This window comes from Streptomyces sp. NPDC001507 (assembly GCF_042894765.1).
Classification (GTDB): Bacteria; Actinomycetota; Actinomycetes; order Streptomycetales; family Streptomycetaceae; genus Streptomyces.
Map to the genome: position 1 here is coordinate 350,266 of NZ_JBIAVV010000012.1, position 48,874 is coordinate 399,139.

The following is a 48,874-nucleotide window of genomic DNA, read 5'->3' on the forward strand; positions in this document are numbered from 1 at the left end:
CCCTGCCGCTCCTGGTGGTCGTCTGCCGCTGGTACTTCCGGCGGGCGCCCTCCGGCTACCGCTCCGAGGCCGCCGGGTACGCGTCCGTGGCCGCCGCCCTCGCGGAGTCCGTGGACGCCGGGCACACCATCGAGGCACACCGGCTCGCCGCCCGCCGCATCGCCCTGTCCGAGCGCCGGGTCAAGGAGTGGACGGCGTGGGAGCGCTACACGCTGTGGCTGCGGTCGGTGCTGTTCCCGGCCGTCAACGCCACCCACATCACGGTCCTCGGCTCGGTACTGATGATCGGCGGTGCCTTCGTCCTCAAAGGCTGGATCGACGTCGGCCAGCTGACCACGGGCGCGCTCATCGCCCAGATGCTGGTCGATCCGGTGAACCTGATCCTGCGCTGGTACGACGAGGTCCAGGTCGCCCAGGTGTCGCTGGCCCGGCTGGTCGGCGTCCGGGACATCGAGCCGGACGCCGGGGACGCGGCGCTCGCCCCGGCCGGCCGGGAGGTGCACGCGGACGAGGTCCGCTTCGGCTACCTCCAGGGCGTCGACGTGCTGCGCCAGGTCTCCCTGGAGGTGGCGCCCGGCACCCGGCTGGCCCTGGTCGGCCCCTCGGGCGCCGGCAAGTCCACGCTCGGCCGGCTGCTCGCCGGGATCTACGCACCCCGGGACGGCCGGATCACCCTGGGCGGCGCGGAACTCTCCCGGATGACCGCCGAGCGGGTCCGTTCCCATGTCGCCCTCGTCAACCAGGAGCACCACGTCTTCGTGGGCTCCCTGCGCGACAACCTGCTGCTCGCCCGGACCGACGCGGCGGACGCCGAGCTGTGGGCGGCACTCGGGGCGGTCGACGCGGACGGCTGGGCACGGGCCCTGGAGGAGGGCCTGGACACCGAGGTCGGCTCCGGCGGGCTCGGCCTGACCCCGGCGCAGGCGCAGCAGATCGCGCTGGCCCGGCTGGTACTGGCCGACCCGCACACGCTGGTCCTGGACGAGGCGACCTCGCTCCTGGACCCGCGCGCGGCCCGCCACCTGGAGCGGTCCCTGGCCCGGGTCCTGGACGGCCGGACGGTGGTCGCCATCGCGCACCGGCTGCACACCGCCCACGACGCGGACGTCATCGCCGTGGTCGAGAACGGCCGGATCAGCGAACTCGGCAGCCACGACGCGCTGGTGGCGGCCGACGGCGCCTACGCCGCGCTGTGGCGGTCCTGGCACGGGTGACGGGTCCGCGGGGCGCCCCGGGCGGGGCGGCGCGAGGCTGACGCCGGACCAGGCGGCGCACGGCCGACGCCGGACGAGGCGCTTCCCCGCGAGAGCATGGGGTGCACCGGGACCGGCACGCGGGCACGGAGACGAAGGGGTTGTCGGATGGGAACGATGCGCGAGGAGCACCGCAAGGTCACCCTGGCCTCCTGGCCGACACCGCTCGAACCCGCCCCGCGGCTCGCGCAGGCACTGGGGCTGGGGCCGGACGACCTGTGGATCAAGCGGGACGACCTGATCGGGCTCGGCGGCGGCGGGAACAAGGTCCGCAAGCTCGAGTGGACCTGCGGACAGGCCCTCGCCGAGGGTGCGCGCACCCTGGTCACCAGCGGGGCCCCGCAGAGCAACCACGCCCGCCTCACCGCGGCGGCCGGGGCCCGCCTCGGCATGGACGTGGTGCTCGTCCTCGCGGGCGAGCCCACCGGCACGGCCGCGGGCAACCTGGCGCTCGACGGCCTCCTCGGCGCCCGGATCGTGTGGGCCGGCGCGGTGGACGGGGCCGGACTCGCCACCGTCCTCGACCGTGTCGTCGCGGAACTGCGCGAGCGGAACGCGGCTCCGGCGCTCATCCCCTTCGGCGGGTCGAGTCCCCTCGGCGCCCTCGGCTACGTCGACGGCGGGCGCGAGCTCCTCGCGCAGGCTCCCGACCTGGCCACCGCCGTGGTCGCGCTGGGCAGCGGGGGCACGATGGCCGGGCTGGTGCGCGCCCTGGGGGAGGACCGCGTCCTGGGGGTGCACTGCGGGGCCGTGGCGGATCCGGGGCACACACTCGGCCTGCTGCTGACGGAGCTGTACGCGCCCTCCCCCGCCCCGCGGCGCCCACGGCTGCGGCTCGACCAGGTCGGGGCCGGCTACTCGAGCCTCACCGAGCCGGTGGCCGAGGCGGTCCTGCTCGCCGCCAGGACCGAGGGGCTCGTCCTGGATCCCGTCTACACCGGGCGGGCCATGGCCGGTCTCGTCGCGGCGGTGCGCGAGGGGGACATCCGCCCGGGTGACCGCACCGTCTTCGTCCACACCGGAGGACTCCCCGGGCTCTTCGGCCACGAGGAGGCACTACGACGGGCCGGAGAGGTCCTCTCGGACCGCACCGTGTGACCCGGGCGGCCCGCGAAACGCCGCCGCCCCGGACGCCCCGGCGAGGGGAAGGGAGCGCTCGACCTCGACCGTGGTGGTGACGCGGGTGAGCCCGGGGCGGCGCGGGACCGAGCCGAACCCGAACCGCACGGGAGGTTCGACCGGGGCGAGCGCGCCCAGGTCCGCACCGTCGTAGGTGCCCGACAGTTCACGGATCGCGAGCAGGTCCCGCGCGCCGTACCACTCCCTGCGGCCCCTGCCCGCGGTACCGCGGGTGCGCACGCCGGGCACCAGCACGCGGGCGGCCGCGTCCGTGATCGCGGACCACTCCGGGCGGCCGGCGAGCGGGCCGGGGACCGCGCGCAGCAGGTGGCCGAGGAGCGTGCGGCGCCCGGTGGTGAAGCGCAGGCGGAGCGGTCCGGCCGTGACGGTCCAGGTGTCCGCGCGCACGGCGACGTCGACCGGTACGACGTGCACCGCGTCGAAACCGTAGGTGCCGCTGACGAATTCCGCCGTCCGCCGGGTCGGAGCGAGCAGCAGCCGTCCCCCGTCGCCTCGTTCCAGCATCACGTCGCTGAACGGGCCGAACGGCGACCGGGGCCAGTGGCCCAGCACGACACGGGTGCCGGACGCGCTGCCGAGCCCCGCGATCCAGCCGTCGAAACGCAGCCGGGCGCACCGGGCGCCCGGCCGCAGCACCCGCCTCATACGTCCGCCCTTTCCCTCATGGCTCCGGCAGGTTCTTACCCGGCGAAGGCCGTCGGGTACCCGCCCCCGGACCACAGCCGTCGGTCTCCCCGCCGGCCGACCGAGGTGAATGGCGGACAGGCCGCCCGGTTCCGCCCACGCCGACACACACATCACATAGTGTGACGAATCGAATGCGCGCCTCGCACAGGTCTGCGCGCTCTCCCTGGACGACCGGTCCGAATCCGCTGGTTGCGCCCGTCGTACCTGCGTGCCGTTGCGCGGGTGCGAGCAGGGGTGGAAGGCTGGAGAGCGGCACCGGTTCGCGGGCCGGCCGGGAACCGTCCGGTTCTCGGCGCACACGCCCCCTGGCCGGGATGCCGGCGGCCCGCCGTACGGACCGCGTCCTCACTCCCTGGAGGTAGCCGTGACCACCGCCGACGGATGGGGGGACGACGTCTACCAGCCCGACGGATCCGAGATCCGTGAGGACACGGGGCTGCTCGACGTGGAGGACACGCTGGAGTCCGACGGCGTCAGCGATCCCCTGGACCGTGGCTGGTCCCCGCCCGAGCGGCCGTGGGCGGTGGAGCACACCGGGGTGACCGCGGCGGAGCGCCACCGGGGCGAGACGCTGGAGCAGCGGCTCGCCGAGGAGCTGCCCGAACCGGCCGCCCCCGACGGCGACGGCATCGGCGACTGCCAGGGCAGCGACGGCGAACTCCTGGACAACGAGGTCGGTGACCTGCGCTCCGGCCGGCTCGTGGCCCCGAACGAGGGGGCGCACGAGGACGACGAGAGCGGCCTCGTCGCGACCGACATCGGCATCGACGGCGCCGGGGCCTCCGCGGAGGAGGCCGCCATGCACATCGTCGACGAGGACACCGCCTACGGCTGAGCCCGCCCGCCCCTGCCCTACCGCCCCGTCCTCCGAGGAGCCGCCATGCAGCAGGACAAGCACCCCGACTACCACCCCGTGGTCTTCCGCGACCGCGCCGCCGGGTACGCCTTCCTGACCCGGTCCACCGCGACCAGCGACCAGACCATCGAATGGGACGACGGCCAGACCTACCCGGTGGTCGACGTGGAGATCTCGTCCGAGAGCCACCCCTTCTACACCGGGAAGGCCCGCACGGTGGACACGGAGGGGCGCGTCGCCGCGTTCGAACGCCGCTACGGGGGCGGCTCGGGGACGGCGGGCTGACCCTCGAAACCCCTCGAAGGCCCTCGTGGCCTTCGAAGGCCCTCAAGACCCCCGAAGACCGGCCGCGGCCGCCGGTTCAGATCACGTTCAGGGCGGCCGCACAGCCTATGCCGCCGAGCATCATGAACACCGGCATGAGCACCTTCAGCTCCACCCAGCTGCCCGCGCGGAACCGCATGACCTTCGGCGGGCCCAGCGGGTACCAGCGCTTGCGGCCGATCGGGATGGGCCACAGGATCGGGCAGCCGGAGACGGTCAGTGCGTCCCCGATGTCGTGCACCAGCGCCCCCAGCACCACCGGCAGCCCCAGCCACAGATACTCCTGGCCGGGCTGGGTGAACAGCCAGTGCGAGCCGTTGCCCGGCTTGTCCAGGGTGCCGGCCAGGATCCAGGCGCTGGTCGCGGCCAGCAGCCACACCAGGATGTCGCTGCTGGAGCCGCGCGCCGCCCGCCACAGCAGGCCCTCGATCGCCAGCACCATGTGCGCGAAGAGGATCGCCAGCACCGCCCAGCGGCCGCCGAGGATCGCCGCGGCCGAACAGCCCCCGCCGATCAGCACCGCCCACAGCCAGGTGTGCGTCAGTGTGCGATGGCCGCCGGAACGGCGCGGGTCGCCCGGCTTCCGGGTCGCCTTGTAGACGGCGTAGGACAGCTTGTCGACGATCTCGCAGACCCAGCGCGACAGCGGTCCGAAGGCACGCGAGATGGTCGCCGCCTTGTGGTCGAGGTCCGGGGCGAGCGCGGCGCCAGCACAGATCAGCGCTCCCACCAGCAGCACCGGCCAGGGCATCGTGTGCCCGGTCGCCGCCGCCGCGGCTCCTACGCCGAGCCAGGCGGCCGCCCCCGACAGTGAGTGTGCTGGTCCCATCATGGCCGTTGCCCGCCCCATTCCTCGTATGCCGCTGTCCAGTTGACCGGGTGCGATGACGCTCCGTCGGCGACACAGCGTAGCGGCCATGATCTTCGTGCTCGAAGCCGATTCCCCCCTGGGCGGGTGGGCCAGGCAAGATGGGGGCGTGACCCTCATCGATCAGCTGCCGCCGACCGCCGACCCCGACGCCCTGTACGAAGCCTTCGAGGCCTGGGCGCAGGAGCGCGGTCTCACGCTCTACCCCCACCAGGAGGAGGCGCTGATCGAGGCGGTCTCCGGGGCGAACGTGATCGTGTCGACGCCGACCGGCTCCGGCAAGAGCATGATCGCCGCGGGCGCGCACTTCGCCGCGCTGGCCCGGGACGAGGTCACCTTCTACACGGCGCCGATCAAGGCGCTCGTGTCGGAGAAGTTCTTCGAGCTGTGCAAGCTCTTCGGCACCGAGAACGTCGGCATGCTCACCGGCGACGCCTCCGTGAACTCCGACGCGCCCGTCATCTGCTGCACCGCCGAGGTCCTCGCCTCCATCGCGCTGCGCGACGGCAAGCAGGCGGACGTCGGCCAGGTCGTCATGGACGAGTTCCACTTCTACGCCGAGGGCGACCGCGGCTGGGCCTGGCAGATCCCGCTCCTCGAACTGCCCCAGGCGCAGTTCATCCTCATGTCGGCCACCCTCGGCGACGTCTCCTTCTTCGAGAAGGACCTCACCCGCCGCACCGGCCGGCCCACCGCGGTGGTCCGCTCGGCGACCCGCCCGGTGCCGCTCTCCTACGAGTACCAGCTCACCCCGATGACCGAGACGCTCACCGAGCTCCTGGAGAGCAGGCAGGCGCCGGTGTACATCGTGCACTTCACGCAGGCACAGGCGGTGGAGCGGGCGCAGGCGCTGATGAGCATCAACATGTGCTCGAAGGAGGAGAAGGAGCAGATCGCCGAGCTGATCGGCAACTTCCGCTTCACCACCAAGTTCGGCCAGAACCTCTCCCGGTACGTCCGGCACGGCATCGGCGTGCACCATGCGGGCATGCTCCCCAAGTACCGGCGCCTGGTGGAGAAGCTCGCCCAGGCCGGTCTGCTGAAGGTCATCTGCGGCACCGACACGCTGGGTGTGGGCGTCAACGTGCCCATCCGCACGGTGCTGTTCACCGCCCTCACCAAGTACGACGGCAACCGCGTGCGCACCCTGCGCGCCCGTGAGTTCCACCAGATCGCCGGCCGCGCGGGCCGGGCCGGCTTCGACACCGCCGGGCTCGTGGTCGCGCAGGCGCCCGAGCACGTCATCGAGAACGAGAAGGCCCTTGCCAAGGCGGGTGACGACCCGAAGAAGCGGCGCAAGGTGGTGCGCAAGAAGGCGCCGGAGGGCTTCGTCGGCTGGACCGAGAACACCTTCGAGAAGCTGATCGCGTCCGACCCGGAGCCGCTGACGTCGCGGTTCCGGGTGACGCACACGATGCTGCTGTCGGTGATCGCCCGGCCGGGCAACGCCTTCGATGCGATGCGCCACCTGCTGGAGGACAACCACGAGCCGCGCAAGCAGCAACTGCGGCACATCCGCCGGGCGATCGCCATCTACCGCTCGCTGCTCGACGGCGGCATCGTCGAGAAGCTCGACGAGCCCGACGCCACCGGCCGTATCGTCCGCCTCACGGTCGACCTCCAGCAGGACTTCGCGCTCAACCAGCCGCTGTCGACCTTCGCCCTGGCCGCGTTCGAACTCCTCGACCCCGAATCGCCGTCCTACGCCCTCGACATGGTTTCCGTGGTCGAGTCCACCCTGGACGACCCGCGCCAGATCCTGGCCGCCCAGATGAACAAGGCGAAGGGCGAGGCCGTGGCCGCCATGAAGGCGGACGGTGTCGAGTACGAGGAGCGCATGGAGCGCCTCCAGGACATCACCTACCCGAAGCCCCTGGAAGAGCTCCTCTTCCACGCCTACAACACGTACCGCAAGAGCCACCCGTGGGTCGGCGACCACCCGCTGTCGCCGAAGTCGGTCATCCGGGACATGTACGAACGGGCGCTGACCTTCACCGAGTTGGTGTCGCTCTACGAACTGGCCCGCACCGAGGGCATCGTGCTCCGCTACCTCGCGAGCGCCTACAAGGCCCTCGACCACAACATCCCGGACGACCTGAAGTCCGACGACCTGCAGGACCTGATCGAGTGGCTGGGCGAGATGGTCCGCCAGGTCGACTCCAGCCTGCTGGACGAGTGGGAGCAGCTCGCCAATCCGGAGGAGATGACCGCCGAGGAGGCCCAGGAGAAGGCCGACGAGGTCAAGCCGGTCACCGCCAACGCGCGCGCCTTCCGGGTCCTGGTGCGCAACGCGATGTTCCGGCGGGTGGAGCTCGCCGCCCTCGACCAGGTCGACGAACTGGGCGAGATGGACGCGGACTCCGGCTGGGACGCCGACGCCTGGGGCGAGGCGATGGACAAGTACTGGGACGAGTACGAAGACCTGGGCACCGGCCCCGACGCCCGCGGTCCCAAGCTGCTCGTGATCCAGGAGGAGCCGAAGAACGGGCTGTGGCGGGTCCGGCAGATCTTCGACGACCCGAACGACGACCACGACTGGGGCATCAGCGCCGAGATCGACCTGGCGGCCTCCGACGCCGAGGGCCGCGCGGTCGTCCGCGTCACCGCTGTCGGCCAGCTCTGAGCAATCGCTCCGGAACAGGTTCGCGCACAGCTCCGAGCACAGGCCCGCGCACACGTCCCAGCACAGGAGAATCCAACCGATGACCAACCCGGCCGAGAGACTGGTCGACCTGCTCGACCTGGAGCAGATCGAGGTCAACATCTTCCGCGGCCGCAGCCCCCAGGAGTCCCTCCAGCGGGTCTTCGGCGGCCAGGTGGCGGGCCAGGCGCTGGTCGCCGCCAGCCGCACCGTGGAGGGCGACCGTCCGGTGCACTCGCTGCACGCGTACTTCCTGCGCCCTGGCCGGCCGGGCGTGCCGATCGTGTACCAGGTCGAACGGGTCCGGGACGGGCGGTCGTTCACGACGCGCCGGGTCACCGCCGTGCAGCAGGGCCGCACGATCTTCAATCTGACCGCCTCCTTCCACAAGCCTGAGGTGGGAGCTTTCGAGCACCAGCTGCCGCAGTTCCGCGAGGTGCCGCACCCGGAGTCGCTGCCGACGCTCGCGGAGGAGATCCGCAAGCATCTGGGCGAGCTGCCCGAGCAGCTGGAGCGGATGGCGCGCCGTCAGCCCTTCGACATCCGCTACGTAGACCGGCTGCGCTGGCACCCCGAGGAGATAACCGGCGCCGAGCCGCGCAGCGCCGTGTGGATGCGCGCGGTCGGTCCGCTGGGCGACGATCCGCTGGTGCACACCTGCGCGCTGACCTACGCCAGCGACATGACGCTCCTGGACGCGGTCCGGGTCCCCGTCGAACCGCTGTGGGGGCCGCGGAACTTCGACATCGCCTCGCTGGACCACGCCATGTGGTTCCACCGGCCGTTCCGCGCCGACGAGTGGTTCCTGTACGAGCAGGAGTCCCCCATCGCCACGGGCGGTCTCGGCCTGGCCCGCGGGCGGGTCTACGACCTCGAAGGACGGCTGCTGGTGTCGGTCGTCCAGGAGGGACTGTTCCGCGCGCTCTGACGGGCGCGTATGTCGACCCGGGCGCGGATGCCGACCCGGGCGCGGTCCGGGCCGCCGGCCGGTGGGGTCGTCAGTGGACGACGGGCCTCGGGTTTCTGCGCAGCAGCCAGCCGCGCAGGCCTCGGGCGAGGGCCGGCCGGCCGGGCGCAGGGGGCCGGGACGGTGCGGTGGGACGGGGCTCCGGCCGGTGTGCGCGGGCCTGCGCCGCTTCCCGGGCCAGGTCGTGCCTGAACCAGTCGATCTCGTCCGGGTCCGCCGCCGTCATGAGCTCCTCGGCGAGCTGTGCGGCCGGCGAACCCGGTGCGCCGTGGGCCGGCGGGGCCGGCCGCAGGGCCGTCACGCGGGCGCGCTCATGCGGGTCGGTGAGCACCTCGTCGATCTCGCCGGGGTCCAGGAAGCCGGCCACCACCCCGGCCCGCTCCCACGGTCCGTCCGCCTGCCTGAGCAGGAAGCCGCAGTGGCGTCCGCGCCAGTTCCGGGCCCGCTGGTCCACGCCGGCCCTCAGCCGGTCGCTCAGTTCCGCGGGCGTACGGCCGGTGAGCAGCGGCGTGTTCGTCTCGTCGGCCGCGAACCGCCGAAGTTCCTCCGCCAGGTAGAGCCAGACCACGGCGCGGTAGCGGTTCGGGTACCACCTGACCGGAGTGACCAGGCCGAGTTTCGCGACGCGGGTGAACCTGCCCGCCGGGATCCCCATCAGGGCCGCGGCCTCGGTCGTCCCCACGACCCGCACGCTCTCGCCGAGGGATTCGGACCGGCCCCGGAGCCGGTCGATCTCGGTGCGCGGGACACGGCGGCCTCCACCGCCTCCCTCGTCAGGGACGGTGCGGATCCGTCCGAGGTGTACCGCGAGGTCGAACTCGCCCCGCCTGAGGCCCAGTTCGCGGGCCGCGCGGCTCGGTGCGCAGGTGAGCTGGTGGTTCTGGACAAGGGTGGTGCCGGACATGGCCGTTCTCCCCCGTGGAGCGGATGGCTCGCGCCGGGTGCGCTCGCCGTGGAAAAAACCGTAGCCGGTCCGGCGAGACGCGTGGCGGGCCTGTGGATAACTCCACCGCCGGGATGAAATCGCAGGTCAGAGGTCTATTGCGGAGGAGCTCTCCGGTTGCCGGGCGTCCACCGCGAGGTGTTCGCCGACGCGGTTGACCAGCAGGGTCATCTCGTAGGCGATCTGGCCGATGTCGGCCTCCGCGCCGCTGAGCACGCACAGGCAGCTGCCGGTCCCGGCCGCGGTGACGAACAGGACCGCCTCGTCGTACTCGATCATCGTCTGCCGGACCTGCCCGGCCCCGAAGTGCCGTCCGGAGCCCTTGGCGAGGCTGTGCAGCCCGGAGGCGACGGCGGCCAGGTGCTCCGCGTCCTCCCGGCGAAGGCCGGTGCTTGCTCCCGTGACCAGCCCGTCGTTCGACAGGACCAGCGCGTGCCGTACGTGCTCCACGCGCTCGGTCAGGTCGTCGAGCAGCCAGCTGAGTTCCTGGTTATGGGCCATGTCGTAAGCGTCTCCCCGTGTGCCGTCTCCCCCTGGCTGGAGGATCTCCCCGCCAGCCTTCCCCACCACCGGCGTCCGGGCAAGGAGGATGGGGGCATGGCAGAGAAGATGACCGACGAGGAATGGCGGGCGTTCGTCTCGCACGGCACCCGCACCGGCAAACTGTCCACCGTCAACGCAGACGGCAGCCCCCATGTGGCGCCCGTCTGGTTCCTGCTGGACGGGGACGAGCTGGTCTTCAACACCGGCAAGGACACCGTGAAAGGGCGCAATCTCGCCCGTGACGGGCGTGTCGCCCTCTGCGTGGACGACGATCGGCCCCCTTTCCACTTCGTGGTGCTGAACGGGCGCGCCCGGCTGTCGGAGGACCTGGGCGAACTGCGTGATTCGGCCACCCGGATCGCGGCTCGGTACATGGGAGCGGAGCGCGCGGAGGAGTTCGGCGCCCGCAACGGCGTCCCTGGCGAACTGCTGGTCCGGGTCACCGTGGAGAAGGTCGTGGCGTTCAAGGACCTGACGGGCTGAGGCTCGGCTCAGCCCACCGAGTCGAGGAGCCGGGCGGTGTGCATCCGCCCGGCGTACTCGACGAGCCGGATCAGTACCTCCTTGCCGGAGTCCCGGTCCCGGGCGTCGCACAGGACCACGGGCGTGCCCCGGTCCAGGTCGAGGGCGCGGCACACGTCGTGGGCGCCGTAGGAGCGGGCACCGGCGAAGCAGTTGACGGCGACGACGAAAGGGATCTGCCGGTGCTCGAAGTAGTCGACCGCCGGGAAGCAGTCCTCCAGGCGGCGGGTGTCGGCGAGGACGACGGCGCCGAGGGCTCCCTGCGACAGTTCGTCCCAGAGGAACCAGAAGCGGTCCTGGCCCGGGGTGCCGAAGAGGTACAGGGAGAGACCCGAGCGGATGGTGATCCGTCCGAAGTCCATGGCGACGGTGGTGGTGACCTTCTGGTCGACGCCGTCCGTGTCGTCCACCAGCTGGCCCGCCTCGCTGAGCATCTCCTCGGTGCGCAACGGCCGGATCTCGCTGACGGCGCCGACCAGGGTCGTCTTTCCGACGCCGAAGCCGCCGGCGACCAGAATCTTCAGCGCCATGGCCGACGTGTCGTCGGCGGTGGACTCGGGGTGCTCGGAGACCATGATCACTTCTCTCGGGAGGGCCTGCGGGAGTGCCTGGAGGACCTGCCGCGGTGGACGTCGGGACACGTGCCGGGCAGGGCGGGAGGATGCGAAGCCGGCATCATGACAACCGCGTGCTCGTCGCGGGCCGTTGGACCGGAAGCCGTCGGTTCTGACCGGCTCGGGCCCGGTTGTTTACGGATGCTCATCTACAGTGCCCGCAATCCCGCGATGACCTCGCGCAGAATCCGTTCGTCGGGCAGCTGCGCCGGTGGCACCGGGCGGCTCACCGTCACACGGCCCAGTTCCAGCAGGTCCCCCAGGAGCACCCGGACCACGCCGACGGGGAGGTCCGCGCCGGCGGCGAGTTCGGCGACCGACTGCGTCTCCACCCGGCACAGGTCGACCAGCGCCCGGTGTTCGGGGCCGAGCGCGGTGTCGTCGTCGGCGCCGGCCCTGCCCGGGTCGAGCGTGACCAGGGCGATCAGGTCGAACTTCACGCCGGTGGGGCCGGGTTCGGTGCGGCCCCCGGTCATGGCGTAGGGGCGGACCAGCGGGCCGGCCTCGCTGTCGTACCACTGGCTGCCCGGCTCGTGCGGGGTGCCGGTCATGTACTCGGTCATCGGTGGCGGTCTTCCGGCTCAGCCGACGGCGGGTGGCCGGGCGGCGATGCGCGGTGCGGTGTAGAGGTGCTCGCCGACGCGCTTGACCAGGCGGGCCATCTCGTAGGCGACCAGGCCGATGTCGGCGGTCACGTCGGTGAGCAGGGCGAGGCAGGAGCCGTCGCCCGCGGCGGCCACGAAGAGGAAGGCGTCGTCCATCTCGACCATGGTCTGGCGCACCCCGCCCGCCCCGAAGTGCCGTCCGGCACCCTTGGCGAGGCTGTTGAAACCGGAGGCGACGGCGGCGAGGTGCTCGGCGTCCTCGCGTTTGAGACCGGTCGAGGCGCCGACGGCGAGGCCGTCGTTGGAGAGCACGACGGCGTGCCGGACCTCGGTGACACGCAGCACCAGGTCGTCGAGGAGCCAGTCGAGTTCGCCGGAGCGCCGGTCCGTCCTCGGGGTCGGGTCCTGGATCATGGGCGGTCTCCTTCGGTGCGGTCGGTGCCGTCTTCGGGTTCCGGGGCGGCTGCGCGGCCTGGTCGTCTGCCGCCGCCGCGCGCCCAGCCGTCGCGGTAGGCGGCCATGCGGTCGCGGACGAGTTCGGGGGTGCGCTCGTCCCGGCCGCGGGCGGGCGCGGGTTCCTCGGCACGGGGATCGCGCAGTTGGGGGGCGAGACTCGCCTGCCGCACCCGGCGTGGCAGGTCGTCGTCGGAGGGCTCGGAGTCGTTCGGTGGGCGGTGCGGCCTCAAGGTGGTGACTCCGGGGGGCGGCGGTTCGGGCGCGGGGCGCGGTGCGGTGTGGGTGACGGCGAGGGCGGGCCGGCCGGCGGAGGCGGGCTCCGGGAGGGCGGCGCCGGGCACGCGCGCGTGGGCGCGTACCGGTGCCTGGCCGGTGTCGGCGGCCGGGCGGACGGGGTGCTCGGCCGGGCCGCCGTGCAGCAGGGCCTTGGGCAGCAGGACCACCGCGGTGGTGCCGCCGTACGGGGAGGTGCGCAGGTGCACCTTGATGCCGTGGCGGGCCGCGAGCCTGCTGACCACGAAGAGGCCGAGCCGGTCGCTGTCGAACAGGTCGAGGGCCTCGGACTGCTCGATGCGCCGGTTGGCCTCCGCGAGGGTCTCCTGGCCCATGCCGAGCCCGCGGTCCTCCACCTCCAGGGCGTAGCCGTTGCCGACGGGCTCTCCGGTGACGCGCACGCGCGTGTGCGGCGGCGAGAACTGGGCGGCGTTCTCCACGACCTCGGCGAGCAGGTGCGTGAGGTCGGCGACGGCGGCGCCGACGACGGCCGCCTCGGGGAGCTGCCGTACCTCCACGCGCGCGTAGTCCTCGACCTCGGACACGGCGGCCCGTACGACGTTGGTCAGGGACACGGGCATCCGCCAGGCCCGGCCCGGGGCCGCTCCGGAGAGGATGATCAGGCTCTCCGCGTGGCGGCGCATGCGGGTGGTGAGGTGGTCGAGGCGGAAGAGGTCGCTCAGTTCGCCGGGGTCGTCGGAGCGGCGTTCCATGCTGTCCAGGAGGCTCAGCTGGCGGTGGACCAGGATCTGGCTGCGGCGGGCGAGGTTGACGAAGACGCCCGAGATGCCGCTGGCGAGTTCGGCGCGTTCCACGGCGGCGCGCAGGGCGGCCCGGTGCACGGTGGCGAGGGCCTCGGCGACCTGTCCGGTCTCGTCCTCCGCGGGCGGTCCCGGGGGTGCCTCGGCTCGGACGTCGATCTCCTCGCCTGCCCGCAGCCTGCGCATCGCCTCGGGCAGTTTGCGACGGGCGATCTCCAGAGCGCCGTTGCGCAGGCTCACCAGCTCGACGACGAGGCCGCGTCCGATGCGCACGGAGATGACGAGCGAGGCGACCACGGCGAGCAGACCGCACAGGACGGCGGCGCCGGCCGGGGTGAGCAGGCCGCGTGCGAACGGGTCGGCCCGGCCGGCCACCGCGTGGGCCGTGCCGGCCTGGATGCTCCGCATGCCGTCCTGCACGCGCGTGTGCGCGGAATTCCAGGTGGCTTCCGGCGCCGCGCCGACCGCCTTGGCTCCGGGTGAGCTCGCCAGGATCCGGTCCTCGGCGGCACCCAGCACGGCGTAGTCGTCGCCGTCGGCGAGGCGGTGCCAGGCGGTGCGCTGGGCACCGGGCAGGTCGGCCACGGCCGCGTCGGTGAGGACGCGGCGGGTGTCGACGGCGCCGGTGAACAGCCGCAGCCGCTCGCCGTCGAGGCCGCCGGCCAGCCGGGCGCCGCCTAGGACCGCGTCCTCCTGGGCCAGCGCCTCGCCCGCCCGGGAGAATTCGAGCAGCACGCGCGCGTCGGAGCCCATGTCGTCGGCCTGGATGCCGGTGAGGGCGCCGTCCACGGCGAAGGCCGAGGCGATGACCTGCGTGTACTGCCCGTAGGCCGCGTTCCAGCCGGCGCCGCGGTTCTGCACCTCCCGACGCAGGGCCCGCAGTTGCTCGGCGCCGGTGACGAAGGCCTGCAGGCGCTGGGCCACACCCGAGGGCAGCTCCTCGCCGTCGGCGACGGTGCTGTCCTTGCCGAGCCGTAGCGCGGCCACGGCCTGGTCGGTGCCGGCCCCCAGTCTCCTGAGGTCCGCGGTCTGTTCGGCGGCGGGGTCGGTGGCGTACCGGACCGCGGCGGCCCGCTCGGCCTGGAGCGCGGTGACGGCGGCGGCCACCGGGGTGCGCAGTACGGCGTCGACGCGCTGGGACTGACGCAGCCGGGCGACGTCCTGGGCCGTGGTGACCGTGGCGTACGCCCACAGGGCGAGCAGGGACACCACCGGCACCATGAGCAGGCAGACGACCTTGGCCCGCACGGTCCGCGGGCGGATCCGCCAGCCTCGGGGCCCGGTGGCCGCGTTGTCGGACGCGGTGCCGACGACGTCGTCGACCGCTTCGTCGGCGGGTGGTCCGGCGTGCGCGCGGCGGCCGCGCGGCGGCCGCGGTGACGGTGTGTCCGGGCCTGCTGTCGGGGTCCTACGGGGTGTACGCATGGCCTCCTCGCTCGGGAAAGGTGGGTCCGGGCGCCGTCAGCGCGCGGCGCCCGCGACGGGCCGCTGGGCCGAGGCGGACGCCTCGCGTTCCCCGGCCGTGGGCGAGAGCGCGACGAAGGCCGAGGTGAGGAAGAGATAGGATCCGAGGCCGACGGCGAGGGGGAAGATGAACTGCATCGCCGTGGCCCCGGGCAGGGGGCTGCCGGACGGCGTGACGTGCACGCTGACCGCGAACATGCCGGTGTAGTGCATGCTGCTGACGGCCGCTCCCATGACCAGGGAGGCGACGGTGACGGCGACGGGCGACCTGATGTTGAGCGCCGCCCACAGGGCCGCGGTCGCGGCGACCACGGCGATGAGGACGGAGATCCCGACGAGCATCGGGTCGTAGTGCACGGCGCCGTGCAGCCGGACGGCCGCCATGCCGAGGTAGTGCATGCTGGCGACGCCGAGCCCGGTGGTGAGTCCGCCGAGCAGGAGCGCCCTGTTGCGGTCGCGGCTGTAGCCGACCGCGAAGACGCCGGCGCTGACGACGGCCACGGCGACGAGCAGGCTGAGGACGGTCAGTGGTACGTCGTAGCGGATGTCGGTGCCGCCGACGCTGAAGCCGAGCATGGCCACGAAGTGCATGGTCCAGATGCCGGTGCCGAGCGCGGAGGCCGCGGTGAGCAGCCAGTTGCGGCGCGAGCGGCCGGTGCTGGCGAGCGCGCGGACCGTGCAGCGCAGCCCCAGTGCGGCGCCTATGCAGGCCATGGCGTACGACAGTACGGGGGTCAGCCAGCCGAAGGTGGCGTGGTGCAGATGTCCCATGGCCCAGGGACGCTAGGGGGCACGGGCGCACAAAGGGGGCGCATTTCGAAAGGTGTTGCAATATGACTCAGAGATGTGCCGGAACGATCGCGTCCCGCTCGAACGTGCGCACAGGGTCGTCCTCCGTGACGGTGAGGGATCATGCGGACCATGAGCGATGACCACACACACGTGCGGGAGTTCTTCACCCCACGGGCGGCCGACTGGGACAGCAGGTTTCCCGACGACGGTCCCGCGTACGCGGCCGCCGTCACCGATATGGGGTTGCGTGCGGGCGACCGGGTCCTCGACGCGGGGTGCGGCACCGGGCGCGCCCTGCCGCCGCTCCGCCGGGCCGTGGGGCCCACCGGCACGGTCCTCGGGATCGACCTCACGCCGGCGATGCTCCAGGCCGCCCGGCAGGCCGGGCGGGACCGTGACGGACGGTTGCTGCTCGCCGACGTCGCCGCGCTGCCGGTGCGTTCGGAATCCCTCGACGCCGTGTTCGCCGCGGGCCTGATCGCCCATCTGCCCCGTCCGGCCGAGAACCTGCGGGAGTTGGCGCGCGTGGTCCGCCCCGGCGGCACCCTCGCCCTGTTCCACCCGATCGGCCGGTCCGCCCTGGCGGCCCGCCAGGGGCGGCAGATCACGCCGGACGACCTGCGCGCGGAGGGCAATCTCGGCCCGCTGCTGGCCGGCTCGGGGTGGCGCATGACGTCGTACGTGGACGAGGACGCCCGGTTCCTGGCGCTGGCGGTCCGCGGACGCTAGCCGGCGACCGCCGCGGCGAAGGCGCCGGGGCCGCTCCCTCCGCGCCACGCCCTCTTCTGTTGCCGGGGCTTCAACCCTACGTTCGACGGAGGAAGGCAGATGTTCGCAGGCGAAAGCCGACAGGGGGAAGGAGGCCCGCGTGTTCGACCGGATCCGCAGGTACGCAGGCAGACGGCGTGGCACCGAGGGCGAAGCGGTGCCGGAACCGCGAGCGAGCCGTGAGCGGCGCGCGCACAACTTGTTCGAGGCCGCAGCCGCCTACGTCGCGGCCCGGGCGGAGGACGACCAGGACCGGATCGAGGAGGCGGCGTCCTGGGTGTCGCCGGAGGCGCTGTCGTTCGGGGTGAGCGAGCTGGCGTGCCGGGCCGTGGTCGCCCTGGCCCGGGAGCGCGACGAGTCGCCGGCGGCGGTGGCGCGCGACCTTCTCGGGCTGCCGGTGTCCTGACCCTTCGGCACCGGCGAGGTGGTGGGTCTTCCGTGCCCGTGAGGTCGTTTCGTCCCGTCCCGGTGGAAAACTGCAGCTCGGGTGTGGAGACCGGTCGTGACAACGGCCTTCCCGTCGCACTAGGGTGCGCGCCGTTGGACGAACCACTGGAGGCAGGGATGGCCGGGACCGACGAGGAGGCCGTCGCCGCGGACGAGGCGCTGTACGTGCTCACGGCGGTGCTGCTGACGCCGGCGAAGTTTCCGAGTGTGCTGGGCGACGACTATCCGGAGGCGTGCGCGGCGCTGGAACTGGCACCGCGCGCCGACGGGTACGGCCTGGTGCTCGGCCAGGACGGCGAAGGGGCGCGCTGGACGGTCGTGATCGACGACGTCTCGCTGGTCGCCGTCGCGATCGCGTCCTGGGACTGCGGCATGGAGTACGACCTGTCGCCGGACGAGCGCACGGTGGTCGCCGCCCTGCCCGGCTGGCCGCTGGCGGTCGCCGTGGCGGCTCCCAACGTGCCCGCACCGCACGACCCCGGTCCGGAGGTGGCGGACCAGGCCCCGCTGACCCCGCCGGACACCAGCACCTGGGGTCCTGCGCAGCGGCGGCTGGGCGCGGACGAGATCGCCCTCCAGTGGGCGATCTGGCGGGAGCAGATCAGCGACGACCACTTCCCGGCGGCGGCCGCCGAGGCCGCGGAAGCCCCCGAGAAGGCTCCACAGGACGCCGAGGCGGCCCCGGAGGCCCCGAAGGGGCACGTCGGAGTGCGGCGGGTCCTGGCCGAGGCGTGGGCCTACGTGGACGCACCTCCGCCGCTGGGCCGGGTGCGCTCCTCGTTCGCCCCCGGCGACGCACGTACGCTGCGCGCCGACGGGCCCGGCTGGTCGCTGGTGGCCCGGACCGACGACATCGCCTTCGTGCTCCTCGACGAGGAACCCGGCGAGGTCCTGCCGGTCGGCCGGGGTCCCGAACTCCCCGGCCTTCTGGAAGCCCTCGACAAGATGGCCGTACGGCCCCTGTGACCCTGCCGGGCCGCATCCCGCCGCCAGGCGCAGGTCAGGGGCGGGGCGCGGTCCCGGGCAGGTGGCTCAGCGGCCGATCTCCCTGCGGCCTGCCCGGCGCAGCCTGCGCCGCTGCGAGGGGTCGAGCGCCAGGTACGCGGCCACCGGGACGCCCACCACGATCAGGAACGTCACCCACCAGGGCAGCCATATCAGCAGGATGAGCCCGACCGCCACACCTCCTGCGGCGATCTTCGCGTTCTTCGACATCAGCGTCGCCTCCTTCGCGGCCCTTGCCGCTCTCTGATGTGAGAACGGGCCCGCGCCTCGCGCGGTTCCGGACCACGCCCCTGAGACATCCCTGACGGGCCACCCCTACTGGCCCCCGAGTGCCGACTCGAACAGGTTGTGAAGCAGCTCCGCTCCCGGGGTAACCGTCGCCGCCCGGTCGCCGGGCCGGACGTACGGGAGCGGCCCGGCACGAGTCGGCCCTGCGGAAAACCCCACCCGCGCAGACCGGTTGGCCGGATGGCCGGTGGCTTCGGCGGTTCGTACGGTCACGGCATGAAGCAAACGAATTTGAAGCGGATCAGCAGATTACTGGTGGTTTCGGCGGTTTCGGCGGCCCTGGCGGCGAGCCGGCGCGACGGCCGCGGTCGCGCAGGGATCCGGTGCACCGGCGGCCACGTCCGCCCCGGCGGGGGCACACGCGTCGCGGGGCACGGTGGTGTCCGTCGAGCACCTGCGGACGCTGACCGCCCGGCAGGCCGCGGCCGAGCTGGCGGGCGACGAGGACGGAGCCTGGGACACCGGCGCCGTGCACTACGGACTGGACACCTTCAGGATCGTGTACCGCACGGTGGACCCGCACGGCAGGCCGACCACCGCCAGCGGGCTGCTGGCCCTGCCGCGCAGCGGTGAACGACGGTTGCGGGCGGTGTCGTTCACGCACGGCACCGAACTATTGAAAGGCGACGTCGCCTCGGTCTCGGCCGAGGTGTGGGACCAGGCACCCGTGCTGACCTACGCGTCCGCAGGGTTCGCCGCGGTGCTCCCCGACCACCTCGGCATGGGCCTGGGGCCCGGGCCCCAGGCCTGGATGGACGTGCCCTCGGAGACGACGGCCGCCCTGGACATGCTGCGGGCATCCCGTACGGTCGCGACGCGGCAGGGCCGGGAATTGCGACGCGGGGTCCTGGCCACCGGCTTCTCCCAGGGCGCCTCGGCGGCCCTGGGACTGGCGCGGTCGCTCCAGGAGGGGGCCGACCACTGGTTCCGGATCCGCGCCATAGCGCCCGTGAGCGGCGCCTACGCGTTCCGCGACGCGGCGCTGCCGGCGCTACTGGCCGGGCGGACGGACCCGAAGGCGAGCGTGATCTGCACGGCGCTGTTCCTGGTCGCCTTCAACCGCCTGCACCACCTGTACGACACACCGGCCCGGGCGTTCCGGGCGCCGTACGACCGCACGATCGAAGGCCTGCTGGACGGCACGCACACCGGTCAGGAGGTCGTGGCCGGCACCCCGGACTCCCTCGACGCGTTGCTCACCGCCCGCGGCCGGGCGATGCCGGCCCACCCACCGGACGGCTGGCGGCGGCCCTGCGGACCACGGACAGCGTGTGCACCGACCGGGTGCCGCGGGTTGCGGTCAGGCTCTACTACGCCGAGGGGGACGAGCAGGCCGTCAACACGAACACGGCCCACTGCCACGCCGCCCTGCGCGCCCACGGCGTCGACGCCCCGGTGGTCGACCTCGGCACCCCGGACTACCGCGGCTCCCGCCATCTCGGTTCCCAGCAGGCGGGAACCGCCGCCGTGGTCCGGTGGTTCCGGACGCTTCGGTAGGCACACCTGAGCCGGCGGCTACCCCAGCAGGGAGGGCAGCAGGGAGTCCAGACCGCTGGGCAGCTCGCTCGGCAGACCGCTGGGCAGTTCCGAGGGCCATTGCGAAGGGAGTCCGCTCGGCAGGCCAGACGGCAGGCTGCTGGGCAGCCCGCTCGGGAGGCCGGGCGAAGGCCGGGCCGGACCGGAGGGGCTCGGGCTGTTCGCACCGGGCTTCCCGTCGGCCGAGCCGTCGCCGCCGGACACCATCAGGACGACGGCGGCGACGGCCACCGCGGCCACCAGCAGGGCCAGAACGGCGAACAACGGGCCCCTGCGCCGGCGGGGCGGCTCCGGTGGGGGCGGTGGCATCCACCCGACGGCGGTGGGCGGCTCCTGGTCGCCGGGGGGAGCGCCGAAACCGGCGTGCGGGTGCGGTGCGAGACCTTCGCGCGGTGGCGGGCCGTAACCCTCGTACGGGGGCGGGTCGTAGCCTCCGCCGGGCGACGGAGAGCCGTTCGGCGGGCCGGGCGGTCGTGGCGGTACGGGCGGCATGGCCATACCGCCAAGAGTCACCGCGTTCCGGTCGTCGCGCGAGGCCGGCGCGGGAGTTGACACGGACTCATGCCACGGACCGCACGATTCCGGAGTATTTCCGGTGCGAACCGGCCGTGCCGGTACCGGATCCGGGCACGAAGGCGACACGCGCGCGTGAGGACACCGCTGCGAAAGCGGCCCTCACGCGCGCGTGCGCGCTCAGCCGCGGGCGCCCAGCAGGTGGTCCATCGCCAGCTGGTCGAGCCGCTCGAAGGCCATCCCGCGCGCGGCGGTCGCCTCCACGTCGAACTCCTCGAAGGCCGTGCGGTCGGCGAGGAGGGCCTGGAGGCCGTCCGCGGCGGTCGGCTGGGCCAGTTCGTCCAGACGGGAGGCGCGCAGGGCCTCCTGGACCTCCGGGTCGGCGCGGAAGGCGGTGGCGCGCTCCTTGAGGATCAGGTAGTTGCGCATGCAGCCGGCGGCCGACGCCCACACGCCGTCGAGGTCCTCGGTCCGCGGCGGCTTGAAGTCGAAGTGCTTCGGGCCCGCGTAGCCGGCGCTCTCCAGGAGGTCGACCAGCCAGAACGCGGCGCGCAGGTCACCGGCACCGAAGCGCAGGTCCTGGTCGTACTTGATGCCGGACTGGCCGTTGAGGTCGATGTGGAAGAGCTTGCCCGCCCACAGGGCCTGGGCGATGCCGTGCGGGAAGTTCAGGCCGGCCATCTGCTCGTGGCCCACCTCGGGGTTGACGCCGTACAGCTCGGGGCGCTCCAGGCGCTCGATGAAGGCGAGGGCGTGGCCGACGGTGGGGAGCAGGATGTCGCCACGCGGCTCGTTCGGCTTGGGCTCGATGGCGAAGCGCAGGTCGTAGCCCTGGGAGGTGACGTACTCGCCGAGGAGGTCGAAGGCCTCCTTCATGCGGTCGAGGGCGACCCGCACGTCCTTGGCGGCGCCGGACTCGGCGCCCTCGCGGCCGCCCCAGGCGACGTACGTCTCGGCTCCCAGTTCGACGGCCAGGTCGATGTTGCGGATGGTCTTGCGCAGCGCGTAACGGCGTACGTCACGGTCGTTCGCGGTGAACGCGCCGTCCTTGAAGACCGGGTGGGTGAAGAGGTTGGTGGTGGCCATCGGCACCTTCATGCCGGTGGCGTCGAGGGCCTGGCGGAAGCGCTTGATGTGCGACTCGCGCTCGGTGTCGGAGGACCCGAAGGGGATCAGGTCGTCGTCGTGGAACGTCACACCGTGGGCGCCCAGTTCGGACAGGCGCTGGACCGTCTCGACGGGGTCGAGGGCGCGGCGGGTGGCGTCGCCGAACGGGTCCCTTCCCTGCCAGCCGACGGTCCACAGGCCGAAGGTGAACCTGTCTTCGGGGGTGGGCTGGAAGCTCATTGCCGCGGCTCCTTGCTCGGGGGCTGTGCTCGATGACTGCGGTGGATGACCGGTGGATGACTGTCGTGCCGACTATTTCGTCATCGCGGTTTACAAATTAGTATGCCAACGCGTCCCTGGGAAGGGTCACCCTGTCCCCGAAGGACGAAAACCGGGTCGCGACACCCCGACGAGCCGGGAAAACTGCAGGTCAGATAAACCGCGAGCCGCGGAAAAAGGGAGAGCCCGATGTCAGCAGCCGAGGGTCCGCTCGTCGTCGGCGTGGACACGTCCACCCAGTCCACCAAGGCGCTGGTCGTCGACGCGTCCACCGGCGAGGTCGTGGCGAGCGGCCAGGCACCGCACACCGTGACCACCGGCGCGGGCCGGGAGAGCGATCCGCGCCAGTGGTGGGACGCGCTGTGCGAGGCGCTGCGCCAGTGCGGGGACGCCGCGCACGAGGCGGCGGCCGTGTCGATCGGCGGGCAGCAGCACGGCCTGGTCACCCTGGACGAGCACGGCGAGCCGGTGCGGCCGGCGCTGCTCTGGAACGACGTCCGCTCGGCGCCGCAGGCGCAGCGGCTGATCGAGGAGCTGGGCGGCCCGAAGGCCTGGGCGGAGCGCACCGGGAGTGTGCCGGGCGCGTCGTTCACGGTCACCAAGTGGGCCTGGCTGGCCGAGCACGAGCCGGAGGCGGTCCGGGCGACCAGGGCGGTACGGCTCCCCCACGACTACCTCACCGAGCGGCTGACCGGACTGGGCACGACCGACCGGGGAGACGCCTCCGGCACCGGCTGGTGGGCGTCGGCGACCGAGGCGTACGACGCGGAGACCCTCGCGCACGTGGGCCTGGACCCGGCGCTCCTGCCCCGGGTCGTCCGGCCCGGCGAGGTCGCCGGCACCGTCCGGGACAGCCACGACCTGCCGTTCTCCAAGGGCACCCTGGTGGCGCCCGGCACCGGTGACAACGCGGCGGCCGCGCTGGGGCTCGGCCTGCGTCCGGGCACCCCCGTGCTGAGCCTCGGCACCTCGGGCACGGTGTACGCGGTCTCCAGGCACCGCCCCGCGGACCCGACCGGCACGGTGGCGGGCTTCGCCGACGCGCACGGCGACTGGCTGCCCCTCGCCTGCACCCTGAACTGCACGCTCGCGGTCGACCGGGTCGCGGCGCTGCTCGGCCTGGACCGCGAGGCCGTCGAGCCCGGCACCTCGGTGACCCTGCTGCCGTACCTGGACGGCGAACGCACCCCGAACCTGCCCAACGCCTCCGGACTGCTGCACGGCCTGCGCCACGACACCACCGCCGGCCAGCTCCTCCAGGCCGCCTACGACGGCGCCGTGCACGCCCTGCTGGGCGCCCTGGACCTGGTGCTCGACGAGGACGCCGACCGGACCAGCCCGTTGCTGCTGATCGGCGGCGGCGCCCGGGGCCGGGCCTGGCAGGAGACGGTGCGGCGGCTGTCCGGGCGGCCGGTGCAGGTGCCCGAGGCGAAGGAGCTGGTCGCTCTCGGCGCCGCCGCGCAGGCGGCCGGGCTGCTCACCGGCGAGGACCCGGCCGCGGTGGCGCGCCGCTGGAACACGGCCGCAGGGCCCGTACTGGACGCGGTGGAGCGGGACGCGGCGACGCTGTCCAGGATCTCCGGGGTACTCTCCGACGCGGCCCCGCTGCTGGAGCGGGCGCCGGAGAACCGCTGATCGGCTGATCGGCAGGGGACTGCCGAGAGGATTCCAGACGGTCCCAGAGGATTGATGGAGGCATGACCGCACCGCTGCACGAGGCCCGCCCGACGACCGGCCGTGCCCTGCCGGACACCCAGCAGGGCATGCGCCGGCGCAACCTCGCTCGCGTGATGCACGCGGTCAGTGCGGAGGGCTCGCTGTCGCGGGCCGCGGTCGCCTCCCGCATCGGCCTCACCAGAGCGGCGGTGTCGACCCTCGTCGACGAGCTGATCCGCTGGGGACTCCTGGAGGAACTGGGACCTGAGCGGCCCAACCGCGTCGGGCGGCCCGGCTCGGCGCTCGCGATGAGCGGGCACGGTCCGGCCGGTCTCGGGGCGGAGGTCGGGGTCGACCATCTCGCCGTGTGCGCGGTGGACCTGCGCGGCGAGGTACGCGCGCGTGCCGTGCGGCACGGTGCGAACCGGGGCCGGGATCCGCGCCCGGTGCTGGCGGAGCTGACCGGCCTGGTCCGGCGGGTCGCGGCGGACGCCGAACAGCACGGGCTGTGGCCCGCCGGTCTCGCGGTCGCCGTCCCCGGCCTGGTGGCCCGCGACGGGCACACGGTCGTCCACGCCCCCAACCTCGACTGGCACGGCACCGACCTCGCCGCGCTGCTGCCCGCCGGCCTCCCGCTGACGGTGGACAACGAGGCCAACTTCGGCGCCCTGGCCGAGCTGTGGCTCGGGGACGCGACGCCCCAGGACTTCCTGCACGTGTCCGCCGAGATCGGTATCGGCGCCGCCGTCGTGGTGGACGGACAGCTGCTGCGCGGGAGACGCGGTTTCGCGGGCGAGCTCGGCCATGTGCCGGTCCACCCCGACGGGCCGCGCTGCGCCTGCGGCGGGCGCGGGTGCCTGGAGCAGTACGCCGGCGAGGAGGCGGTGCTGCGCGCGGCCGGCCTCGAATCCCGCGAGGACGCGGTAGGACTGCTCGCACAGCAGGCGGGCGCGGACCACGAGGGCGTCCGACGTGCCCTGGAGGACGCCGGTACGGCCCTGGGCATCGCCCTCACCGGCGCCGTCAACCTCCTCGACCCCGAGTCCGTGGTCCTGGGCGGGGCCCTCGCCGGTCTCGCTCCCTGGCTCCTGCCGTCCCTGGAAGCCGAACTGGCCGACCGCACCACGGGCCCGGCCTGCCCGGTCTCCGTCTCCCGCCTGGGCTCCGAGGGCCCCCTCCTCGGCGCGGCCCACTCGGTGATCCGGGCCGTCCTGGACGATCCGGCGATCGTGGCTGAGCGGGTCTGACCGACCCCGTGTGAGGGTCGCTCTCGCTGGAGCCCGGGGAGGCTCGCACCGCGTTCACCCGTCCGGGTGGCGCGGTTGTCCACAGTCGCCGCTCCGTCCACGGATCACCTGGGCGCTCTTCTGCCCAACCCGCAAGCGCCGTACCGTGATTCACGCGAGGCATCCGCCGGAACGAGGAGAACACGCACGTCGGGGGGACGTATGTCGGGAGAGTCGGCCGCGGGACTGCGGCGGGACGCGGTGGGGTTGCGGGAGGTGCTGTTCCAGAGCGTCACGGCCATGGCGCCCGCGGCCGCCGTCGCCGCGTCCATTCCGGCGGGGGCGGCGTTCGCAGGCGGCAGTCTGCCGCTGGCCGTGCTGATCGCTCTGGTGGCCTGTCTGTTCACCGCGTCGTGCGTGGCCGAGCTGGCGCGCGAGTTGCCGGCCGCCGGGTCCGTGGCCACGTACGCGGCACAGGGGCTGCATCCGGCCGTGGGGTTCCTGGTCGGCTGGGGCTACGTGTTCGTGGAGGCGCTGGTGCCGCCGTTGCTGCTGCTCCAGCTCGGGTTCACCGCGGCGGGGACCCTGCACGACGAGTGGGCCTCCTGGCCGGCCGACCTGTGGTGGCCGTGGGCCCTCGCCGGCGCCGCCGTCATCGCCGCCGCCGGGTATCTGGGCGTACAGGCCTCGGCCCGCTTCGGGACCGTGCTCGGGGTCTTCGAGATCGCGGTGTTCCTCGTCTTCGCCGGCTGGCTGATCATCCGGGCCGGCGGCCACAACACCCTGTCCGTGTTCGGGACTTCGCACACGGCGGACGGCTACGGAGGGGTCAGCGGGGTCTTCGCCGGTTCCGTCTACACCGTGCTGGCGTTCGCCGGCTTCGAGGCGGCCGCGCCGCTCGCGGAGGAGACCCGCGACCCGCGCCGCACCATGCACCGCGCGGTGCTCGGCGCGGCACTGGGGATCGGGCTGTTCTACGTGGTGACGACCTACGCGATGACCGTGTACTTCGGCCCCGGCCGGTTCGCCTCCTTCGGGGCGGCGGGCGAGGCGTCCTGGCAGGGCGTCGCCCGGGCCTCCTTCGGGCTCTTCTGGGTGCTGGTGTTCCTCGCGGTCGTCAACTCGACGATCGCCAACGCCAACGCCTGCGCCAACGTCTCGACGCGGACGGCCTTCGCGCTGGCCCGTATCCGGGTCCTCCCGCGTGTCCTGGCCACGCTCCACCCGCGGTACCGCTCCCCCGTGGCCGGCATCGCGGTCCAGACCGCCGTGGCGGTCGGCGCGGTGCTGGGGCTGGGCTTCGGCTACGACCCGGTGACCGCGTTCCTGCTGCTGGCGACGGTGATCGTCACGGTCGTCATCGGCGTCTACATCGTCGTCAACCTCGCCTGTGCCGGCTACTTCCTGCGCCGTGGCCGCCCGTCGCTCAAGCCGGTACGGCACCTGCTCCTCCCGCTGCTGGGCATCGTGGCCTTCGTCCCCGCCCTGCTCACCGCGGCCGGTCTGCCCGTCTTCGACTTCGTGACGAAGCTGACCGCCCCGGTGTCGTACGCCGGTCCGGTGGTCGGGGTGTGGATGGTGGCCGGAGTGGTCGTCCTCCTGGTGCTGGTCCGGCGCCACCCCGAGCGCATAGCCGAGACCGCACGGGTCCACCTCGAAGACGACGCCCCTGACGTCGTCGCCGCACAGAACGGAGCACGACCGCGATGAGCGACCCCCGCATCCTCACCGTCCGGCCCGGACCGGACGACTACGCCTGGACGTTCGGCGGGGCGCCGCCGGTGGCGCGGATCGCGCCCGGCACGGTTCTCGACCTGTACACGGAGGACTGCTTCGCCGGCCGGGTGCGGTCGGAGAAGGACCTGGTGTCCGAGGTCTGCGAGTTCCCGTTCCTCAACCCGCAGACCGGCCCCTTCCACGTCGAGGGCGCGGAGCCGGGCGACACCCTCGCCGTGCACTTCGTGTCGATCGAACCGGCCCGGGACTGGGCGGCGTCGACGACGGTCCCCCTGTTCGGGGCGCTCACCTCGACGCACACCACCGCCACGCTCCAGCCACCGCTGCCGGAGACGGTCTGGATCTGGCAGCTGGACCGCACCCGGCGCACGGCCCTGTTCCGGGCGCACGAGGGCGGCATCGAGCTGGAGCTTCCGATGGACCCGATGCACGGCACCGTCGGGGTGGCCCCCGCGAACCTGGAGGTGCGCTCGGCCCTGGTGCCGGACGCGCACGGCGGCAACATGGACACGCCCGAGATGCGGGCCGGTGTCACCTGTTACCTGGGGGTCAACGTCGAGGGCGCGCTGCTCAGCCTCGGCGACGGCCACGCCCGGCAGGGCGAGGGCGAGACCTGCGGGGTGGCCGTGGAGTGCGCGATGAACACGGTCGTGATCGTCGAGTTGCTGAAGGGGATCGCGACGCCGTGGCCCCGGCTGGAGTCGGACACCCACATCGTCTCGACGGGGTCGGCGCGTCCGCTGGAGGACGCCTTCCGGATATCGCAGCTCGACCTGGTGCAGTGGCTGGTGCGCGACTACGGGTTCGGCGAACTCGACGCGTACCAGTACGCAACCCAGACGGTGGAGTCGCCGTTGGCCAACGTGTGCGACACCAACTACACGTGTGTGGCCAAGCTCCGCAAGGAGTGGCTGCCCGCGCGCGAGACTTACCGCGGACTGCATGCGCGACTGCGTGAGACGGCGGCGGCCCTGCGCCGCTGACCGGCCCTCGACTCCCCCGTGCCGCGAGCACGCTTCCGAAAGGCACGCCATCCATGGACCGGGCACGACCGCTCCCCAGCAGGCGACGGCTCCTGAAGGGCGCGGCCCTCGCCGCCGTCCCGTACGCGCTGCTCCCCGCGGGCCGGGCGGGCGCGCAGACCGGGGTCGTCGACTATCCGCCGGCCGAGTGGCAGGCGGCGAGCGGCGAGAACCGGACACCGGCCCTGCGCCCCGACGAGTACGCGATCGACCGGGTGATCATCCATGTCACACAGCAGGCGTACGCCGGCACGCTGTCCATCTTCCGGAACCCGAAGAAGCGGGTGTCCGCGCACTACCTGGTCCGCTCGGCCGACGGGCATGTCGCGCAGTGCGTGCGGGAGACAGACGTGGCCTGGCATGCGGGGAACTGGGACTACAACACGCGGAGCATCGGTATCGAGCACGAGGGGTGGGTGGACAGACCGGAGTACTTCACCGACGCCCTTTATCAGGAGTCGGCGCGGCTGACGGCGTCGATCTGCGAGAGGTACGGCATCCCGAAGGACCGGGCGCACGTCATCGGGCACGTCGAGGTGCCGGGGACCGACCACACGGATCCGGGCAAGCACTGGGACTGGGTCCGCTACATGAGGCTGGTGGGACAGGCCGAGTGAGGACCGCGGGCCGGGCCGCGGAGGGAGGCCGGTCGAAACGGTTGTCGGCGCGAACACCCCGCATGACGATGTCCCCAGCCGCATCGCCGTCGGGAGGCCGAGTTGACCGATCCCTGGGTGGCCCTGGAGCCGGGGGCCGACCCTGCCGAGCGTGCCCGGTTGCTGCGCCGGGCACACGAGACGTTCACCACGGCCGGCACCGTGCCACGCCCGGTGCGGTCCGTGGTCGCCGAGTCGTGGCGGCGTTCCGCGCGGGCCGGGGTGGGACCGGACGGCGCGGCGCGCGTGGAACTGACGGACGGTGACCTCGGGGCGTACCGGGCGGAGCATCCGCTGGCCCGGGTGATGCCGCTGTTCCGGGAGCTGATGGGTACGTTCGCGGCGGACGGCGAGCATCTGCTGGCGGTGTGCGACGCGGACGGCAGACTGCTGTGGGTCGAGGGACATCCGGCGACCCGGCGGCGGGCGGACCGGATGAACTTCGTGCCGGGCGCGCGCTGGTCGGAGACCGCGGTCGGCACCAACGCGCCGGGGACGGCGGTGGCCGTGGACCGGCCGGTGCAGGTGTTCGCCGCGGAGCACTTCATCCGCCGGGTGCAGCCGTGGACGTGCGCGGCGGCTCCGGTGCACGATCCGCGCACCGGGCGGGTGCTGGGCGCGGTCGACATCACCGGCGGCGACCGGCTGGCGCATCCGCACAGCCTGGGCTTCGTCCAGGCGGTGGCGCGGGCCGCCGAGTCGCAGCTGGCGCTGCTCGATCCGCCGGCGCCGGCCGACGAGGCGCCCGCGCTGACGGCGCTCGGCCGGGACGAGGCCGAGCTCCGGCTGGACGGCCGGCGGATCCGGCTCGGCCGCCGGCACAGCGAGCTGCTGGTGCTGCTGTCCCGCCACCCGGAGGGGCTGACCGGCGACGAACTGCTGTGCGCGCTGTACGAGGACGAGTCGGTGACGCCGGTGACACTGCGGGCGGAACTGGTCCGGCTGCGCCGGCTGCTGGGGCCGGGGCTGCTCGCCTCCCGTCCCTACCGGCTGGCCGCGCCGGTGGAGTCGGACGCGGGTGTCGTGGAGCGGCGGCTGGAGGCGGGCGCGGTGACGGCCGCCGTCGGGGCGTACACCGGCCCGTTGCTGCCGGGCTCGCAGGCACCCGCGGTCGTGCGGCTCAGGCAGCGGCTGGCGGACGGGCTGCGAGCCGCGCTGATCGGGTGTCAGGACCCCGACCTGCTGGCGGAGTGGGCGCACGCCCCGTGGGGCGAGGACGACGTCGAGGTGTGGCGGGCGCTGGCCGCGGTGCGGCCGACGGCGGTCGTACGGTCCCGGCTGGCGGCCCTGGAGGCGGAGCTGACGGCACCGGCCGGCTGACGCGCCGGCCTGCGGCGCAACGTGTTCGCAACGTCCGCTCCCCTAGCCTCCGCGCCGGGAGCTGCCCGACGGCGGGCAGCGCATCTGCAAGGAGGCAGGCCACCATGACCCGTTACGCGGCGCCCGGCACCGAGGGCGCGATCGTCTCCTACCAGGCGCGCTACGACCACTTCATCGGCGGCGAGTACGTGCCGCCGGCCCGGGGGCAGTACTTCGAGAACCCGTCACCGGTGAACGGGCAGCCGTTCACCGAGGTGGCGCGGGGCACCGCCGAGGACGTGGAGCGGGCGCTGGACGCCGCGCACGCGGCGGCGCCTGGCTGGGGCCGTACGTCGGTGACGGAGCGTTCCGACATCCTCCTGAAGATCGCCGACCGTATGGAGGCCCACCTGGAGCCGCTCGCGGTCGCCGAGAGCTGGGAGAACGGGAAGCCGGTGCGCGAGACGCTGGCCGCCGACATCCCGCTGGCGATCGACCACTTCCGGTACTTCGCGGGGGCGATCCGCGCGCAGGAGGGTTCGCTGGGCGAGGTCGACGACGACACGGTGGCGTACCACTTCCACGAGCCGCTCGGCGTCGTCGCGCAGATCATCCCGTGGAACTTCCCCATCCTGATGGCCACCTGGAAGCTCGCACCGGCCCTCGCCGCGGGCAACGCGGTCGTCATCAAGCCCGCCGAGCAGACCCCGGCCTCGATCCACTACTGGATGAGCCTGATCGCGGACCTGCTGCCGCCGGGCGTGGTGAACATCGTCAACGGGTTCGGCGTGGAGGCGGGCAAGCCGCTCGCGTCCAGCCCACGGGTGGCGAAGGTCGCCTTCACCGGCGAGACCACCACCGGGCGCCTGATCATGCAGTACGCCTCGGAGAACATCAAGCCGGTCACGCTCGAACTGGGCGGCAAGTCCCCGAACATCTTCTTCGACGACGTCTGGGCGCACGACGACGACTTCCGTGACAAGGCCCTCGAAGGGTTCACGATGTTCGCCCTCAACCAGGGCGAGGTCTGCACCTGCCCGTCCCGCGCCCTCGTCCAGCGCGGCAACTACGCCGAGTTCATGGAGGCGGCGGTCGCCCGCACCCGGCAGATCAAGCCGGGCCACCCCCTGGACACCGACACGATGATCGGCGCCCAGGCCTCCAACGACCAGCTGGAGAAGATCCTCTCCTACCTCGACATCGGCCGGCAGGAGGGCGCGAAGATCCTCATCGGCGGCGAACGTGTCGAACACGACGGCGAGTTGAAGGGCGGCTACTACGTCCAGCCGACCATCTTCGAGGGCGACAACCGGATGCGGATCTTCCAGGAGGAGATCTTCGGTCCCGTGGTCTCGGTGACGTCCTTCGACGACTTCGACGACGCGATCAAAATGGCCAACGACACCCTGTACGGCCTCGGCGCGGGCGTCTGGACCCGCGACATCAACACCGCCTACCGCGCGGGCCGTTCGATCCAGGCCGGCCGGGTGTGGACCAACTGCTACCACGCGTACCCGGCACACGCCGCGTTCGGCGGCTACAAGCAGTCGGGGATCGGCCGCGAGACGCACAAGATGATGCTGGACCACTACCAGCAGACGAAGAACCTCCTGGTTTCCTACAGTCCGCGGAAGCTCGGGTTCTTCTAGGACCTTCAAGTGGGTGGTCTGAAGGCACTCTTGCTCTCCGGACCACCCAGCACGACAAGCACGCTCAGCAACCAGTTCAACACCTTGCGCCACCGCACGGCCCATCATCCCGGTCCAGCCGTGGACCAGAAGTCGAATGTCAAAGATCCACGTCTCCGGCGCGACGAGCACGTCGGCTCACGGCGTTGCCGCCACGGCCCCGGTGATCAGACACGGCCCGCATGCGAGAGGTCCTGCCGGAGGTGCGCGGCGGTGTGGGAGTCGGTCGTCTTCAGAAGATCGGACGGAGTTCCTTGGAACAGGATTCGTCCGCCGCCGCTGCCCCCCTCGGGGCCGAGGTCGATGATCCAGTCGGCGCTCCTGACGACGTCGAGGTTGTGCTCGATGACGATGACGGTGTTGCCCTGGTCGACGAGGCGCTCGATGATGCCGAGGAGACGGCGGACATCCGACATGTGCAGACCCGTGGTGGGTTCGTCCATGACGTAGACGCTTCCGACGCGGTGCAGGTCGGCCCCGAGCTTGAGGCGCTGACACTCGCCTCCGGACAAGGTGCTGAGCGGCTGGCCGAGGCGTAGGTAGTCCAGCCCCACCTCGTTCAGGGCGTGCAGGACGGGGCGGAGCCTGGGCTCCGTGAAGAAGTCCGCCGCCTCGGCCGTCGTCATCTCCAAGACGTCGCTGATGGACCTGCCCCGCAGGCGGTGGCCGAGGACGTCCTCGGAGAAGCGGCGGCCTCGGCAGACCTCGCACACCGACTTCAGCGTGTCCATGAACGCCAGATCGGTGTAGAGGACGCCGAGCCCCTGGCAGTTGGGGCATGCGCCCTTGGAGTTGGCGCTGAACAGGGAGGGGCTGACCTTGTTGGCCTTGGCGAACAGTTTGCGGATCGGGTCCATCAGGCCCGTGTAGGTGGCGGTGTTGGAGCGTCGGCTGGTGGTCACCGCCGACTGGTCGATGACGACCGCGTCGGGGTACCGGTTCAGGAACTCGTCGTTGACCAGCGTGCTCTTGCCCGATCCGGCCACGCCGGTGACGACCGTCAGGACGCCGGTGGGGAAGCCGACCGTCACGTTCTTGAGGTTGTGGCTCGTCGCGTCGGTGACGGTGAGCGTCCCGGTGGCGCGCCGGGGTTCGGTCTTGAGAGGCAGTCGGTGCCGGAGGTGGCGCCCGGTGAGGGTGTCGGCACGGGTGAGTGCGTCGAAGCTGCCCTCGAAGACCACTTCGCCACCGAGCGTCCCGGCTTTCGGGCCCATGTCGACCACATGGTCAGCGATGGCCATGACGTCGGGGTCGTGCTCGACCACGAGCACCGTGTTGCCCTTGTCCCGCAACGCGATGAGGAGTTCCTTGAGCCGGTGCACGTCCCGTGGGTGCAGGCCGACGCTCGGCTCGTCGAACACGTACAGCATCTCGGTGAGGCTGCTGGACAGATGCCGGACCATCTTGATCCGCTGGGACTCGCCGCCCGAGAGCGTGCGGGTCTCCCGGTCCAGGCTCAGGTAGCCGAGTCCGATGTCGACCAGGTGGTGCAGACGGGTGGTCAGGTCGTCCAGAACCGGTTTGACCCGCGGCAGGTCCAGCTCCGCCAGGACGTGTGCGAGGTGCTCGGTCTCCATCGCGGTGAGGTTCGCGATGTGGTGGCCGCTGATCCGGGTGGCCAGCGCGGTGGGCGCGAGGCGGGTGCCGTCGCAGTCGGGGCAGGAGGCGGTGCGGGCGAACCGCTGGAACACTCGGCGGCCGCGCTCGGACATGTCCTCCTTCTTGACGTAGAGCCGGGTGAACTTGTCGACGAGGCCCTCGTAACGGACGTTCAGGGTGTTGCCCTGCCAGAGGAGGCGGAGCTTGTCCGGCAGTTCGCCGTGCAGCAGCAGTTGCCATTCCCGCTCGGCGAAGTCGGCCAGCGGCTTGTCGTTGTCGAACAGGCCGGACTCCACATAGCTCAGCCAGTACCAGCTGTCGGTGGAGAAGTCCGGGTGCAGCAGCGCGCCCTGGTTCAGGGACCTGGTGCGGTCGAGGAACGCGTCGAGGTCGAGGCGGACGGTCGTGCCGAGGCCCTCGCACGTGGGGCACATGCCCTGGGGGTCGTTGAAGGAGAACGCGCTCGGTGGCAGGCCCGCGGGATCGCCGGCCCGGGAGAACAGCAGACGCAGAAGCGGGTTGATGTCGGTGACCGTGCCGACGGTGGAGCGCGGGTTGCCGCCCAGGCGTTTCTGGTCGATGACGACGGCCGCGGAGATGTTCTCGACGGCGTCCATGTCCGGCCGCCCATGATCGGGCAGGAAGGTCCGGACGAAGGCGCTGAAGGTCTCGTTGAGCTGCCGCTGGGCCTCGGCCGCGAGGGTGTCGAACACCAAGGACGACTTGCCCGAGCCGGAGACACCGGTGAAGACGGTCAGTTGCTGTCTCGGGATCTGAAGCGAGACGTTCTTGAGGTTGTTCTCCCTGGCACCGGTCACCTTGATGGCGTCGGTCCTCACGTGTGCTCCTTGCTGGTGCGGGTGGGCTCCCCCTCCGGGGGATGTAAGGGGGAGCCCGGTATCGGGGGGCCTGCGGGCGGTGCCGTCAGGCGTTCTCCTTGCGGAAGGTCCGCGTGCCCCACAGCAGGGCGAGGACGGCCATGACCAGCAGCACGACCGAGCCGGTCAGCAGCCCCGTGGCGCTCATGTCCCCCCGGAACGCCGCGCGTTCGGCGTCGACCACGTGGGTCAGCGGGTTGATCCGGGCCAGGTTGTACAGCCAGCCGGGCGCCAGTTGCTCGGAGACCGGCAGCAGCACCCCGGACAGCAGCAGAAGCGGCAGGAGCACGGCGTTCATCAGCGCGGGGAACGCGGCCTCGCTCTTGAGAACCATCGCCAGTGCGTACGATCCCGATGACAGCGTGATGGCCAGGACCGCGGCGATCGCCAGGCTGAGCAGCAGCCCGGTCGCTGAGACGTCGAGGTCGAAGACGAGCAGCGTCACCAGCACGATCAGTACGGACTGCGCGGTGGCCTGCACGGCCTGGGCCAGGACCTTGCCGAACAGCAGGGCGGCCCTGCTCGCGGGCGTGCCGCGGAAGCGGTCGACGACGCCGACCCGGTACTCGGTGAGCAGCCCCACGCCGGCGAAGGAGCCGCTGAACAGCGCCGTCTGGACGATGAGAGCCGGGGTGAGGACCTCCCAGGCGCCACCGGGCGGGAAGCCGGGGGTGTGGTCGACGACGGACACCATCAGGGGTCCGAAGAGGAACAGGTACAGCAACGGCTGCATGATCCCGATGAGCAGCCAGGTCGGGCTCCGCAGCGCGAGCTTCATGTCCCGGACGAAGATCAGTTGCGTGTCACGCAGCATGGGCGGCCTCCCTGGCCTCGGTCGCGGCTTCGCCGTCTCGCAGGGAGCGTCCGGTCAGGCTGAGGAACACGTCGTCCAGGGTGGGCCGGTTGACCTTGACGGAGGCCATGGTGATGCCCCGGCCGTCGAGCGCGCGCAGCAGCTCTGGCAGGGCGGCGTCGCCGCGGGGCACCCGGAAGCGGACCGTGTCGCCGTCGACGCTCACCTCGCTCGCGCCGGTCAGCCGCCCGGCGACGTCGGCCGCCTCCGCGGCCTGGCCGGTCACCTCGATGGTGATCGCGTCGCCGGCGACTCGGGCCTTGAGCGCGTCGGGGGTTCCCTCGGCGACGATCGTGCCGTGGTCGGTGACGAGGATCCGGTCGCACAGCGCGTCGGCCTCGTCGAGGTAGTGGGTGGTGAGGAAGACGGTCGTGCCCTGCTCGGAGCGCAGGCGGCGGACGTGGTCCCAGAGGTTGGCCCGGCTCTGCGGGTCGAGCCCGGTGGTGGGCTCGTCGAGGAAGACGAGCGTCGGTTCGTGGACGAGTCCGAGCGCGATGTCGAGCCGGCGGCGCTGACCGCCGGAGAGCGTCTTGACGGGCCGCTGGTCCAGGCCGGCGAGGTCGAGCCGCTCGGCGAGCAGGGCTCCGCGCCGTTTGGCCTCGGTGCGGGACAGGCCGTAGAGCCGGGCCTGGAGTTCGATCTCCTCGCCGACCCTGGACTCGGGCCAGGTGGCGCCGCCCTGGTGGACGCAGCCGATCCTGCGCCGCACGCCCTGGGGGTCCGTCAGCAGGTCGCAGCCGGCCACGGCGCCGGTTCCGCCGGTGGGGCGCAGCAGGGTCGTGAGCATCCGTAAGGTCGTGGTCTTGCCTGCTCCGTTGGGGCCGAGGAAGCCGACCACCTCCCCGGGCGCCACGTCGAAGTCGATGCCTTTGACCGCTTCGACATCCTGGCCGCGCACGGTGAACCGGCGGGCGAGACCTCGTACTGTGATCATGAAATCCTTCTCTCGGCCCGGCAGCCGTCCGGCCGGCTCCCGGCGCCCGGCCGGGATGCCGGCTTCGGCGCGCGGCTCGTCAGGACTGGCCATCGGCCGCCGCCTGGTACTCGGCGAGGCGCTCCTGCGCCTCGGCCATGTCCTCGGCGGTCGGGGCGTCGTCCTGGGTGAGCTTGACGCGCCAGTAGCCGCTGAAGTCGATCGCGCGCTTGTCGAGCCCCCGGTCGTTGACCAGGTGGCGGCGCAGGGTCCGGACGACGCCGGCCTCGCCGGCCAGCCAGGCGAAGGGGCGCCCGGGCGGGAACTCGGCGCCGCGGACGGCGTCGACGAGGACGTCGCTGCGGCCGGCCGGGGTTCCGTCACGGTGCAGCCAGTGCAGGGTGACGTCGCCCGCCGTCTGGAAGGTCTGCTGCTCGGCCTGGTCGGCGACCTCGATGTAGACCTCGGCGCGGGCCCGCTCGGGCAGGGCCTCCAGCAGGGTGCCGATGGCGGGCAGTGCCGTCTCGTCGCCGGCGATCAACAGCCAGTCGGCGGAGGTGATCGAATCCGTCAGGGAGACCGGTCCGGCGTAGAGCGCGGAGGGGCCGACCATGCCGAGGCGGTCGCCGGGGCGGGCGGACTCGGCCCAGGCGCCGGCGGGGCCGCTGTCGCCGTGCAGGACGAAGTCGACCTCGACGGTGTTCGTCCCGGGCACCCGCCGACGCAGGGTGAAGCTGCGCATCCAGGGCCGCTCGTCCTCCGGAATGGCCAGAAACGCCTGGTACCAGCCCGTCGCATCGTCGTTCTGCTCCGGCAGGACGGGCCGCTCCTGGCCGGGCCGGGGGAAGCAGAGCTTGAGCTGCTGGTCCGGGGTCAGGCCGACGGAGTCTTCGAGGTGGTCGGCCTCGAACGTCACGCGGGCCATCCGCCGTGTGACGCGTGTGATGTCGGTGACCTGGATGAACGTGACGGGGAGCTCTGCCATCGGAAACCTTCCACGAACGTACGGGCATACCGGGGCGGGTGGCCGCCCAGCTGGTATCCTTACAGCGTAAAGAGTTACGCCGGTGAGGTTACTTTATGCAGTAAGGAGTTGCAAGGTGGTTGTTTTCGCCGGACAGGGCGATGCCCGCCGATCCATGTCCCTGCTCTGGCGATCGGCCGAATCCGGGGGGGCCGCTCCCAAACCCGGCCCCAAACCCGGACTCGACGTGGACACGATCGTGGCCGCGGGTGTCGCGGTGGCGGACGAGCAGGGCATGGCGGCCCTGTCCATGCGGGCGGTCGGTACCCGCCTCGGGCGGACCGCCATGGCGCTCTACACCTACGTGCCGAGCAAGAGCGAACTGGTCGACCTCATGCACGACCGGGTGCTGGCCGAACTGCCCACGGAGTACGACACGAGCGCGGGGTGGCGGCCGGCGATCACCGACTGGGCCGACGACGCCTGGACGTTCTATCTGCGCCACCCCTGGGTGCTCCAGGTCTCGCAGGCCCGCCCCGTGCTCGGGCCGAACGAGTACGCGCGACTGGAGACGGTGGTGCGGATCCTGGGCGGAATCGGCCTGGAACCCCTGCACGTCAGACGGGTCATCGCGGTATTGTTCCAGTTCGTGCGGGGTATGGCCCTGGTCGCGACGGAACACCGGCAGGCGGCACCGGAGACCGGGGTGCCCGACGAGGAGTGGTGGGCGCAGCGGTCCGCGCTGCTCGCGGAGTTCGCGCCCGACTTCACCGAACGCTTCCCCGCCCTCGCAGCCCTGGAGTCGACCGCGAGCCTCGCCGCCATGACCGAGGCGGCGGGAGGCGGCGCCGCGTCGCACATGGAGCAGGAGGCGAGGGAGGCCTTCCGGGTGGGCCTGGGCCTGATCCTCGACGGCGTCGAGGCGGCGGTGCGGACGGACTCCGACGGCACGCTCCACGCCTCGGCCGGCACCCCCTGACGGGGTCGTGCGGGCCCCGGCGGGCCGGCCCGATCCGGCACCTGTCGCACCCCCGAAGCGGTCGGTTTCGAAGCCAATTGGACCCCGATCGGCCATCTCCGGCCGGAAGTGTTCGTTGACGGTATCTCGGACGGTGACTACCGTTTTTCGAGATTGCGCCCTTAATGACTCGAGGGCGCGATGAATGGTGCGAGATGCATCATGCCCCGATTTCAGGAGAAAGCCGGTGCAGCACATCGCAAAGTACGACCGTAGTGACCGTCAATTGCCAGTCGGCCGCCGAGCCACCGAGGCGGCCCGCCCCCGCAGACCCGGCGAGCAGGAACGAATCTTTACCACCCGGGTCGGCCTCAAGATACCCACCAGCCTCACCTACGACCGATGGGAGAAGGCCGGGCAGCACATCTTCCAGGTCGCCGACTCCTCCGCCTGGTGCCTGGGCGACTGGCTCGTGTACGGCCAGGACCGCTACGCAGACCGCTACCAGACCGGAGTCCAGGCCGCGGGCCTCGACTACCAGACACTGCGCAACTACGCCTGGGTGGCACGGCACTTCGAGCTCTGGCGCCGGCGCGAGACACTGAGCTTCGGCCACCACGCCGAGGTCGCCTCCCTGCCGCCGGCGGAGGCCGACACCTGGCTCGACCAGGCGGAGCAGCACGGCTGGTCACGCAACCAGCTCCGACTGCGGCTGCGGGAGAGCCGCAGAGGAAACCGGGCCGCCATCCCCGCGCGGGCCAGCCAGCTCCGGATCAGCGCCCCCTCCGACCGCGTCCAGCGCTGGCGGGAGGCCGCGTCGAGAGGAGACCGCGACTTCGAGGAATGGGTCCTGCTGACGCTCGACCGTGCCACCGCGCACGAGCTCGGCCAATGACACCCCCGCCCGACCACCGGAGACCGCCCCAGATGGAGATCCGCATCGACCACCGCACCTGTATCGGGTCCGGACAGTGCACCCTGACGGCACCCGCCGTCTTCGCCCAGGACTACGACGGGTACGCCACCCTCGTGCCCGAAGGGGCGCGTACGGCCACCCCGCGGCAGGTCACCCAGGCCGCGCTGTCCTGCCCCGTCCAGGCGATCGCCGTGGGGAACGAACCACCCGACGCCTGACGACGCAACTCCCGCCACCCCCCAGGGCTGAGGGCTCCATGGTGCAGATCATGGAGCCCTCAGTGCTGCGCTCACCTCATGGCCCGAAGAAGGCTGTGCTCATTTCAGCCGTGCTCACTTCAGCCGTGCTCACTTCAGGAGCCGAGCCGCAGGCGCAACGCGTTCAGCCGCCAACTGCCCGGCAGGTGGGCGCGTTCCCCCTCCGGATCGCCGTCCGCGAGCGCGAGATCCGGGTAGCGGGCCAGCAGCCGGGCGAGCGCCACCTCGCCCTCCTGCCGGGCCAGTGTCGCGCCCAGGCAGTAGTGGATGCCGTGGCCGAAGCCCACGTGGTTCTCGGCCTGCCCGTCCGGCTGACGGGTCAGGTGAAGCCGGTCCGGGTCGGTGTAGTGTCGCGGGTCGAAGTTGGCGGAGACCAGGACCGGTTGGACCGCGTCACCGCGGGCGACGCGCGTGCCGGCGATCTCCAGGTCCTCGACGGCGTAGCGCAGTCGGGCCACCTGCACCGAGCCGCACCAGCGCATCAGCTCATGCACCGCTCTCGGGAGCAGCGCCGGATTCTCCTTCAGCCGTGCCAGCTGGTCGGGGTGGGTGAGCAGGGCCGCGGTGCCGTTGCCGATCAGATGGGTGCTCGTCTCGTGGCCGGCCAGCACCAGGGTGAGCACCATGGTGACCGTCTCGGTGTCGCTGAGCCGTCCGCCGTCGTCGTCCTGCGCTCGAATCAGCTCGCTCAGCAGATCGTCCCTGAGCGCGGCGCGACGCTTTTCGATCAGTTGATGGCAGTAGTCGATCATCACGGGAAAGGAGTGCTGGAGGCGTTCGGGCCGCATCGACACGAGGTCCCCGCCCCATTCCCGCCACCGCTCCAGGTCGACCGCGGGGATTCCGACGAGCCGGCAGATCACCGTGATCGACAGGGGGTAGGCGTAGTGCTCCAGCAGGTCCACCGTCCCGTCCTGCCCCGCCCGGTGAGGCAGTTCGTCGAGCAGCCGGTCGGCGATCTGTTCGATGGCGGGACGCAGATCGAGGATGCGGCGGGCGGTGAACGCCCGGGTCACCAGGCGGCGCAGCCGCGGATGGTCCGGCGGGTCGCTGTCCAGGATGGATCCGAGCAGGTAGACCCGTAAGTGCTCGGGGACGTTGAGCAGTTCCATCATCCCCTCACGCGGATCGGCGCCCTGGGCTCCGGGCACGTGCGAAGGGGTGTTGACGAACCGTGGGTCGCGCAGCACGGCGCGGACGTCGTCGTAGCGGGTCACGAACCACACCGGAGTGCCGTCGACGAACCGGCCGCGGACGACCGGGCCCTGTTCGCGCAGGCGGCCGTAACCGCCGAAGGGGTCCGCGAGCAGATCGGGGTCCATCATGTGCGGGCCGGCGGGGCACGCCGCTGCCGCACCGGCCGGCGGGGCGTCCGGGAACGTGGAAGACATGGTCGGCTCCGGTACTCGCTGGGACGTCACTTGACCGCGCTGATCACGCCGTGCGGCGTCCACCGGCCACCGGGCAGCCGCTCGGGCTTGACGAATCCGGCCGCGGCGAACCACTCCTCGTACTGGCCCCACCGGTAGATCGTGCTGCTGGCAGCCGGCAGCGTCGCGAAGTACACGTTGTCCAGGGCCGCGTACAGCGGGCCGTCCCCGCTGTCGTCGGACATGGCGTTGAACACCAGGACCCGCCCGCCGTCCGGCAGCGCCGCGTGTGCCTTGCGCAGCAGCCGTACGTTCTCCTGCGGTGACCAGATCACGAGCTGGTTGGCGAAGAGCACGCAGTCGTGGCCGGTCGGGTAGGTGTCGGCGAAGATGTCCGCGGCCCGCACGGAGATCCGGTCGGACAGGCCGTGCTCGGCGATCTTCTTGCGGGCGATCTCCACCGTGCCGGGCAGGTCCAGGACGGTGAATTCGACGCCGGGGTTGGCCTGGGCGAGAGCGATGGCGTTGACGCCGTCGCCGCCGCCCACGTCGAGCACGCGGCGCACTCCGGTGAGGTCGGCCTTCTCGACCAGTACGGGGTTGGACAGCCGGGACCAGGACCGCATGCAGCGGTAGAACAGCTGCTCCAGCTCGGGGTCCGCGGACAGCCGGTGGTAGAGATCCTCCCCCGTGCCCTTGATCCGTCGCAGGCCGACGTTGGTGTTCTCGCGCAGCGACGCGATGAAGTCCACCTCGGCGGGCCGGACGATCCGTTCCTCGTACTCGACGAGATCCTCGATGATCTCCCAAGTACCCTCTGCGAACAGGCCGTTCAGCACGTCGGTGTTCTCGTAACCGTCGCCCTGGCGCACTGTCAGCCCGAGGGCGGTGGTGCCCAGCAGCAGGATCTGTACCGGCCGCTCCGCCAGGTCGAGTTCCCGACCGATCTCGGGCTGGGTCAGGCCCGGTCGCCGGTGCAGCAGGGTGAACAGGCCCAGTTCGCTGCCCGCGCGGAGCATCTGGAAGGCGGAGGAGCCGAACAGGATCTGTACCAGTCCGTCGGTGGTGAGCGGGGATGCGTGAGCCATGGGCACTCCGAATCGGCTGAGGTGAAGAGGGTGCTGTGCGGGAAGGCGGAGGTCAGGTCACCCGGGCGAGGCCGGCGGGCCGGGAGGCGTAGGCGCCCTCGGCCACGACGTCGCGGATACGGGCCAACGCGTCCCAGACGTCGGTGAACCGCGTGACCAGGGGGGACAGACCGATACGCAGCCGGTCCGGGACCCGGTAGTCGCAGACCACCTTCGCGTCCGCGGCCAGCGCCTGGCAGATCCGCCAGGCGTCGGGGTGGTGCAGGGACAGATGCGAGCCGCGCCGCTCCGGCGGGCGGGGCGAGGCGGGCCGGAAGCCCAGCGGGGTGAGCCAGGCGTCCGCCAGCTCGTCGGCCAGCCGGCCCAGCCGCAGCCCCTTGGCTCGGATCCGCGCCGTCCCGGCCTCCTCGACCAGGGCGAGAGCGGGATCGATCGCCGCCAGCGACACCAGCGGCGGGGTGCTCACCAGGAACCGCTCGATGCCCGGCACCGGGTCGTAGTCGGGCCCCATCTCGAACTGCCCGCGCTGCCCGTACCAGCCCCACACCGGCTGCCGCAGCCGGGACTGCAGATCGCGCCGCACATAGAGGAAGGCGGGTGAACCAGGGCCGCCGTTGAGGTACTTGTACGTGCAGCCGACGGCGAGTTCCGCGCCGGCGCCGGCCAGGTCCACGGGGACGGCTCCGGCGGCGTGCGACACGTCCCACAGCACCCGCGCGCCGACCGCCCGGGCCAGGTCGTTCACCTGCGCCATGTCCAGCAGCGCGCCGCTTCGGTAGGACACCAGGGACAGCACCACCAGCGCGACGTCACCGTTGAGCGCCGAGCGCAGGACGTCGAGGTCGAGGCCGCCGTCGAGGTCGGACGGCAGCCGCACCAGCCGCAGCCCGCGCTGTTCGGCGAGGCCCTGGACGATGTACCGGTTGGTCGGGAAGTCCTCGGCGTCCATCACGACGGTGCCGCGCCCCGGTGCCGCGTCCAGGGCGGCGGCGGCCAGTTTGTAGAGGTTGACCGATGTGGAGTCGGAGATCACCACCTCGCCGGGCGCGGCGCCGAGCACGTGCTCGGCGAGGCGGTCGCCGAGCCGGGCGCCCCAGTCGATCCAGCCCTGCCACGACCGCACCAGTCCACCGCCCCAGCCCTCCTCGACCACCTCCCGCAGCACCTCCGGCGTGGCGGCGGGCAGCGGGCCCAGCGAGTTGCCGTCCAGGTAGATCAGCTCCGGATCGGCGATGACGAACCGCTCGCGGAACGCGGCGAGCGGATCGGCCGCGTCCAGTTCCTCGGCCACCGTGCGCGGGTTCCCGCTCACCATCGGCCCTCCTTCTGTCTCGTGTCGTGCGTGTCCGCGTGCCCCGCCGTCCGCGGGCAGGCCCTGGGCGACCCGGTCAGAGCGTGGAGCGCACCGACCACAGTTCCGGGAAGAAGCGGTGCTCACTGATCCGGGCGAGCCAGGCCACGCCCTCGGTGCCGCCGGTCCCGGGCTTGGCGCCCAGCATCCGCTGCACGGCCACCAGATGGGTGTAGCGCCAGCGGGCGAACTGGTCGGCGGCGTCCATCAGCGCCTCCGCGAGCAGATGCAGGTCGCGATGGCGCACGGGGTCCCGGTAGACCGCCCGCCAGGCCTCCTCGACCTCCGCGCCGGCGCGGTACGGCCGGGTGACGTCCCGGTCCGTGGCGTCGTCCGGTGTGAGCAGTCCGCGGCGCGCCAGCAGCGCGAGCGCGGCGTCGTACAGGCTCGGCTCGTGCAGCTGTCCGACCACCGCGTCGTAGCCCGCCGTGTTCCGGTGCGGCGCGGCCATCGCGGGGTTCTTGTTGCCGAGCAGGAACTCCAGACGCCGGTAGCCGGCCGACTGGAAGCCGGAGGCCGACCCCAGGACGTCCCGGAACTCGGCGAACTCCACCGGGGACAGCACGGAGAACGTCTCCCACGACACCAGCAGCACCTGCTGCACCCGCGTGGCGCGGCGCAGCGTCCACAGCGCGTCGTCGAGCAGGTCGTCGGCCAACTGGTCGCGCGCTGCGCTGAATTCGGTGTGCAGCAGCTTGAACAGCAGCTCCTTGACCTGGCTCATGATGATGAACCCCGGCTCGGTGCGGGCCGAACTGAGCGGATGCTGCAGGCCCAGCAGCTCGTCCATCCGCGCGTAGTGGGCGTACGGGGTCGTGTCCGACGCGGCTCCGGCGGACAACGGGCACGCGGGGCTCGCGGTGGTCTGTTCGGTGGTCATGCGGTCGTTCCTTCCAGTCCCATCTGCGCCAGGACCGCGTCGCCCAGCTCGGTGCCCGGCACGCCCAGGTCGTAGGGGAGGTCGAAGTGGTCGCGCCGATCGGCGACGACCTCCGTCACCGCCGCCCGGGGGCGCAGCGCCGTCACCATCCCGTCGTGCTGGCGGACGTACTCCTCGGTCTCGTTCCCGCCGCGGGCGACCACCGTCGGGGGCAGCCGCGCCGGCAGGCGAAGGATCGGGCTGTTGCGCCGGGCCGCGGCCTCGTCCAGCCGCAGGGCGTCGTTGACGTAGGACAGGCGCACCGGCTCCAGGTCGTACATGCCGCTGAGCAGCACCGCCCCGGCGATCCGGCCGGACACGTCCGGGCCGGCCGACGCGTCCGGCAGCAAGGCCATGGCTGCCAGGTGCGCGCCGGCCGAGGTACCGCACAGGTGGAGTCGGTCCGGGGAGAACCCGAGCCCGTCCGCGTGCCGCAGCAGCCAGTCCACAGCCCGGCGCGCCATGCCCGCCATGGCGTCCAGGCCGACGTCCGGTGCCAGCCCGTACTCGATCACCGCGACCGCCGCGCCGGCGGCCAGCAGCGGCGGCACCGGGAACGCCGATTCGGCGCGGCCCAGTGCCTGCCAGTTCCCGCCGTGCACGAACACCAGCAGCGGGGCCCGCCCGGCCGCCTGCCCGGGGAAGTAGTCGAGCCGCTCCGCCGGATGCGGGCCGTAGGCGAGGGAGGCGCGTACCGGGTGGTCCCGGCGGGCGGCCTCGCTCAGCCGCTCGTACTCGCGCAGGTAGGCGTCCAGGCTCGCCACGCGCGAACTCGGCGAGTACTGCCGGTCCAGCGTGGCCTGGTCCATGCCCCGGTACACGGCACCTGCGGCCGGCGGTGCGTCGCGCATGCGCTCAGCTCCCCGGCGCGTAGGTGGCACGGGCCCGCTCGTACACCTCGGTCAGCAGCGGGTCGATGCCGTGCGAGCCGGTGCGGTAGCGGGCGCCGAAACGGCTCGCGTACTCCTCGAACCACTCCCGCCGGTCGGCCAGGAACAGCACGTCGTGGATCGCCATCGACCGCACCGCCATCATCGGCACCGGGGCGTGACTCACCTCGAACGCCGGGTTGCGCGCGGCCTTCTCCTCGCACTTCTCGTGGAACTGGGCGATCATCAGCCCCCGCCGCACGCTCTCCGGCTTCAGCGCGCTGTGCGCCGCGTCCAGCAGGTGCAGGTGCTCGGCCGGAAGGTCCGGCAGGACCAGCAGCAGCGAGCGCAGATTCGGGTTGCCGGACTTCCAGTCGACCTCGCTGAACTCATCCAGGCCGCAGCGGACGATCTCGTCGAGCAAGGTCTGGCTCGGGGTGGGGCCGACGAGCCTGACGCGGATCTCCAGCGCGCCGGCACGCTGGGCGGGTTCGACGAACGGGCACACCGGGCCGGTGCGTCCGAGTTCGCCGTGCGGTCGGCGGATGTACTCGCTCAGCCATTCGTCCACGGCGGCCAGGGCCTTGGCCACGTCGACGGAGAGCACGTCGGTCAGCATCAGTGTCAGTCCTCGGGTGTCGGTCCTCGCGGACAGCGGACGGCGGGTTCCTGGTGGGCGGCCCGCGAAGGTCACTCGTCGCCGGTGAGGTCGTGGAGCTTGGCCGAGAGGATGCGGCCGATCTCGGCCAGCGTGTCCGGGCGGGTCAGCATCGACCCGTGGTCGCCGGGCACCACATGGGCCTCGACGGAGCCGCGCACGTACGGCTGCCAGGCCGCGGCGGTGACCGGCGGGTCCTGCTCCTCCGAGCAGGCGATCAGCAGCAGGTCACCGTCGATCGGGCCGGGCCGGTAGTCGACGGTGAGATGGGTGTTGTTCGCCGAGATCTCAGTGATCGTCGTGAGCCGGTCCTCCTCCAGGTTGGCCAGCACACTGCCCTGGCGGCGCAGGATCTCCCGCGCCTTGGCGAAGGTCATCTCGCCGTCGTCGTGGTGGCTGCCGTCGTCGACCAGACCGACGTGGTAAAGCAGCATCACCCGGTCGTCCGGGGCGGGCACGTCGGCGTGGGTGAGGCCCTGCCAGTCGGGGATCACGTCGAGCACCGCGACCAGCGCCACCGGCTCTCGGCGCCGCTGGAACTCCGCGGCCAGCGCATGCGCGCACAGTCCGCCGAACGACCAGCCGGCCAGGTGGTACGGCCCGTGCGGCTGCACCCGCTGGATCTGGTCGGCGTAGTCCACCGCCATCTCCTCGATGCTGGCGGGCCGGGGTTCCGGCCGGGCCAGGCTGCGCGCCTGGATGCCGTACAGCGGATACTGCGGCCCCAGGTGCTTGATGAGCGCGCTGTACGACCAGCTGATGCCCCCGCCCGGATGGACGCAGAACAGCGGCGGCCTGCTGCCCCCGGTGCGCAGCGGCAGCATCACCTCGTACGACCCGTCCGCGTCGTCGACGTCGAGGCGGGCCGCGATGCCCGCCGGTGTCGGCGCCTCGAACAGGCTCCGCACGCCCAGCTCCACACCGAAGGCCGCGCGCAGCCGCGCCATCAGCCGGGTGGCCAGCAGCGAGTGCCCGCCCAGATCGAAGAAGTCCTCGCTCACACCGACCACCGGTCGGCCCAGGACCTCCGCGAACAGCTCGCACACGACCTGTTCCTGCGGGGTGGCCGGCGCCCGCCCGATGTCGGCGCGCTCCGGTTCGAGCGCCGGCAGCGCCGCACGGTCGAGCTTGCCGTTGGCGGTGAGCGGCAGCCGGTCGAGCGGAACGACGACGGCGGGGCGCATGTACTCGGGCAGCCGACGGCGCAGGTGCTCCCGTACGGCCATGAGCAGGGCGCCGGTGCTCCGGCCGGTGGCCGGGCTGGTGGTCCAGGACGAGAGCGGGGTGCCTGGGCCGGCCGCGCCCGTGGGCGCGTAGGCACCGACGGGCACCGCCTCGCCGAGCAGTTCGCGCTTGACGTACGTGAGGTCGAGGGCAGCCGGGTCGTGCCCGTTCCAGCTGATCGCCGTCCAGTAGCCGTACTTCTCGCCCAGGCGGTGCAGGTCCTCCGGATCGACGCCGGCCGTGTCCCGGAGGTCCGGTGCCGTCCCGGCTTCGAGCGCGCGCTGTGCGGCGAGGTCGGCCGCGATGCGCGCATGAGGCACCCCGGTGACGCGCAGCCGGTCGGGCCGCGCGCTGCCCAGATGATCGGCGAGGGCACCCAGGTCACGGGTCCAGGGCCGGGTGGGGGCGTCGGTGAGGGGGTGGGTGGTGATGTCGGTCTTGTACAGGGTGGCGTCGTAGCGGTAGCGGGTGAGTTCGTTGTGGGCGGTGCCGCGCTTGAGCTGGATGTCGGTGCCCGCCAGGTCCGGGACGTGGTGAGCGAGGGCGCTGAAGTACTCGGGGTCGACGAGGAGTTCCTTCTCCAGGACCAGGCTCTGCTCGACGGCACGGCGGATCTCGGACGTGTCGCTAGGGTCCTCGGCACGCGCCGTCTGCACGCCCGAGGCGAAGGTCCGCAGCAACCGCGGATTACGCAGGTCGCCCAGGAACAGCGCGCCACCGGGCGCGAGCAGACGGAAGGCCTGCTCGACGACCTGTGTCAGGTATCCGCCGTTCGGGAAGTACTGGGCCACGGAGTTGACCACGATCGTGTCGAAGTGCGCCTGCGGCAGGTCGCCGTGCTCGTGGGCGGCCTGCACCCGGAGCCTGACCCGCCGGGCCAGCTCGGGGTCACCGTCGACATGGCGCCGCAGCTCCTCCACGACGACCGGGGAGAAGTCCGTGCCCCAGTACTCCTCGCACTCGGGCGCCAGTCCGGACAGCAGCAGACCGGTGCCGACACCGATCTCCAGGACACGGCCGGGCTTGAGCGCCCTGATCCGTTCGAGCGTGGCCGCACGCCACTCCCGCATCTCGGGCAGCGGGATCGGCTCGCCGTCGTAACTGCTGTTCCAGCCGGAGAAGTCCTCACCCGGCGTCGAACCGGGCGCCGAGTACAACGAGTCGTAGAGATCCTGCCACTCGCCGATCTGATCCCGCTCCTCCTCGTCCCCCGTCAGTCCACCGGTGTCGGGGACGACGTAGGCGATCAGGCGGGTGCTGCCGGGCTGGTCGTGGTGGGCGACCACGGCGGCCTGGCCGATCGCGGGATGATCGGTGAGGACGTTCTCGATCTCGCCGGGCTCGATCCGGAAACCACGGACCTTCACCTGCTGGTCGGCACGGCCCATGTACTCCAGATCCCCGCCGGCGTTGACACGCACCAGGTCACCCGTGCGGTACATGCGCCCGCCCGGCTCAAGACCGTAGGGATCGGCGACGAACCGCTCGGCCGTCATACCGGGCTTGTTCAGATAGCCGCGGGCCAGACCGTCCCCGGCGACGTACAGCTCGCCGCACACCTGCGGCACCACCGGCCGCAGGTGTGCGTCCAGCACGTAGACACGGGTGTTGGCCATCGGACGGCCGATCGGCACCGTCGCACCCCCGGTGTACGGACGCGGCACGGGGTGGTGAGTGGCGAACGTGGTCGTCTCCGTCGGCCCGTAGCCGTCCACCACCGTCAACGCCGGGCAGGCCTCCTGCAGGCGCTGCACCGTGGCACCGGAGACGGCCTCACCCCCGCTCCACACCTGCCGAACACCCGACAGCGCGTCCACGGCGTGCTCGGCGACCACGTTCAGCAGAGAACTGGTCAGCCACAACGCGGTGACGTCCTGGCTGGAGACGGTGTGCCGCAGGGCCGGGACGTCCAGGTCCCCGGCCGGAGCCACCACAACGGTCCCGCCGCTCAGCAACGGCACCCACAACTCGTACGTGGAAGCGTCGAACGCGGCCGGCGAATGCAGCAACACCCGCTCATGCGCCGAACGGTCGAACCGCGGGTCCAGAGCCAGAGCGGCGACATTGCGATGCGTCACCACGATCCCCTTGGGCGCACCCGTCGAACCCGAGGTGTACATCACATACGCCACATCCCCCGACCCCACACCCACCCCAGGCGCCTTACGCTGCTCCTCTCCCCCGGGTGTGGAGTCGATGACGAACACGTCTGCCGCGTCCGCCGGGAGGTGCGGCTGAGACGCCTCGTCCGTCACCACCAGGGTGGCGCCGGTGTCGGCCAGGACATGGCGGATGCGGTCGACCGGATAACGGACGTCGAGGGGCACATAGACCGCGCCGGCTTTCATCAGGCCGAGGACCGTGGTGACCGTCGCCATGGAACGCTCAAGGAGCACACCGACCGCGTCACCGGGCCGCACTCCCCTGCCGATCACCTCGTGTGCAAGATGGTTGGCGCGCGTGTCGAGTTGTGCGTATGTGAGGGTGGCAGCGCCGTCGGTGACCGCCGGGGCATCGGGCGTCTCAGCCACCTGGCGGACGAACAGCTCGCCCAGGGAGACCTCCGGCACGGCATGCACCGTGTCGTTGAACTCGACCACGGCACGACGGTGTTCGTCGGGGGTGAGGATGTCGATGTGGTTGAGGGGCTGGTCGGGGTGGGTGGTGGCGATATCGAGGAAATGCAGCCAACGGTCGAACAGGGCCTGCACGCTCGGCGCGTCGTAGATGTCACTGGAGTACTCGATCGCACCGCTGATGCCCTGCGGCTCACCGTGGGCGCCGCGCTGCTCGGCGAGGCTGAAAAACAGATCGAACTTCGCCGTACCCGTCCGTCCCGGAGCGACGTCGATCGTCAGACCGGGAAGCCGGAAACTCGCCTCGGGGGCGTTCTGCAACGCGAGCATCACCTGGAACAGCGGGTGGTGCGACAGGGTCCGGGTCGGGTTGAGCAACTCGACCAGGTACTCGAAGGGAACGTCCTGGTGCGCGTAGGCGGCCAGACTCCGCTCCCGCACCCGAGCGATCAACTCAGCGAACGTCGGATCACCGGACGTGTCCGTGCGCAGCACCAGCGTGTTCACGAAGAACCCGATCAACTCATCCAGCGCCTGATCCGTTC

44 protein-coding genes (1 of these 44 cut by a window edge) are annotated in these 48,874 nt (G+C 72.1%); 21 read left to right on the forward strand and 23 right to left on the reverse strand.

Annotated elements, in window-relative coordinates:
- Both ACFY0K_RS35785 and ACFY0K_RS35790 read left to right on the forward strand, forming a co-directional pair.
- A protein-coding gene (locus tag ACFY0K_RS35785) for an ABC transporter ATP-binding protein (protein WP_390643328.1) crosses the window boundary here: on the forward strand, nucleotides 1–1,214 show its 3' portion. 568 nt of this gene lie to the left of the window's left edge; the window shows 1,214 of its 1,782 coding nt (coding positions 569–1,782); its start codon lies beyond the left edge, outside the window; its stop codon occupies nucleotides 1,212–1,214.
- A gap of 156 nt (nucleotides 1,215–1,370) precedes the next feature.
- Nucleotides 1,371–2,351: a D-cysteine desulfhydrase family protein gene (locus ACFY0K_RS35790; protein ID WP_390643372.1), complete on the forward strand. Its 981-nt coding sequence runs from the start codon at nucleotides 1,371–1,373 to the stop codon at nucleotides 2,349–2,351.
- Here the strand turns inward: ACFY0K_RS35790 and ACFY0K_RS35795 are convergent.
- A complete protein-coding gene (locus ACFY0K_RS35795; protein WP_390643329.1) occupies nucleotides 2,310–3,038 on the reverse strand; it encodes a hypothetical protein in 729 nt (242 codons plus the stop codon). The genes ACFY0K_RS35790 and ACFY0K_RS35795 overlap by 42 nt on opposite strands.
- Before the next feature lie 406 nt (nucleotides 3,039–3,444).
- Here ACFY0K_RS35795 and ACFY0K_RS35800 point away from each other — a divergent pair, with 406 nt between their 5' ends.
- Together ACFY0K_RS35800 and ACFY0K_RS35805 are read left to right on the forward strand one after the other, a co-directional pair.
- Nucleotides 3,445–3,915, forward strand: a complete 471-nt coding sequence (locus tag ACFY0K_RS35800; protein ID WP_351956084.1) for a DUF5709 domain-containing protein — start codon at nucleotides 3,445–3,447, stop codon at nucleotides 3,913–3,915.
- Between the two features lie 45 nt (nucleotides 3,916–3,960).
- Nucleotides 3,961–4,221: a type B 50S ribosomal protein L31 gene (locus tag ACFY0K_RS35805; RefSeq protein WP_093497627.1), complete on the forward strand. Its 261-nt coding sequence runs from the start codon at nucleotides 3,961–3,963 to the stop codon at nucleotides 4,219–4,221.
- Nucleotides 4,222–4,297: 76 nt separating this feature from the next.
- Here ACFY0K_RS35805 and ACFY0K_RS35810 read toward each other — a convergent pair whose 3' ends face one another.
- Complete coding sequence (locus ACFY0K_RS35810; RefSeq protein ID WP_390643330.1) at nucleotides 4,298–5,092, reverse strand: metal-dependent hydrolase; 795 nt, start codon at nucleotides 5,090–5,092, stop codon at nucleotides 4,298–4,300.
- Nucleotides 5,093–5,237: 145 nt separating this feature from the next.
- On the opposite strand from ACFY0K_RS35810, the gene ACFY0K_RS35815 reads away from it, so the two are divergent.
- Together ACFY0K_RS35815 and ACFY0K_RS35820 are read left to right on the forward strand one after the other, a co-directional pair.
- On the forward strand, nucleotides 5,238–7,751 hold the full coding sequence (locus ACFY0K_RS35815) for a DEAD/DEAH box helicase (protein ID WP_390643331.1): 2,514 nt from the start codon (nucleotides 5,238–5,240) through the stop codon (nucleotides 7,749–7,751).
- 79 nt (nucleotides 7,752–7,830) lie between these two features.
- Nucleotides 7,831–8,697: an acyl-CoA thioesterase II gene (locus ACFY0K_RS35820; protein ID WP_351956081.1), complete on the forward strand. Its 867-nt coding sequence runs from the start codon at nucleotides 7,831–7,833 to the stop codon at nucleotides 8,695–8,697.
- A 70-nt stretch (nucleotides 8,698–8,767) separates the two neighbouring features.
- Here the strand turns inward: ACFY0K_RS35820 and ACFY0K_RS35825 are convergent, their stop codons facing one another.
- Together ACFY0K_RS35825 and ACFY0K_RS35830 are read right to left on the reverse strand one after the other, a co-directional pair.
- Nucleotides 8,768–9,640: a DUF6397 family protein gene (locus ACFY0K_RS35825; RefSeq protein ID WP_390643332.1), complete on the reverse strand. Its 873-nt coding sequence runs from the start codon at nucleotides 9,638–9,640 to the stop codon at nucleotides 8,768–8,770.
- Nucleotides 9,641–9,766: 126 nt separating this feature from the next.
- Nucleotides 9,767–10,180 carry a roadblock/LC7 domain-containing protein gene (locus tag ACFY0K_RS35830; protein ID WP_390643333.1) on the reverse strand — a complete coding sequence of 138 codons (414 nt, stop codon included), beginning with the start codon at nucleotides 10,178–10,180 and terminating at the stop codon, nucleotides 9,767–9,769.
- A gap of 96 nt (nucleotides 10,181–10,276) precedes the next feature.
- On the opposite strand from ACFY0K_RS35830, the gene ACFY0K_RS35835 reads away from it, so the two are divergent.
- Nucleotides 10,277–10,705 carry a PPOX class F420-dependent oxidoreductase gene (locus ACFY0K_RS35835; RefSeq protein ID WP_351956078.1) on the forward strand — a complete coding sequence of 143 codons (429 nt, stop codon included), beginning with the start codon at nucleotides 10,277–10,279 and terminating at the stop codon, nucleotides 10,703–10,705.
- Between the two features lie 8 nt (nucleotides 10,706–10,713).
- On the opposite strand, the gene ACFY0K_RS35840 is transcribed toward ACFY0K_RS35835, so the two are convergent.
- The 5 genes from ACFY0K_RS35840 to ACFY0K_RS35860 all read right to left on the reverse strand — a co-directional run bounded on the left by ACFY0K_RS35840 (nucleotide 10,714) and on the right by ACFY0K_RS35860 (nucleotide 15,688).
- Nucleotides 10,714–11,319 (reverse strand): ATP/GTP-binding protein, encoded by a 606-nt coding sequence (locus tag ACFY0K_RS35840; protein ID WP_351956077.1) that lies wholly within the window; start codon nucleotides 11,317–11,319, stop codon nucleotides 10,714–10,716.
- Nucleotides 11,320–11,507: 188 nt separating this feature from the next.
- Nucleotides 11,508–11,921: a DUF742 domain-containing protein gene (locus ACFY0K_RS35845; RefSeq protein WP_351956076.1), complete on the reverse strand. Its 414-nt coding sequence runs from the start codon at nucleotides 11,919–11,921 to the stop codon at nucleotides 11,508–11,510.
- Between the two features lie 18 nt (nucleotides 11,922–11,939).
- Nucleotides 11,940–12,377 carry a roadblock/LC7 domain-containing protein gene (locus ACFY0K_RS35850; RefSeq protein WP_390643334.1) on the reverse strand — a complete coding sequence of 146 codons (438 nt, stop codon included), beginning with the start codon at nucleotides 12,375–12,377 and terminating at the stop codon, nucleotides 11,940–11,942.
- Nucleotides 12,374–14,878, reverse strand: coding sequence for a nitrate- and nitrite sensing domain-containing protein (locus ACFY0K_RS35855; protein ID WP_390643335.1), 2,505 nt, complete (start codon nucleotides 14,876–14,878; stop codon nucleotides 12,374–12,376). Before ACFY0K_RS35855 ends, ACFY0K_RS35850 begins: the two co-directional genes overlap by 4 nt.
- Nucleotides 14,879–14,914: 36 nt before the next feature.
- Nucleotides 14,915–15,688 (reverse strand): MHYT domain-containing protein, encoded by a 774-nt coding sequence (locus ACFY0K_RS35860; RefSeq protein ID WP_390643336.1) that lies wholly within the window; start codon nucleotides 15,686–15,688, stop codon nucleotides 14,915–14,917.
- A gap of 141 nt (nucleotides 15,689–15,829) precedes the next feature.
- Here ACFY0K_RS35860 and ACFY0K_RS35865 point away from each other — a divergent pair, with 141 nt between their 5' ends.
- From ACFY0K_RS35865 to ACFY0K_RS35875, 3 genes are all read left to right on the forward strand, one after another.
- Nucleotides 15,830–16,438, forward strand: a complete 609-nt coding sequence (locus tag ACFY0K_RS35865) for a class I SAM-dependent methyltransferase (RefSeq protein ID WP_390643337.1) — start codon at nucleotides 15,830–15,832, stop codon at nucleotides 16,436–16,438.
- 139 nt (nucleotides 16,439–16,577) lie between these two features.
- The gene (locus tag ACFY0K_RS35870) at nucleotides 16,578–16,883 is read left to right on the forward strand and encodes a hypothetical protein (protein ID WP_388598149.1); all 306 of its coding nucleotides are present in this window, start codon (nucleotides 16,578–16,580) and stop codon (nucleotides 16,881–16,883) included.
- A gap of 158 nt (nucleotides 16,884–17,041) precedes the next feature.
- A complete protein-coding gene (locus ACFY0K_RS35875) occupies nucleotides 17,042–17,890 on the forward strand; it encodes a hypothetical protein (RefSeq protein WP_390643373.1) in 849 nt (282 codons plus the stop codon).
- Between the two features lie 66 nt (nucleotides 17,891–17,956).
- Here ACFY0K_RS35875 and ACFY0K_RS35880 read toward each other — a convergent pair whose 3' ends face one another.
- The gene (locus tag ACFY0K_RS35880; protein ID WP_390643338.1) at nucleotides 17,957–18,139 is read right to left on the reverse strand and encodes a hypothetical protein; all 183 of its coding nucleotides are present in this window, start codon (nucleotides 18,137–18,139) and stop codon (nucleotides 17,957–17,959) included.
- Between the two features lie 457 nt (nucleotides 18,140–18,596).
- On the opposite strand from ACFY0K_RS35880, the gene ACFY0K_RS35885 reads away from it, so the two are divergent.
- Nucleotides 18,597–19,724, forward strand: coding sequence for a lipase (locus ACFY0K_RS35885; protein WP_390643339.1), 1,128 nt, complete (start codon nucleotides 18,597–18,599; stop codon nucleotides 19,722–19,724).
- A gap of 8 nt (nucleotides 19,725–19,732) precedes the next feature.
- Here the strand turns inward: ACFY0K_RS35885 and ACFY0K_RS35890 are convergent, their stop codons facing one another.
- Both ACFY0K_RS35890 and xylA read right to left on the reverse strand, forming a co-directional pair.
- Nucleotides 19,733–20,017: a hypothetical protein gene (locus ACFY0K_RS35890; protein ID WP_390643340.1), complete on the reverse strand. Its 285-nt coding sequence runs from the start codon at nucleotides 20,015–20,017 to the stop codon at nucleotides 19,733–19,735.
- Nucleotides 20,018–20,446: 429 nt separating this feature from the next.
- Complete coding sequence (gene xylA / locus ACFY0K_RS35895) at nucleotides 20,447–21,613, reverse strand: xylose isomerase (RefSeq protein WP_351956068.1); 1,167 nt, start codon at nucleotides 21,611–21,613, stop codon at nucleotides 20,447–20,449.
- 228 nt (nucleotides 21,614–21,841) lie between these two features.
- Between xylA and xylB the strand changes: the two genes are divergently transcribed.
- The 7 genes from xylB to ACFY0K_RS35930 all read left to right on the forward strand — a co-directional run bounded on the left by xylB (nucleotide 21,842) and on the right by ACFY0K_RS35930 (nucleotide 30,897).
- Nucleotides 21,842–23,287 (forward strand): xylulokinase, encoded by a 1,446-nt coding sequence (gene xylB, locus ACFY0K_RS35900; protein WP_351956067.1) that lies wholly within the window; start codon nucleotides 21,842–21,844, stop codon nucleotides 23,285–23,287.
- 62 nt (nucleotides 23,288–23,349) lie between these two features.
- Nucleotides 23,350–24,555 (forward strand): ROK family protein, encoded by a 1,206-nt coding sequence (locus tag ACFY0K_RS35905; RefSeq protein ID WP_390643341.1) that lies wholly within the window; start codon nucleotides 23,350–23,352, stop codon nucleotides 24,553–24,555.
- Nucleotides 24,556–24,756: 201 nt separating this feature from the next.
- The gene (locus tag ACFY0K_RS35910; protein WP_390643342.1) at nucleotides 24,757–26,244 is read left to right on the forward strand and encodes an APC family permease; all 1,488 of its coding nucleotides are present in this window, start codon (nucleotides 24,757–24,759) and stop codon (nucleotides 26,242–26,244) included.
- Nucleotides 26,241–27,254, forward strand: a complete 1,014-nt coding sequence (locus ACFY0K_RS35915; protein WP_390643343.1) for an acetamidase/formamidase family protein — start codon at nucleotides 26,241–26,243, stop codon at nucleotides 27,252–27,254. Before ACFY0K_RS35910 ends, ACFY0K_RS35915 begins: the two co-directional genes overlap by 4 nt.
- Nucleotides 27,255–27,307: 53 nt before the next feature.
- Nucleotides 27,308–27,910, forward strand: coding sequence for an N-acetylmuramoyl-L-alanine amidase (locus ACFY0K_RS35920; protein WP_390643344.1), 603 nt, complete (start codon nucleotides 27,308–27,310; stop codon nucleotides 27,908–27,910).
- A gap of 102 nt (nucleotides 27,911–28,012) precedes the next feature.
- Nucleotides 28,013–29,269, forward strand: coding sequence for a GAF domain-containing protein (locus ACFY0K_RS35925; protein WP_390643345.1), 1,257 nt, complete (start codon nucleotides 28,013–28,015; stop codon nucleotides 29,267–29,269).
- A 104-nt stretch (nucleotides 29,270–29,373) separates the two neighbouring features.
- Entirely contained in the window at nucleotides 29,374–30,897 is a 1,524-nt protein-coding gene (locus tag ACFY0K_RS35930) for an aldehyde dehydrogenase family protein (protein WP_390643346.1), read from the forward strand.
- 206 nt (nucleotides 30,898–31,103) lie between these two features.
- Here the strand turns inward: ACFY0K_RS35930 and ACFY0K_RS35935 are convergent, their stop codons facing one another.
- The 4 genes from ACFY0K_RS35935 to ACFY0K_RS35950 all read right to left on the reverse strand — a co-directional run bounded on the left by ACFY0K_RS35935 (nucleotide 31,104) and on the right by ACFY0K_RS35950 (nucleotide 36,164).
- Nucleotides 31,104–33,374, reverse strand: coding sequence for an ATP-binding cassette domain-containing protein (locus tag ACFY0K_RS35935; RefSeq protein ID WP_390643348.1), 2,271 nt, complete (start codon nucleotides 33,372–33,374; stop codon nucleotides 31,104–31,106).
- Nucleotides 33,375–33,459: 85 nt separating this feature from the next.
- Nucleotides 33,460–34,227 carry an ABC transporter permease gene (locus tag ACFY0K_RS35940; protein ID WP_390643349.1) on the reverse strand — a complete coding sequence of 256 codons (768 nt, stop codon included), beginning with the start codon at nucleotides 34,225–34,227 and terminating at the stop codon, nucleotides 33,460–33,462.
- Nucleotides 34,217–35,200, reverse strand: coding sequence for an ATP-binding cassette domain-containing protein (locus ACFY0K_RS35945; RefSeq protein ID WP_390643350.1), 984 nt, complete (start codon nucleotides 35,198–35,200; stop codon nucleotides 34,217–34,219). The genes ACFY0K_RS35940 and ACFY0K_RS35945 overlap by 11 nt, the downstream gene beginning before the upstream one ends.
- Nucleotides 35,201–35,279: 79 nt before the next feature.
- Nucleotides 35,280–36,164 (reverse strand): siderophore-interacting protein, encoded by an 885-nt coding sequence (locus ACFY0K_RS35950; protein ID WP_390643351.1) that lies wholly within the window; start codon nucleotides 36,162–36,164, stop codon nucleotides 35,280–35,282.
- A gap of 115 nt (nucleotides 36,165–36,279) precedes the next feature.
- Between ACFY0K_RS35950 and ACFY0K_RS35955 the strand changes: the two genes are divergently transcribed.
- The 3 genes from ACFY0K_RS35955 to ACFY0K_RS35965 all read left to right on the forward strand — a co-directional run bounded on the left by ACFY0K_RS35955 (nucleotide 36,280) and on the right by ACFY0K_RS35965 (nucleotide 38,235).
- Nucleotides 36,280–37,122, forward strand: coding sequence for a TetR/AcrR family transcriptional regulator (locus ACFY0K_RS35955; protein ID WP_390643352.1), 843 nt, complete (start codon nucleotides 36,280–36,282; stop codon nucleotides 37,120–37,122).
- Nucleotides 37,123–37,348: 226 nt separating this feature from the next.
- Nucleotides 37,349–37,996: an LmbU family transcriptional regulator gene (locus tag ACFY0K_RS35960; RefSeq protein WP_390643353.1), complete on the forward strand. Its 648-nt coding sequence runs from the start codon at nucleotides 37,349–37,351 to the stop codon at nucleotides 37,994–37,996.
- A gap of 32 nt (nucleotides 37,997–38,028) precedes the next feature.
- Nucleotides 38,029–38,235, forward strand: coding sequence for a ferredoxin (locus ACFY0K_RS35965; protein ID WP_390643354.1), 207 nt, complete (start codon nucleotides 38,029–38,031; stop codon nucleotides 38,233–38,235).
- Between the two features lie 134 nt (nucleotides 38,236–38,369).
- Here ACFY0K_RS35965 and ACFY0K_RS35970 read toward each other — a convergent pair whose 3' ends face one another.
- From ACFY0K_RS35970 to ACFY0K_RS36000, 7 genes are all read right to left on the reverse strand, one after another.
- Complete coding sequence (locus tag ACFY0K_RS35970; protein ID WP_390643355.1) at nucleotides 38,370–39,665, reverse strand: cytochrome P450; 1,296 nt, start codon at nucleotides 39,663–39,665, stop codon at nucleotides 38,370–38,372.
- A gap of 26 nt (nucleotides 39,666–39,691) precedes the next feature.
- Nucleotides 39,692–40,732, reverse strand: a complete 1,041-nt coding sequence (gene acmL, locus ACFY0K_RS35975; RefSeq protein ID WP_390643356.1) for a 3-hydroxy-D-kynurenine methyltransferase AcmL — start codon at nucleotides 40,730–40,732, stop codon at nucleotides 39,692–39,694.
- Between the two features lie 52 nt (nucleotides 40,733–40,784).
- A complete protein-coding gene (locus ACFY0K_RS35980) occupies nucleotides 40,785–42,047 on the reverse strand; it encodes a kynureninase (RefSeq protein ID WP_390643357.1) in 1,263 nt (420 codons plus the stop codon).
- 73 nt (nucleotides 42,048–42,120) lie between these two features.
- Nucleotides 42,121–42,963, reverse strand: coding sequence for a tryptophan 2,3-dioxygenase (locus tag ACFY0K_RS35985; protein WP_390643358.1), 843 nt, complete (start codon nucleotides 42,961–42,963; stop codon nucleotides 42,121–42,123).
- Nucleotides 42,960–43,853 carry an alpha/beta hydrolase gene (locus tag ACFY0K_RS35990; protein WP_390643359.1) on the reverse strand — a complete coding sequence of 298 codons (894 nt, stop codon included), beginning with the start codon at nucleotides 43,851–43,853 and terminating at the stop codon, nucleotides 42,960–42,962. Before ACFY0K_RS35990 ends, ACFY0K_RS35985 begins: the two co-directional genes overlap by 4 nt.
- A 4-nt stretch (nucleotides 43,854–43,857) precedes the next feature.
- Entirely contained in the window at nucleotides 43,858–44,490 is a 633-nt protein-coding gene (locus tag ACFY0K_RS35995; protein WP_390643360.1) for a DUF6875 domain-containing protein, read from the reverse strand.
- A 71-nt stretch (nucleotides 44,491–44,561) separates the two neighbouring features.
- Nucleotides 44,562–48,851 carry an amino acid adenylation domain-containing protein gene (locus ACFY0K_RS36000; protein ID WP_390643361.1) on the reverse strand — a complete coding sequence of 1,430 codons (4,290 nt, stop codon included), beginning with the start codon at nucleotides 48,849–48,851 and terminating at the stop codon, nucleotides 44,562–44,564.
- Nucleotides 48,852–48,874: the final 23 nt, after the last annotated feature.

Excerpts from the sequence above, each read along its gene's own strand:
- ACFY0K_RS35910 (WP_390643342.1), top strand. The coding sequence starts at position 24,757 with ATGTCGGGAGAGTCGGCCGCGGGACTGCGGCGGGACGCGGTGGGGTTG.
- ACFY0K_RS35820 (WP_351956081.1), top strand. The coding sequence starts at position 7,831 with ATGACCAACCCGGCCGAGAGACTGGTCGACCTGCTCGACCTGGAGCAG.
- ACFY0K_RS35945 (WP_390643350.1), bottom strand. The coding sequence starts at position 35,200 with ATGATCACAGTACGAGGTCTCGCCCGCCGGTTCACCGTGCGCGGCCAG.
- ACFY0K_RS35950 (WP_390643351.1), bottom strand. The coding sequence starts at position 36,164 with ATGGCAGAGCTCCCCGTCACGTTCATCCAGGTCACCGACATCACACGC.
- ACFY0K_RS35980 (WP_390643357.1), bottom strand. The coding sequence starts at position 42,047 with ATGGTGAGCGGGAACCCGCGCACGGTGGCCGAGGAACTGGACGCGGCC.
- ACFY0K_RS35880 (WP_390643338.1), bottom strand. The coding sequence starts at position 18,139 with ATGTCGAAGAACGCGAAGATCGCCGCAGGAGGTGTGGCGGTCGGGCTC.
- ACFY0K_RS35850 (WP_390643334.1), bottom strand. The coding sequence starts at position 12,377 with ATGATCCAGGACCCGACCCCGAGGACGGACCGGCGCTCCGGCGAACTC.
- ACFY0K_RS35810 (WP_390643330.1), bottom strand. The coding sequence starts at position 5,092 with ATGATGGGACCAGCACACTCACTGTCGGGGGCGGCCGCCTGGCTCGGC.
- ACFY0K_RS35930 (WP_390643346.1), top strand. The coding sequence starts at position 29,374 with ATGACCCGTTACGCGGCGCCCGGCACCGAGGGCGCGATCGTCTCCTAC.
- ACFY0K_RS35920 (WP_390643344.1), top strand. The coding sequence starts at position 27,308 with ATGGACCGGGCACGACCGCTCCCCAGCAGGCGACGGCTCCTGAAGGGC.
- ACFY0K_RS35790 (WP_390643372.1), top strand. The coding sequence starts at position 1,371 with ATGCGCGAGGAGCACCGCAAGGTCACCCTGGCCTCCTGGCCGACACCG.
- ACFY0K_RS35995 (WP_390643360.1), bottom strand. The coding sequence starts at position 44,490 with ATGCTGACCGACGTGCTCTCCGTCGACGTGGCCAAGGCCCTGGCCGCC.
- ACFY0K_RS35840 (WP_351956077.1), bottom strand. The coding sequence starts at position 11,319 with ATGGTCTCCGAGCACCCCGAGTCCACCGCCGACGACACGTCGGCCATG.
- ACFY0K_RS35940 (WP_390643349.1), bottom strand. The coding sequence starts at position 34,227 with ATGCTGCGTGACACGCAACTGATCTTCGTCCGGGACATGAAGCTCGCG.
- ACFY0K_RS35990 (WP_390643359.1), bottom strand. The coding sequence starts at position 43,853 with ATGCGCGACGCACCGCCGGCCGCAGGTGCCGTGTACCGGGGCATGGAC.
- ACFY0K_RS35835 (WP_351956078.1), top strand. The coding sequence starts at position 10,277 with ATGGCAGAGAAGATGACCGACGAGGAATGGCGGGCGTTCGTCTCGCAC.
- ACFY0K_RS35825 (WP_390643332.1), bottom strand. The coding sequence starts at position 9,640 with ATGTCCGGCACCACCCTTGTCCAGAACCACCAGCTCACCTGCGCACCG.
- ACFY0K_RS35855 (WP_390643335.1), bottom strand. The coding sequence starts at position 14,878 with ATGCGTACACCCCGTAGGACCCCGACAGCAGGCCCGGACACACCGTCA.
- ACFY0K_RS35970 (WP_390643355.1), bottom strand. The coding sequence starts at position 39,665 with ATGTCTTCCACGTTCCCGGACGCCCCGCCGGCCGGTGCGGCAGCGGCG.
- ACFY0K_RS35865 (WP_390643337.1), top strand. The coding sequence starts at position 15,830 with ATGCGGACCATGAGCGATGACCACACACACGTGCGGGAGTTCTTCACC.
- ACFY0K_RS35795 (WP_390643329.1), bottom strand. The coding sequence starts at position 3,038 with ATGAGGCGGGTGCTGCGGCCGGGCGCCCGGTGCGCCCGGCTGCGTTTC.
- ACFY0K_RS35875 (WP_390643373.1), top strand. The coding sequence starts at position 17,042 with ATGGCCGGGACCGACGAGGAGGCCGTCGCCGCGGACGAGGCGCTGTAC.
- xylB (WP_351956067.1), top strand. The coding sequence starts at position 21,842 with ATGTCAGCAGCCGAGGGTCCGCTCGTCGTCGGCGTGGACACGTCCACC.
- ACFY0K_RS35805 (WP_093497627.1), top strand. The coding sequence starts at position 3,961 with ATGCAGCAGGACAAGCACCCCGACTACCACCCCGTGGTCTTCCGCGAC.
- ACFY0K_RS35915 (WP_390643343.1), top strand. The coding sequence starts at position 26,241 with ATGAGCGACCCCCGCATCCTCACCGTCCGGCCCGGACCGGACGACTAC.
- ACFY0K_RS35860 (WP_390643336.1), bottom strand. The coding sequence starts at position 15,688 with ATGGGACATCTGCACCACGCCACCTTCGGCTGGCTGACCCCCGTACTG.
- ACFY0K_RS35830 (WP_390643333.1), bottom strand. The coding sequence starts at position 10,180 with ATGGCCCATAACCAGGAACTCAGCTGGCTGCTCGACGACCTGACCGAG.
- acmL (WP_390643356.1), bottom strand. The coding sequence starts at position 40,732 with ATGGCTCACGCATCCCCGCTCACCACCGACGGACTGGTACAGATCCTG.
- xylA (WP_351956068.1), bottom strand. The coding sequence starts at position 21,613 with ATGAGCTTCCAGCCCACCCCCGAAGACAGGTTCACCTTCGGCCTGTGG.
- ACFY0K_RS35845 (WP_351956076.1), bottom strand. The coding sequence starts at position 11,921 with ATGACCGAGTACATGACCGGCACCCCGCACGAGCCGGGCAGCCAGTGG.
- ACFY0K_RS35905 (WP_390643341.1), top strand. The coding sequence starts at position 23,350 with ATGACCGCACCGCTGCACGAGGCCCGCCCGACGACCGGCCGTGCCCTG.
- ACFY0K_RS35985 (WP_390643358.1), bottom strand. The coding sequence starts at position 42,963 with ATGACCACCGAACAGACCACCGCGAGCCCCGCGTGCCCGTTGTCCGCC.
- ACFY0K_RS35965 (WP_390643354.1), top strand. The coding sequence starts at position 38,029 with ATGGAGATCCGCATCGACCACCGCACCTGTATCGGGTCCGGACAGTGC.